A 53,642-nucleotide genomic window follows, 5' to 3' on the forward strand; every position below is an offset into this window, starting at 1 on the left:
TGCGAGCGGGCCGGTGTGGTCGTCCGGCCGTTCCCTGGCGAGGGAGTCCGGGTGACGGTCGGCGAGACCGAGGCGAACGACATCTTCCTGAAGACCGCGGAGATGTTCCGCAAGGAGTTCTGAGGCCTCTCGGAGCAGCTTCGGCGGCCATGTGCGGCACGTCACTCACCACGGGTGACGTGCCGTTTTGCTGTCCCGGCAGCCCTGAATCACGCACTCCGGGGTGGTCGGGGACTGTTTCTGCCCCCCTCGTCTCCCTGGTCGAACTGGCATGCGCCATAATTGCTTGTGAATGTGAACGCGTTCACAAGCGCGTCTCGTTTGTCCCTCTCGTGCGGGTCGGCGACCGGGACGGACCGCCGCAATGATCACGGCTCGTAAGGAGGAGATGTGGAGATCGCTCTGGCACCGGAGACTCTGGCGCGATGGCAGTTCGGCATCACCACCGTCTACCACTTCCTGTTCGTCCCTCTGACGATCTCCCTCGCCGCGCTCACCGCCGGTCTGCAGACCGCCTGGGTGCGCACGGAGAAGGAGAAGTACCTCAGGGCCACCAAGTTCTGGGGCAAGCTCTTCCTGATCAACATCGCCATGGGTGTCGTCACAGGCATCGTCCAGGAGTTCCAGTTCGGTATGAACTGGTCCGACTACTCGCGCTTCGTCGGCGATGTCTTCGGTGCCCCGCTCGCCTTCGAGGCGCTGATCGCCTTCTTCTTCGAGTCCACCTTCATCGGGCTGTGGATCTTCGGCTGGGACAAGCTGCCGAAGAGGATCCATCTGGCCTGCATCTGGATGGTCTCGATCGGCACGATACTGTCGGCGTACTTCATCCTCGCGGCCAATTCCTGGATGCAGCACCCCGTCGGCTACCGGATCAACGAGCAGAAGGGCCGTGCCGAACTCACCGACTTCTGGCTGGTCCTCACGCAGAACACCGCGCTGACCCAGGTCTTCCACACCCTCTCCGCGGCCTTCCTCACGGGTGGCGCCTTCATGGTCGGCATCGCCGCCTTCCATCTGACGCGCAAGAAGCACATCGAGGTGATGAAGACCTCGCTGCGGCTCGGCCTGGTCACCGTCGTCATCGGCGGTCTGCTCACCGCGGTCAGCGGGGACTTCCTCGGCAAGGTCATGTTCAAGCAGCAGCCGATGAAGATGGCCGCCGCCGAGGCCCTCTGGGACGGCGAGGCGCCCGCGCCCTTCTCGGTCTTCGCCTACGGCGATGTCGACGCCGGCCACAACAAGGTCGCCGTCGAGATCCCGGGCCTGCTGTCCTTCCTGGCCAACGACGACTTCAGCTCGTACGTCCCGGGCATCAACGACGTCAACAAGGCCGAGCAGGAGAAGTTCGGGCCCGGCGACTACCGGCCCAACATCCCGGTGGCCTACTGGGGCTTCCGCTGGATGATCGGCTTCGGCATGACCTCCTTCGCGATCGGGCTGGCCGGACTCTGGCTGACCCGCAAGAAGTTCATGCTGCCGCGGCATCTGCGGGTCGGTGACGACGAGGTGCCCCACCTCTCGCTGCTGCCCGGGAAGGCACTGGGCCCGACGCTCACCAAGTGGTACTGGCGCATCGCGATCCTCACCCTGGGCTTCCCGCTGATCGCCAGTTCCTGGGGCTGGATCTTCACCGAGATGGGCCGGCAGCCGTGGGTCGTGTACGGCATCTTCCAGACCCGGGACGCCGTCTCCCCCGGGGTCTCGCAGTGGGAGATCCTCACCTCGATGACCGTCTTCACCTCGCTCTACGCGATTCTCGCCGTCATCGAGGTCAAGCTCCTCGTGAAGTACGTCAAGGCCGGACCGCCCGAACTGACCGAGGCCGACCTCAACCCGCCCAAGAAGATCGGCGGCGACCCGCAGGACGCCGACAAGCCGATGGCCTTCTCCTACTAGGCCCAGGGAGCTGGAATCGCCATGGAACTTCACGACGTCTGGTTCGTCCTCATAGCCGTCCTGTGGATCGGCTACTTCTTCCTGGAGGGCTTCGACTTCGGGGTCGGTGTCCTCACCAAACTGCTCGCCCGTAACCGGGCCGAGAAGCGGGTCCTCATCAACACCATCGGGCCCGTCTGGGACGGCAACGAGGTGTGGCTGCTCTCGGCGGGCGGTGCGACCTTCGCCGCCTTCCCCGAGTGGTACGCCACCCTCTTCTCCGGCTTCTATCTGCCTCTGCTGCTCATCCTGGTGTGCCTGATCGTGCGGGGTGTCGCCTTCGAGTACCGCGTGAAGCGGCCCGAGGAGAACTGGCAGCGCAACTGGGAGACCGCGATCTTCTGGACCTCCCTCCTCCCGGCGTTCCTCTGGGGCGTGGCCTTCGCCAACATCGTGCGCGGGGTGAAGATCGACAAGCACTTCGAGTACGTCGGCAGCCTCGCCGACCTGCTCAACCCGTACGCGCTGCTCGGCGGCCTGGTCACCCTGTCGCTGTTCACCTTCCACGGCACGGTGTTCGTCGGTCTCAAGACGGTCGGGGACATCCGGGAACGGGCCCGGAAACTGGCGGTCCGTGTCGGCCTTTTGGCCGCGGTCGTCGCCCTCGCTTTCCTGAGCTGGACCCAGGCGGACAAGGGTGACGGCGGCTCCCTGGCCGCGTCGGTCGTGGCCGTGCTGGCCCTTGTCCTCGCCCTGGGGGCGGCCCGAAAGGGGCGTGAGGGCTGGGCGTTCGCGTTCTCCGGTGTCACCATCGTGGCCGCTGTCGCGACGCTGTTCCTGACGCTCTTCCCGAACGTCATGCCGTCGTCGCTCAACGCCGACTGGAACCTCACGGTCACCAACGCGTCATCGAGCCCGTACACGCTGAAGATCATGACGTGGTGTGCCGGGATCGCCACCCCGATGGTCCTGCTCTACCAGGGCTGGACGTACTGGGTGTTCCGCAAGCGGATCGGCACGCAGCACCTCGCCGAGGCCACGCACTGAGTCGTCTCTGTCTACGGCAGACGGGCTCGCGATGTTTCACGTGAAACATCGCGAACCCGACTCCCTGGACCGAAGGGCATGTTTCACGTGAAACCAATCGATCCCCGGCTCCTCCGGTACGCCGGTGCCACACGCCGTTTCCTGCTGGCGGTCGTCGGCCTCGGTGCTGTCGGCGCGGGGCTGGTCGTCGCGCAGGCCATGCTCATCGCCGAAGTGGTGGTCGGCGCCTTCCAGCACGGACTGTCGGTCTCCGAACTCCGTACGCCCCTTTTGCTGCTGGTGGCCGTCGCCGGTGGTCGTGCGGTGGTCTCCTGGCTCACCGAGCTGGCCGCGCACCGTACGAGTGCGGCGGTGAAGTCGGAGCTGCGCGGGCGGTTGCTGGAGCGGTCCGTCGCACTCGGCCCCGAATGGCTCGGCGGGCAGCGGACCGGGTCGCTGGTGGCCCTCGCGACCCGGGGAGTCGACGCGCTCGACGACTACTTCTCGCGCTATCTGCCTCAGTTGGGGCTCGCGGTCGTCGTGCCCGTGGCCGTGCTGGCCCGGATCGTCACCGAGGACTGGGTGTCGGCCGCGATCATCGTCGGTACCCTGCCGCTCATTCCGGCCTTCATGGTGCTGATCGGCTGGGCCACGCAGTCCCACATGGACCGTCAGTGGCGGTTGCTGTCCAGGCTGGCGGGCCACTTCCTCGATGTCGTCGCCGGGCTGCCGACGCTGAAGGTGTTCGGCCGGGCCAAGGCGCAGGCCGAGTCGATCCGGCGGATCACCGGTGAGTACCGGCAGGCGACGATGCGGACCCTGCGTATCGCCTTCATCTCGTCCTTCGCGCTGGAACTGCTGGCGACTCTGTCCGTGGCGCTCGTCGCGGTGACCATTGGTATGCGGCTCGTGCACGGCGAGATGGACCTGTACATCGGGCTGGTCATTCTCATCCTCGCTCCCGAGGCGTATCTCCCGCTGCGACAGGTGGGCGCCCAGTTCCACGCGGCGGCCGAGGGGCTGGCCGCGGCCGAGGAGATCTTCGCCGTGCTGGAGACCCCGGTCCCCGAGTCCGGGACCGGGGTGGCCCCGGAGGGCGGGGTGGTCCTCGACGGCGTGACGGTCCGGTATCCCGGGCGGTCGGTGGACGCGGTGGCGGACGTGTCCTTCGCTGTCGAGGCCGGCGAGACGGTCGCGCTCGTCGGACCGAGCGGCGCGGGCAAGTCGACGCTGCTGCACGTGCTGCTCGGGTTCGTGCGGCCGACAAACGGGCGGGTGTCGGTCGGGGGCGCCGACCTCGCCGGCCTCGATCTGGAGCAGTGGCGTGCGCGGGTGGCCTGGGTGCCGCAGCGGCCGCATCTGTTCGCCGGGTCGATCGCCGAGAACATACGGCTGGCCCGGCCCGACGCCGACGACACCGCCGTACGCGGGGCGCTGGCCGACGCCGGTGCGCTGGAGTTCGTGGACGCGCTGCCCGAGGGTGTCCACGCGAAGCTCGGTGAGGACGGGGCCGGGCTGTCCGCCGGGCAGCGGCAACGGCTGGCGCTGGCCCGGGCGTTCCTCGCGGACCGGCCTGTGCTGCTGCTCGACGAGCCGACGGCCGCGCTGGACGGGGGGACCGAGGCCGAGGTCGTGGCCGCCGTACGGCGCCTGGCCGTCGGACGGACGGTCCTGCTGGTCGTGCATCGGCCGGCGCTGCTGGCGGTGGCGGACCGGGTGGTGCGGTTGGAGGAGGCTGTTCCCCCTGCGCACCTCTCCGGTTCTGCGCAGGCCGACGGTTCCTCCGGCGGCGACGGGCTCCTTGTGGACGGTTCGCAGGGTGTACGGCTGCCCGTGCTCGACGAGGAAGAACTCGTACCCGGCGCTCCCGCAGGGCGACTCGGGGTGCTCGCCCGGGTGCGTGCCATGTCCGGGGCCCGGCGAGGGCGGCTCGGACTTGCGCTGCTGCTCGGGAGTCTCGCCCTCGGGAGTGCCGTCGGGCTCATGGCCACCTCGGGGTGGCTCATCTCACGGGCCTCGCAGCAGCCCCCTGTGCTGTATCTGATGGTCGCGGTGACGGCCACCCGGGCCTTCGGGATCGGGCGGGCCGTCTTCCGGTACGCCGAGAGGCTGGTGTCGCACGACGCCGTGCTGCGGATGCTCGCCGACACCCGGGTGGCTGTCTACCGGAGGCTGGAGCGGCTGGCGCCCGCGGGACTGCGCACGACCCGGCGAGGCGACCTGCTGTCGCGGCTCGTCGCCGATGTGGACGCACTCCAGGACTACTGGCTGCGCTGGCTGCTGCCCGCCGGGGCCGCCCTTGTCGTCTCCGCCGCCTCCGTCGGGTTCACGGCGTGGCTGCTGCCCGAGGCCGGAGCCGTCCTGGCCGCCGGGCTGCTCGCGGCCGGCGTTGGTGTCCCCCTCGTGACCAGTGCCGTGGCACGGCACGCGGAACGCCGGCTCGCCCCGGCCCGCGGGGCACTCGCCACGCAGGTCACCGACCTGCTGACCGGAACCGCCGAGTCGACGGTCGCGGGCGCCCTGAAGGCACGTACCGAGCAGGTGCGGCGGGCCGACTCCGCGCTCACCCGGATCGCCTCGCGCGGCGCCACGGCCACCGCGCTCGGCGACGGGCTCACCGCGCTGCTGTCCGGGCTGACCGTGGCGGGCGCCGCCCTCGTGGCTGCCCAGGGCGTCGCCGACGGGCGACTCGACGGAGTGGTGACGGCCGTGGTCGTCCTCACTCCCCTGGCCGCCTTCGAAGCCGTCCTCGGGCTGCCGCTCGCCGTGCGCTACCGGCAGCGGGTGCGCAGGAGCGCGGAGCGCGTGTACGAGGTCCTGGACGCTCCTGAGCCCGTACGCGAACCCGAAGTGCCGCTCCCCGCGCCGCTGTCGCCGTTTCCGGTCGTCGTCAGGGAGCTGTCCGCCCGCCACGCAGGACAGGGCCGGGACGCGCTTTCCGGCCTCGACCTCACCCTGCACGAAGGGCGCCGGATCGCCGTCGTCGGTCCCTCCGGGTCGGGCAAGACGACCCTCGCGCAGGTGCTCCTGCGGTTCCTTGACGCCGACGCCGGCAGCTACACGCTGGGCGGCGTGGACGCGTACGCGCTGGACGGCGACGACGTACGGCGGCTGGTCGGGCTGTGTGCCCAGGACGCGCACCTCTTCGACAGTTCGGTACGCGAGAACCTGCTGCTGGCGAAGAAGGACGCGAGCGAGGGCGACCTGCGCGGTGCCCTCGCGCGGGCGCGGCTGCTGGACTGGGCCGAGTCGCTGCCGGACGGACTCGACACACTGGTCGGCGAGCACGGGGCTCGCCTGTCCGGCGGGCAGCGGCAGCGGCTGGCGCTCGCGCGGGCGTTGCTCGCGGACTTCCCGGTGCTCGTGCTCGACGAACCCGCCGAACACCTCGACCTGCCGACCGCCGACGCCCTCACCGCGGATCTGATGGCCGCGACCGAGGGCCATACGATGCTGCTCATCACCCACCGGCTGGCCGGTCTCGACGCCGTGGACGAGGTGATCGTGCTGGACAGGGGGCGGGTCGTGCAGCGCGGGACGTACGCGGAGCTGGTCGCCGTCGAAGGGCCGCTGCGGAGGATGGCGGAGCGGGAGGCGGAGTCCGAGCGGTTGGCGTCGGTGGCGTCGGTGAGTTGATCTCCTGCCGTCAGGGGGTCCCGCCAACTCGACTTTCGGGGACAAAGAGTACTAACTAGGCTCGTGGGATGCCCGACCAACCGCCCCGTCCCGAGCCGTGCGTGCCGCAGCTGCTGGAAGCCATGCGGGCCGTCGGGAGCGGGCTCGGGCCGCATGCCACTCTGGAGCGGATCTGTGCGACGGCCACCGCCCTGGTGGACGCCCGACGCGTGGCCATCGGCGTCCTCGCCGAGGACGGCACCGGCTTCGCCGACTTCGTGCACCACGGCGTCGACGAGGAGACCGTGCGGTGGGTCGAGCCGATCCGGGTGCACGGCGAGGTCCTGGGAAACCTCTATCTGGGGGAAAGGCACGGCGGCGGTCCGTTCACCGAGCACGACCTGACCCTGATCCGCGTGCTGGCCACCGAGGCGGGCATCGCCATCGGCAACGCCCGCCTGTACGAGGCCGCCCGGCAGCGCGACCGCTGGATCGACGGGTCCGTGGCCGTGACCACCGCGCTCCTCTTGGGCGGCGACATCGGCGACTCCCTCCGGATCGTCGCCGAACAGGCCCGCCGGCTCGCCGGGGCCGCGGCCGGGATCGTGCTGCTGTCCGCCGACGAGGGCGGCCTGGAGATCGTCGCCGTGGACGCGGAACCACCCTTCGACGCGCTCGGCGCGATCGTCCCGCCGGACAGCGAGGTGGTCGCCGAACTCCTCGACGGCGAGCCGGTGTTCGTCGCGGACGCGGCCACCGACCCCCGGCTCGCACCGCACACCGGCCTCACGGGCGACTACGGGCCCACCATGCTGCTGCCCCTGCAGAGCGACGGCCGCGTGGTCGGGAGCCTCGTCATGCCCCGCGCACGGGGAGAGCGCGCGTTCACGGAGACGGAGCGCGCGCTCGCCGTCCAGTTCGCCGCGCAGGCCGCGCTCGCGCTGATGATGGCCGAGGCACAGCGCGACCGGGAACGGCTCGCCGTGTACGAGGACCGCGACCGGATCGCCCGTGACCTGCACGATCTAGTCATCCAACGGCTGTTCGCCACCGGGATGATGCTGGAAAGCGCCCAGCGCGGGTCCGTGGCCCCCGAGGTCCGGAGCGGGGTCGGCAGGGCCGTCGACGAACTCGACATCACCATCCAGGAGATCCGCACCGCGATCTTCGCGCTCCAGGACGACCCCGGCGAAGTCCCGTCCGAGCTGTCCGCGCGGGTGGAGCGGGAGATCCACATGGCCGCCGTGGCGCTCGGATTCGAGCCCTCGCTCCGGATGGTCGGCCCGGTCGACACCGCCGTCGGCGACCCGACCGGCAGGAATCTTGTCGCCGCCCTCCGCGAGGGGCTGTCCAACGCCTTCCGCCACGCCGGCGCGTCCCGGATCGATGTCGTCGTCGACGCGAACGCGACCCTGCCCGACGGCCGGCCGGGGGTACGGCTGACCGTGGCCGACGACGGTGTGGGCATCCCCGAGGGCGGTCGGCGCAGCGGCCTCAGAAACCTGAAGCGCCGCGCCGAGTCGCTGGGCGGCGACAGCGGGCACGGACCCGGCAGCGGGCCCGACGGCGGCGGTACGACGGTGGTGTGGCAGGCGCCGTACTGAGCCTGCCGCACATCCGGTTGCTGCGCCGTTCGTGGCAACGGGTCCCCCAGGCGTACGACTTGAACAGGCACCGGTTCCGGTTTGCGGTACACGATCGCTGACATGGGCTCACATCGCCGTCATCCGCTGTTCGTTCCGGCGCTGCTGTGCGCGCTCGCGATGCTGGTCGCCCGGCCCACGGCGGCCCTGGGCGAGGACGCGGACCCCGGACCGGACGCCGGAACGGACTCGGGCCTCAGCGCCGAGGTCACCAGGCTGTACGCCGATGCCGCCGTGGTGACGCAGCAGTACGAGGCCGTGCGGCGCGAGTCCGAGGTGGAGGGCGCCAGGGCCCGGCGGTACGAGGAGCTCCTCGCCCGCGAACGGCGTGACATCGCCGTCCTGCACGAGGATCTGGGCCGCATCGCCCGCGGCCAGTACCGCAGCGGCGGCGGACTGCCGCTGACCGCGCAGATGCTGCTCGCGGACAATCCCGAGGAGCTGATGCGCGGTCAGCGTGCTGTCTGGCAGGCGGACCTGGCCGTCAACAACGCGATCGACAAGAGCCGGCGCGCGGAGGCCCGGCTCGCCGCCGACGAGGCGAAGGCGGCGGCGCAGCGGCAGAAGCTGGAGCGGCGCAAGAGGGAGATCGCCGAGCTGAAGCGGACGATCGAGGCGAAGCTCGAAGAGGCCCGCTGGACGCTCCAGGGCCGGGCCGACGCCTCGGTCGCGGCGGGCTCCTGCCGGGGAGCCGTCCGGCTCGACCAGCCGGACCCGGGGACCCTGCCGGAGTACGTCACTCCCGTGGAGACATACGAACTGTCCGCGAGTTTCGGCAGCGGCGGCGACCGGTGGGCGAACGGGCACACCGGGCAGGACTTCGCGGTGCCGATCGGCACCCCCGTGCGGGCGGTCGGTGCCGGCACCGTGGTGTCGGTGTCGTGCGGGGGCGCCTTCGGCATCGAGATCGTGATCGAGCACCCCGGGGGCTACTACACGCAGTACGCGCACCTCGCCGCCGTCACCGTCGACCAGGGGCAGCGGGTGACCCCGGGCCAGTGGATCGGGCAGACCGGCACGACCGGCAACTCGACGGGCCCGCATCTGCACTTCGAGGTACGCGTCACACCGGAACTCGGGTCGGGAGTGGACCCGGCCGCATGGCTGACGGCGCGGGGGGTGCAGTTGTAGGGCCCGGCCAGGAGTTGCCCCCGTACGGCGGCATCCTCAGAGGCGTTCCGCGAGCAGTCGCTCGATCACCACGGCCACGCCGTCCTCGTTGTTGGGCGCCGTCCGGCCCGAGGCCGCCGCGAGGACGGCGGGATGCGCGTTGCCCATGGCGTAGGACCGGCCCGCCCAGGTCAGCATCTCGATGTCGTTCGGCATGTCCCCGAAGGCGACGACCTCCTCGGCCGAGATGCCCCGCTCGGCACAGGACAGGGCCAGCGTGCTCGCCTTGGAGACACCGGGGCCGCTGATCTCCAGCAGGGCGCTGGGGCTGGAGCGGGTGACGGTGGCGCGGTCGCCGATCGCGATCCGGGCGGTGGTGAGGAACGCGTCGGGGTCGATCGTGCGGTGGTAGGCGAGGATCTTGAGCACGGGCTCACCGTCGCTCGGACCGCCCGGAGCCAGCAGCTTCTCGGCGGGCGCCAGATTGTCCGGCACCTCCATGTGTAGCTTCGGATACTCCGGCTCCTGGTGGAAGCCGTACGTCTGCTCCACGGCGTACACGGTCCCCGGCGCGGCGTCGCGCAGCAGCCGTACGGCGTCCAGCGCGTTCTCCCTGGCCAGCTCCCGCACCTTCACGAAGCGGTGGGCACCCGCGCCGCCGTGCAGGTCCACCACGGCGGCGCCGTTGCCGCAGATCGCCAGACCGTGACCGTGGACGTGCTCGCTCACGACGTCCATCCAGCGGGCCGGGCGGCCCGTGACGAAGAAGACCTCGACGCCCGCGGCCTCGGCGGCGGCCAGCGCGGCGACCGTGCGCGGGGACACCGACTTGTCGTCGCGCAGCAGTGTGCCGTCGAGGTCGGTGGCGATCAGCCGGACGGGAAGGGCGGCGGCGGGGGTCTCGGGCTCTCGGGTCGCTGAGGTCACCCGGCCATTCTCCCGTATGCGCGTGCACGGCCGTGCGGGAGCCCGCACAGGTGAGTGGCCGCCCTGGCCGGTCCGGGGTCAGCGCAGCTGCGCCGGCGCCTCGGTGGCGATGCGCTCGAAGACCCGCTCGTCGGCCGCGAAGTCGGAGTCGGGGATGGGCCAGTGGATCACGATCTCGGTGAACCCCAGCTCCTGATGCCGGCCCGCGAAGTCGACGAACGCGTCCACGGACTCCAGCGGGCGTCCCCGGTCCGGGGTGAACCCGGTGAGTAGGATCCGGTCGAGCTCCCGGACGTCCCGGCCGATCGCCGCGCAGGCGTCGGCCAGCTTCTCGGCCTGTCCGCGCAGGGCCTGGACCGACTGCTCGGGCGTACCGTTCTTGAACAGCCGCGGGTCGCCGGTGGTCACCCACGCCTGCCCGTGCCGGGCGGCGAGCTTCAGCCCGCGCGGACCGGTGGCGGCCACCGCGAAGGGCAGCCGGGGGCGCTGTACGCAGCCTGGGATGTTGCGCACCTCGTGCGCCGAGTAGAAGTCGCCCTGGTAGGAGACGCCGTCCTTGCCGTCCTCGGTCAGCAGCCTGTCGAGGAGTGTGACGAACTCTCCGAACCGGTCGGCGCGCTCTCGGGGTGTCCACGGTTCCTGGCCCAGCGCGGTGGCGTCGAAGCCGTTGCCGCCCGCGCCGACGCCCAGGGTGATCCGCCCGTTCGACACGTCGTCGAGGGTGATGAGTTCCTTGGCCAGCGTCACCGGGTGCCGGAAGTTGGGCGAGGTCACCAGGGTGCCCAGACGCAGTCGGTCGGTGACAGCGGCGGCGGCCGTGAGGGTGGGGACGGCACCGAACCACGGGCCGTCCCGGAAGGTGCGCCAGGACAGATGGTCGTAGGTGAACGCAGTGTGGAACCCGAGCTCTTCCGCGCGCTGCCAGCTCGAACGGCCGCCCTCGTGCCAGCGGCGGTACGGCAGGATCACGGTGCTCAGGTGCAGACTCATGCTTCAGAGCCTAGGGGCGGTCCATGTTTCACGTGAAACATGGAGCCCGGCGTCGTCAGTGCGGCCCGGGGAACCGCAGATAGCGCGACGGCACGCTCTCCGTGAGCCACACGCCGTTCTCGCTGACGTGGAAGAGGTGGCCGTCGCGGTGCATCGCGGCCGCGTCCACCGGGAGCACGACCGGCCTGCCCCGACGGGCGCCGACCCGGGTCGCGGTCTCGCGGTCGGGCGAGAGGTGCACGGCATGCCGGTTCATGGGCCGCAGCCCCTCGGCCCGGATCGCGTCCAGGAAGCGGTCCACCGTCCCGTGGTAGAGGTACGGCGGCGGGGTCGCCGGAGGCAGCCCGAGGTCGACGTCGACGCTGTGGCCCTGGCTGGCGCGGATCCGGTTGCTGTCGATCGCGAAGCGCTTCTTGTCGTTGGAGGCGACCACGTGGTCCAGTTCCTCCCGGGTGAAGCGGAAGTTGTGCGCCGCGGCGGCCGCGATCAGTGTGTCGATCTCGACCCAGCCGGCCTCGTCGAGCGTGAGCCCGATCCGTTCCGGCTGGTGCCGCAGATGTTTCGACAGGTACTTCGACACCTTCACGGTGCGTCTTTCGTCCATCGTGCAAGGGTGAGCGGCGAGACGGCGATCACGCACCTGAATTTTGTCCGGCAGGTTTGATCCACAGCCAAGTCGAGTTATCCACAGGGGAATTGAGGAAACTGTGGACAACCGGCCGACACTTCGCACCCTTTGGTCAACTTGAGTATGTTCGACCCTTCTTGGCGCTACCGGTTCACAGAGGCGGGTCCAGGCGCGCGATGGCCCTCAACGTCCCCGGCATGAAACGGGACATGAGACGCCCACCTCTTGCCTCCGGCGTCACCGGCGTGAACGCCTCGTTGCGTACCACCGCGCGCAGGATGGCCGAAGCGACCTTCTCCGGAGGGTAGTTGCGCAGCCCGTACAGCCGCGCCGTCCGCTTCTGCCGACGGGACTGCTCCTCCGCGTCGACTCCCGCGAAACGCGCGGTCGTTGTGATGTTCGTGTTGATGAACCCCGGGCAGATCGCCGAGACACCGATGCCCTGGTCCGCGAGCTCGGCACGCAGGCACTCGCTGAGCATCAGCACAGCGGCCTTCGAAGTGCTGTAAGCGGGCAGCGCCTTGGACGGCAGATAGGCGGCGGCCGACGCGATGTTCACGATGTGCCCGCCCTGCCCGCGCTCGGCCATCTGCTTCCCGAAGAGCCGGCAACCGTGGATCACACCCCACAAGTTGACGTCCAGGACCTTCTTCCAGTCCTCGGCAGTGGTGTCGAAGAAGGACCCGGAGAGCCCGATCCCCGCGTTGTTCACCAGCACGTCCACGACGCCGTACTCGGTGACGACCTTCTCGGCGAGCTTCTCCATCGCCTGTTCGTCCGAGACGTCGACCTGCTCCGCCCACACCTCCGGGGCGCCGAGCAGACGGGCCAACTCGGCCGTGCGGGTGGCGCTTTCGGCATCCCGGTCGACGGCCACCACGCGGGCGCCCGCCTCGGCGAACGCGAAGGCCGTGGCCCGACCGATGCCGCTGCCCGCCCCCGTGACCAGGACGAGCCGGCCGCCGAAACGCTCCGCGTATCTGCCCGTTGGTGTCGCCGGGAGCCGTCCGGCCTCGTTGGCGGTCACGAACTCCCCGATCCAGGCGGCCACCTGGTCGGGCCGCGTGCGCGGCAGCCAGTGTTTGGCGTCGAGCGTGCGGCGCACCAACCGGGGGGCCCACCGCTCCAGTCCGTCGTACAGCCGCTCGGAGAGAAACGCGTCCCCCAGGGGCGTGATGAGCTGCACGGGCGCGTGCGCGTACGCGTCCGCGCGCGGTCTGCGCAGCCGGGACCGGACGTTGTCCCGGTACAGCCAGGCGCCGTTGGCCGCGTCCGAGGGCAGAGAAGCGGTCGGGTATCCGTCGCCGGAGACCTCTTCGTGGCGGGCCAGCATCTTCGGCCAGCGTCTGCCGAGCGGGCCGCGCCAGGCGAGTTCGGGCAGCACGGGTGTGTGCAGCGCGTACACGTACCAGGACCTGCGTCCCTGGCCCAGGAGTTGGGCGACCGCACGTGGGGTGGGCCGTTTCAGGTGTCCCTTCGTCCAGTGGCCGATGTGGTCGAGGGACGGCCCGGACATCGAGGTGAAGGACGCGATCCGGCCCTTGGCGCGTTCGACGGTGACGAACTCCCAGGCCTGCACCGATCCCCAGTCGTGCCCCACCAGGTGCACCGGCCGGTCCGGGCTGACCGCGTCGGCGACGGCCAGGAAGTCGTCGGTCAGCTTCTCCAGGGTGAAGCCGCCGCGCAGTGGACGCGGCGCGGTCGAACGGCCGTGGCCCCGCACGTCGTACAGCACGACGTGGAAGCGGTCGGCGAGGCGCGCGGCGACCTCCGACCACACCTCCATGCTGTCCGGATAGCCGTGCACGAGGATCACCGTGGGGTCCGCCGGGTCCCCCAACTCGGCGACGCACAGCTCGATTCCGCCCGTCCGTACCCGGCGCTCACGCGCACCGTCGACCGTCACTTCGCCTCCGTCCAGCGCCGCACGTGCGGCAATTCGTCGTCCAGCCAGAACGCGCTCTCCAGCGGGTCCGCGGAGTCCGTGACGACCAGGATCTCCTCGAACTTCGCCCCCGTGCCCCGGAATCCGAGATGCGGTTCGACCGCCCACAGGCCCGGCTGTGGCGGGTGGTCGGAGAAGCGGTACGGCGACCACAGTGGCGACCAGCCCTCGCGGTGCCCGCGCAGCGCGTCGCCCGCCAGACCCTTCAGGGACTGCGTACCGAACCCGAACAGCCGGGGTGACCAGGCCCGTTCACGCACCCGGTCGACCTTGTGCGCGATCACCCCGAAGGGATACGCGCGATGCCGGTTGGCATAGCCCTGGCGGACCATGAGACGGTCCACGTCCTCGTAGATCTCGCGCAGCGGTCGCCGCTCGCGCACCTCGCGCAGGATCAGCTCGCGATGCGCCTCGAGGTCGGCCATCAGCCGCTCCTGCACCGGGTTGGCGCCCAGCGAGCCGGAGTAGCCGATGTCCGCCGCGAAACCCCGGTGGATCGGGGCCAGGTCCAGGATGAACGGCATCCCGGGCTCCAGCCGGCGGCTGGTCGGGAAGAACTGGAACGGGAGGCGGAAGTTCACGAACGCCGTACGGTCGCCGAACCAGGCGAAGGGCAGATGGAACCAGTCGAGCACACCCCGCTCGCGCAGCCACTCCCGCTGCATCCGGGCCGCCTCGCGCTCGGTGATCCCCGGCTCGAGCCGCGCCGCCACGGCCTCCGCACACTCGTACGCCAGCCGTTGCACCCACCGGAACCCGGCCAGTTCCCCGGCCGGCCCGCCGGTGAGTCCGTCTGTCTCCGCCGTCGCCATTGCCGCCGTCCACCGTCCCCATCGACCGCGCTACGTGTCCGTAATTTGACCTCGCGAATCTGGCACTTGTTAGAGCGTGCGTCAACAGTCGAACGCCTGTCTGTGGATAACCCTCGCCGGTTGTTCGACCTGAGGGGGACCCCTACGGGCCCGTACGACTGGAGGTGGATACGGAGACAGCTCTCCGGGTTGACGACCGGTGTGGTGTGCGCCACTACCGTCGAGGATGTGACTGTGATCGCGACCGAAAGCCTGAGCAAGCGGTTCCCCCGGGTGACCGCGCTCGACCGGCTCTCCATGGACATCGGACCCGGTGTGACCGGACTCGTCGGCGCCAACGGCGCCGGCAAATCCACCCTGATCAAGATCCTGCTGGGTCTGTCTCCCGCCACGGAGGGCCGCGCCAGCGTGCTCGGCCTCGACGTCGCCACCGAGGGCGGTGCCATCCGTGAGCGCGTCGGCTACATGCCCGAGCACGACTGCCTGCCTCCCGACGTCTCGGCCACCGAGTTCGTCGTGCACATGGCGCGCATGTCCGGGCTCCCGCCGGCCGCCGCCCGCGAGCGCACCGCGGACACCCTGCGCCATGTCGGCCTGTACGAGGAGCGCTACCGCCCCATCGGCGGCTACTCGACCGGCATGAAGCAGCGCGTCAAGCTCGCCCAGGCCCTGGTCCACGACCCGCAGCTGGTGTTCCTCGACGAGCCGACCAACGGCCTGGACCCGGTCGGCCGCGACGAGATGCTCGGGCTGATCCGCCGTATCCACACCGACTTCGGTATCTCGGTGCTGGTCACCTCGCACCTCCTCGGCGAGCTGGAGCGCACCTGCGACCACGTCGTGGTCGTCGACGGGGGCAAGCTGCTGCGGTCCAGCTCCACCACGGACTTCACGCAGTCCACGGCCATTCTCGCCATCGAGGTGACCGACACCGACGAGCACCCGGACGGCACCGCCGCGGTGCGCGACGCGCTCCACGCGCGCGGGGTGGCCACCCACGACGGCAGTGGCCTGCCCGGCGCCGGGCACATCCTCCTGCTCACCGCGCAGGGCGAGGACACCTACGACCTCGTCCGGGACACGGTCGCCGACCTGGGCCTCGGGCTGGTGCGCATGGAACAGCGCAGGCACCACATCTCCGAGGTCTTCACCGACAGCGACGAACAGCAGAGCGCCACACCACAGAGCACCGCACAGCACAGCGCGGGAAAGGAGGCGGTCGGCCATGGCGGTTGAGCAGACCCCGGCACAGGCGGGCGCCCAGTCCCGCATCCACAACATCGGCTACCGCTCGTACGACGGTCCGCGTCTGGGCCGCGCGTACGCCCGCCGTTCGCTCTACTCGCAGTCCCTGCGCGGCGCCTACGGCCTCGGCCGCTCGGTGAAGTCCAAGGTGCTGCCGATGGTGCTCTTCGCGGTGATGTGCGTCCCGGCGGCCATCATGGTGGCCGTCACGGTCGCCACCAAGGCCACCAAGCTGCCGGTCGAGTACACGAACTACGCGGTCGTCATGCAGGCGGTCATCGGCCTGTACGTCGCCTCGCAGGCCCCCCAGGCAGTCTCCCGCGACCTGCGCTTCAAGACCGTACCGCTGTACTTCTCGCGGCCGATCGAGACGGCGGACTACGTACGGGCGAAGTTCGCGGCGCTGGCCTCGGCCCTGTTCCTCATCACCGCGGTGCCGCTGGTCGTGCTCTACGCGGGCGCCCTGCTGGCCAAACTCGACTTCGCCGACCAGACGGCGGGATTCCTTCAGGGGCTCGTCTCCGTGGCACTGCTCTCCCTGCTGTTCGCCGGTATCGGCCTCGTCATCTCGGCGGTCACCCCGCGCCGCGGCTTCGGCATCGCGGCCGTCATCGCCGTACTGACCATCTCCTACGGGGCGGTGTCCACGCTCCAGGCCATCGCCGACGCGCAGGGCAGCACCAGTGCCGTCCCCTGGATCGGCCTGTTCTCGCCCATCACGCTCATCGACGGGGTGCAGACGGCCTTCCTGGGCGCGACGTCCGCCTACCCCGGCGGGACGGGCCCCGGCACCGGAGAAGGTGTCGTCTTCCTCCTCGCCGTCCTGGGGCTCATCGCCGGCAGCTACGGCCTTCTGCTGCGCCGCTACCGAAAGGTCGGACTGTGACCACGCTCAACATCGACCATGTCTCGCGCTGGTTCGGCAACGTGGTGGCGGTCAACGACATCACGATGACGATCGGCCCCGGCGTCACCGGCCTCCTCGGCCCAAATGGCGCCGGAAAATCAACCCTCATCAACATGATGGGCGGCTTCCTGGCCCCCTCCACCGGCACCGTCACCCTCGACGGACAGCCCGTGTGGCGCAACGAGCAGATCTACAAGCACATCGGCATCGTCCCCGAACGCGAGGCGATGTACGACTTCCTGACCGGCCGTGAGTTCGTCGTCGCCAACGCCGAGCTCCACGGACTCGGCGCCAAGGCGGCCGGGCGGGCGCTCGCCACGGTCGAGATGGAGTACGCGCAGGACCGCAAGATCTCGACGTACTCCAAGGGCATGCGCCAGCGCGTGAAGATGGCGAGCGCCCTTGTGCACGACCCTTCGCTCCTGCTGCTCGACGAGCCCTTCAACGGCATGGACCCGCGTCAGCGCATGCAACTCATGGACCTGCTGCGCCGGATGGGCGCCGAGGGCCGCACAGTCCTGTTCTCCTCGCACATCCTCGAAGAGGTCGAACAACTGGCCGCCCATATCGAGGTCGTCGTCGCCGGACGGCACGCGGCCAGCGGCGACTTCCGCCGCATCCGCCGCCTGATGACCGATCGACCGCACCGCTACCTCGTACGCTCCAGCGACGACCGAGCCCTCGCCGCCGCGCTGATCGCGGACCCGTCGACCTCCGGCATCGAGGTGGACCTCGCGGAGGGCGCGCTGCGCATCCAGGCCGTCGACTTCGGCCGCTTCACCGCGCTGCTGCCCCGCGTTGCCAAGGATCACGGCATCCGGCTGCTCACGGTCTCGCCGTCCGACGAGTCCCTCGAATCCGTGTTCTCGTATCTCGTCGCCGCGTAGGAGGCCGAAAATGTACGACCCCACAGTCGCCCGGCTCACCTACCGGGCCCTGCTCGGCCGCCGCCGGGCCCTCATCCTCGGCGCGCTGCCCCTGCTGCTCATCGTGATCGCCGTCGCCGTACGGGCCCTCGTCGGCGCCGACGACCAGACGGCGGCGGACGTACTGGGCGGACTCGCGCTCGCCACAATGGTGCCGATCATCGGCGTCATCGCGGGCACCGGCGCGATCGGGCCGGAGATCGACGACGGTTCCGTGGTGTACCTGCTCTCCAAGCCGCTCAAGCGTCCCAAGATCATCTACACCAAGCTGATCGTCGCGATCGGCGTCACCATGGCGTTCTCGGCGGTGCCGACGTTCATCGCCGGTCTCATCCTCAACGGCAACGGCCAGCAGGTCGCCGTTGCCTACACGGTCGCCGCGCTGGTCGCCTCCATCGCCTACGCCGCGCTCTTCCTGCTGCTCGGCACGGTGTCACGGCACGCGGTGGTCTTCGGGCTCGTCTACGCCCTGGTCTGGGAGGCCCTGTTCGGCTCCCTGGTGCCCGGGGCGCGCACGCTGAGCGTCCAGCAGTGGGCGCTGGCCATCGGTCACAAGGTCACGGGCGGCGATCTGGTCACCTCGGACGTCGGCCTGCCCACGGCGACGGTCCTGCTGATCGGGGTCACGGCCCTCGCCACCTGGTACGCCGGCCAGAAGCTGCGCACGCTGACCCCGACCGGTGAGGAGTAGGCCGGGCCTGGGCCCGGCACGCTCTCTTGACGGGGACTTCACGCAGGTCCGGGCACACTGGACAAACGGGGACGCGGGGCGAGGAGGAACGGGGATGGCAGGGGACAGGGACACCTGGGACGAGTTGGTCCTGGATGAGGACTTCATACGTTCCGCCGAAACCGCCGAACCGTCCGCCCGCGCCCGGATGCTCGCGGCGCGGTGGCGCGAGGAGGCGCCGGAGCCGCAGCCCTGGCGGTCCGACAAGCCCCCGGCAGGCTGGTTCTTCAGCAAGGTGCGTCGCCGCAGGTGGCGCCGGAAGTAAGGGCCTTGACCCACCCTGGGGCTCGGTCACCAGTTTTATTCGGTGGCATCCGACTCGCCCTACGGGCACAGTAGTTGTGTCCAGTACGCCGGATCTGTCCGGGGTTCTGGGGTCGGGTTCTGGGAGCGGAGCCGCGCGACGCCGATGCACGGCGGTCGGTGCGGCTTCCTTCAGGGCAGCCCGCGGCGGGCTCCGGAGCGTCACTGCCTCCGGCGGGCCCGCTCAGCAGGGGGAGCTGCCCGGGGCGGCCACTTCGAGCGCGCGATCCACTTCGCGCGGGCCGCCCTCCCAGGCCCCCCACCCACCGGCTCACACCATCGACCTCCGCCGACTCACGGCCGACTTCCGGCCATCACTCACGACCGACCTCGGGCTCACGGTCGCAGCCACCGGTTCAGGCCTCCAGCTCACCGGTCCCGCCGCCGATGCGGGCCCCGACCCATGGCCACGGCCTCCGGCCCTGTCCGCCGGCCCTCGAGCAACGGCCCTCGACTAACGGCCGCGGCCTCCGGCGCCCGGCCTCCGTCCCCGGGGCTCAGCCGCCGGTCCCCGGCCGCTCGGCCCGGCGCCCGGCGCCCGGTTCTCGGCCTCCGGTCCCGGGCCCCTGGCGCTCGGCCGCCGGCCCCCGGGCGCTCAGCCTTCGGCCTCCAGTCCCCGGTCCCTGGCGCTCAGCCGCCGGTCCCCGGCGCTCGCCCGGCCCTCGGCGCTCGGCCCTCGACGCCCGGTGCTCGGCCTCCGGTCCCGGCCCCCTGCGCTCTGCCGCCGGCCCCCTGCGCTCAGCTGCCGGTCCCCGGTCCCCGGCCCCCGGGCGCTCAGCCTTCGGCCTCCAGTCCCCGGTCCCTGGCGCTCAGCCGCCGGTCCCCGGCGCTCGCACGGCCCTCGGCGCTCGGCCCCCGACCAAGGGCCTCCGGCGCCCGGCGCCCGGCGCTCGGCCGCCGGTCCTCGGCGCCGGCCCCCGGCCCGGCCCTCGGCCCTCGACCAACGGCCTCCGGCGCCCGGTGCTCGGCCTCCGGTCCAGGGCCCTCGGCGCTCAGCCTCCGGCCCCCGGTCTCTGCCTGCCACCCGCCGCGACTCCCGCCTCCGCTACCCGGCGGCCGCCGCGATCCCGCGGCCCCGTCCCGGTCCCACGGCCCCCGGTCGTGGCGGGCAGCGGACTACGTCAGGAATCGCTCCAGCACCACCGCGATGCCGTCCTCGTCGTTCGATGACGTCACCTCGTCCGCCATCGCGCGCAGTTCGGTGTGGGCGTTGGCCATTGCCACGCCGTATGCCGCCCAGGTGAACATCGGGATGTCGTTGGGCATGTCGCCGAAGGCGATCGTGTCCGCCGGCTTCAGGCCCAGTCGGCGGGCCGCCAGGGACAGGCCCCTCGCCTTGGACAGGCCCAGGGGGAGGAGTTCCACTATCCCCTCGCCGGCCATGGTGACCGTGACGAAACCACCCGCCGTCCGGGCGGCGACCTCGGTGAGCTCGTCGCTGGACAGAGTCGGATGCTGGATGTAGATCTTGCCCAGCGGCTCGGTCCAGAGGTCCGAGGGATCCGTCAGCGGTACGAAGGGCAGCGCGCCCACGCCCGCGTAGCCCGGCCCGACCAGCACCTCGCCGTCGAGGCCCGCCCGGCTCGCCGCCAGGAACAGTGGCCCGACCTCCGCCTCGATCTTCGCCAGCGCGAGCGAGGCCAGCTGCCGGTCCAGGGTGATCGACGTCAGCAGCCGATGCGCCCCGGCGTCGTACACCTGTGCGCCCTGGCCGCAGACCGCGAGGCCCTCGTAGCCCAGTTCGTCGAGGATGTGCCGGGTCCAGCGCACCCCTCGGCCGGTGACGACGATGTGCGCGGCGCCCGCCGCGGTGGCCGCGGCGAGAGCCTCACGGGTGCGCGCCGAGACCGAGTCGTCGGAGCGCAGAAGCGTTCCGTCGAGGTCGGTCGCGACGAGCCGGTAGGGGAACGGCTCAGCGTCACCGGTCACTTGGCGACCGGCTCCAGCAGCTCACGGCCGCCCAGGTACGGGCGCAGCACCTCGGGCACGCGCACCGAGCCGTCGGCCAGCTGGTGGTTCTCCAGGATCGCCACGATCGTGCGAGGTACGGCGCACAGCGTGCCGTTGAGCGTCGCCAGCGGCTGGACCCTGTTCTTGCCGTCGCTGGTGTCGCGCATCCGCACGGACAGGCGCCGGGCCTGGAAACCGTCGCAGTTGGAGGCCGAGGTCAGCTCGCGGTACTTGCCCTGGGTCGGGATCCACGCCTCGCAGTCGAACTTGCGCGAGGCGGAGGCGCCCAGGTCGCCCGAGGCCACGTCGATGACCTGGAAGGGCAGCTCCAGGCCGGTCAGCCACTGCTTCTCCCATTCCAGGAGACGCTGGTGCTCGTTCTCCGCGTCCGCCGGGTCGACGTACGAGAACATCTCGACCTTGTCGAACTGGTGCACGCGGAAGATGCCTCGCGTGTCCTTGCCGTACGTACCGGCCTCGCGGCGGAAGCACGGCGAGAAGCCGGCGTAGCGCAGCGGCAGCTTGTCGGCGTCGAGGATCTCGTCCATGTGGTACGCCGCGAGGGGAACCTCGGAGGTTCCGACCAGGTAGTAGTCGTCCTTCTCCAGGTGGTACACGTTCTCCGCGGCCTGGCCGAGGAAGCCGGTGCCCTCCATCGCGCGCGGGCGGACCAGCGCCGGGGTCAGCATCGGCGTGAAGCCGGCCTCCGTGGCCTGCGCGATCGCCGCGTTGACGAGGGCGAGTTCGAGGAGCGCGCCGACGCCGGTGAGGTAGTAGAAGCGCGAGCCGGACACCTTGGCCCCCCGCTCGACGTCGATGGCGCCCAGCGCCTCGCCCAGCTCCAGGTGGTCCTTGGGCTCGAAGCCCTCGGCGCCGAAGTCGCGGATCGTGCCGTGCGTCTCCAGGACGACGAAGTCCTCCTCGCCGCCGACCGGGACGTCCGGGTGGACCAGGTTGCCCAGCTGGAGGAGGAGCTTCTTGGCCTCCTCGTCGGCCTCGTGCTGCTCGGCGTCGGCCGCCTTGACGTCGGCGGCGAGCTGGCCCGTCTTCTTGAGCAGCTCGGCCTTCTCCTCGGCGGAGGCCTTGGAGATGAGTTTGCCGATGCTCTTTTGCTCGGAGCGCAGCTCGTCGAAGCGGACGCCGGACGCCCTGCGCCGCTCGTCGGCGGACAGGAGAGCGTCGACGAGCGCGACGTCCTCTCCACGGGCACGCTGCGAAGCGCGCACACGGTCGGGGTCCTCACGGAGCAGGCGAAGGTCAATCACCCTCCAAGGCTACCGGTGCGGGGTCGGCACTCACGACTCGGTATTTCCCCGCACACCCCGTGTTGCTATTTGCCCGAAATGTCGATCTATTCGGGGGCGTCAAGGGGTGGGCCGGGATTCCGTGGAGAGGGGAGGGCGGTGGCGCTCGGTTGACCCGAATCCCTTGCGGCGGAGGGGGCTTGAGGGCGGGGCCGTCCTCGGTAATCCACACCCGCGTTGAGTTATCCACAGGCTGTGCGAAAGATCTGTGGATTACGGGAGTGATCGTTTCGAAAGTTGCCCTCGAGATGACCAATTCCCGAAGCAAACCACCCTCGCGCCCACTTTCGGGTGGTAATGCGTAACCCCGGGGGGTTACGCCAGGGAAACGGGTGGACGAAGGGTGGGATGCCGGGCTGTGGACGGGGTGGCGGCCTATAGGGCGACTTGTCGACAGAGCAGCATTCTGTTGTCGACTTGTCCCCAGGTCGAGAAGCAAGCCTGTGGATAACTTCTGTGGATAACTTCTGTGGATAACGGAAATCGGCTGGTAGGACTGGCTCGGGCGGCCGAAGACCGGCTAGAAGCGGCCGTCCTGGCAGCGCGCCACCCAGTCGGCGGCCGTCACGAACTCCTCGTCCGACGTCCCCGGCAGTGGAGCGCGGACATCCTCCAGGCCGATGTCCGCACGCGGGTACGAACCCAGGTACCGCACCTTGAGACAGATCCGCTTGAGCCCCATCATCGCCTCGGCGACCTTCCGGTCCGAGATGTGACCCTCGGCGTCAATGGCGAAGCAGTAGTTGCCGATGCCCTGCCCGGTCGGCCGGGACTGGAGCAGCATCAGGTTGACCCCCCGGACGGCGAACTCGCCCAGCAGATCACGCAGTCCACCGGGGTGGTCGTCGCGCTGCCAGATGACGACGGACGTCTTGTCCGCGCCGGTCGGCGCAGCGGGCCGGGCCGGCCTGCCGACCAGGACGAACCGGGTCTGCGCGTTCTCGGCGTCGTGGATGCCGGTCTCCAGGGCTTCCAACCCGTACCGGGCGGCGGCGAACTCACCCGCGAAGGCGGCGTCGTAGCGGCCCTCCTGCACCAGCCGGGCTCCGTCCGCGTTCGAGGCCGACGACTCCCACGTCACGTCCGGGAGGTTGATCTTCATCCAGTTGCGGATCTGCGACTGCGCGGCGGGATGGGCGGTGACGGTCTTGATCTCCGACAACTTGGTGCCCGGTCTGACCAGCAGCGCGAAGGTGATCGACAGCAGTACCTCGCGGTAGATCATCAGCGGGGAGCCCGCCACCAGCTCGTCGAGCGTGGTGGTGATACCGCCCTCGACGGAGTTCTCGATCGGCACGAACGCGGCCTCGACCTCACCGCTGCGTACCGCGTCGAGCGTGGCCGGCACCGACACCATCGGGATCAGCTCTCGGGTGGCCGTCTCCGGAAGCGTGCGCAGGGCAACCTCGGTGAAGGTGCCTTCGGGACCGAGATACGCGTAGCTGGCTGGCATGCCCTCACCCTAATGGCCCTTACCGAACCCGGCGCACGCGTCCAAGATCCACCGACCGGCCGGGCGACCGGGCTCCGGGCCGCTTCCCGGCGTGCGACCGGAGTCCGTGCGGCTGCCCCGGCAGGTGACAGGCCCGTGCCTGCTGCCCGGAGGTGCCGGGGCCCAGCCGGCCACCCTGGTGTCGCCACCTCCTGCAGGCGATGCCTCGGTGGGTGACCGGGGTCCGGGTCTGCTGCCTGGAGGCGACGGGGCCCAGCCGGCCACCCTGGTGTCGCCCCCTCCAGGAGCCGCTGCCCTGCGGGCGACCGGGCCCGGGCCGCTGCCATGGCGGGCGATCGGGGTCCGCGCGGCTGCTCCGGCGGGTGACCGGGGTCCGGGCCTGCTGCCTGGAGGTAACGGGGCCCAGCCGGCCACCCCGGTGTCACCCTCTCCAGCAGCCGCTGCCCCGGCGGGTGAGCGGGGTCCGAGTCTGCTGCCCGGAGGTGCCGGAAGAGGCCCAGCCCGCACCTCGGCATCACCCCTCCAGCAGCCGCTGCGGCGGCTGACCGGGGCCCGGGCCCGCTGCCCCCGAGGTGCGGGGAGGGGGTCCAGCCCCGCCCCCCGCACCTCACCCCTCCAGCAGTCGCTGCCCCACGTACTCCCCCTCGGCCGCCCCGCCCGGCACCGCGAACAGGCCGCTGGACTCGTGTCTGATGAACGTCGACAGCGCGTCGCCCCGGTCGAGCTTGCGCTGCACGGGGACGAAGCCGCGCAGCGGATCGGCCTGCCAGCAGACGAAGAGGAGCCCCGCGTCGGGCGTCCCGTCCGCGCCGATCCCGTCGTGGAAGGAGAAGGGGCGCCGAAGGATGGCCGCGCCCCCGTTCTCGTCGGGGCGGGTGATCCGGGCGTGGGCGTTGATGGGGACCACCAGATCGCCGTTGGCGTCGACCTTCTCCAGGTCCATCGGGGTCGTCTCGGTGCCCCCGCTGAGCGGCGCCCCGTTCGCCTTCCGCCGCCCGATGACGTCCTCCTGCTGCTTGACCGACAGGTTCTCCCAGTTGTCGAGGAGCATGCGGATCCGGCGTACGACGGCGTAAGAGCCGTTGGCCATCCAGGACGGTTCGCCCGACGCGGGCACGAAGATGCGCTTGTCGAAGTCGTGCTCGGACGGCTTCGGGTTGCGGGTGCCGTCGATCTGGCCCATCAGGTTCCGGGCGGTCATCGGTTGCGCGGTGGCGCCCGGCGACCGGTTGAAGCCGTTCATCTGCCAGCGGACGCGGGCCGCGCTGCCCGCGTCCTTCTGGATCGCGCGCAGGGCGTGGAAGGCCACCAGGGCGTCGTTCGCGCCGATCTGGACCCACAGATCGCCGTTGCTGCGGGTCTTGTCGAGGTGGTCGGAGGAGAAGTCGGGGAGCGGGTCGAGCGCCACCGGGCGCTGCTTCTCCAGCCCGGTGCGGGCGAAGAAGCCGTATCCGAAGCCGAAGGTGACCGTCAGGGACGACGGGCCCGCGTCCCGGGCGACATCCGTGTCGTCGTGCGCGGCGGCCTCGCCGGACATGAGCCGCCGGGCGGTGTCGGACCAGCGGCGCAGCAGCGCGGCGGCCTCCTTGCGGCCGGCGCCCGCCGCCAGGTCGAAGGCGACGAGGTGGCCGCAGGCCTGGACGGCATCGGTGATGCCGGCCTGATGTTTCACGTGAAACTTCGCCATGTCCGCGCCCACCGAAGTGAGCGCCGGGGACTGGCCGGGGGAGCCGGAGGAGTCGGCGTCTGCGGAGCCGACGGCATAGCCGGTGGCCCCGCCCGCCGCACCGAGCACGAGCCCGGTGGCACCGGCGGAACCGAGCAGCCGCCGCCGCGAGATGCCCTGCTCGCCGTGCCCTGCGCCGTCTCCTTCGGCGTTCCCGTCGGCGCTCTCCACGAGGCTTCCCGCAGCGCTCACGCCGTCGCCTTCCGTACTGCCTTTCCTGCTGTTTTCCCTTGTGGTCTGGTTGGAGGACTGGTCAGCCATGGTGCGGTTCAGCCGATCTGCGCGTTCTTGTCGACGGTCACTTGGTCGATGTCGGAGGTCCGCACGGTCACGGCGATCTTCCAGTCGCCGGCCATGGGGATCTGGACCTCGTTCGCCGTCCAGTGGCCCGTGGCGATGCGGTCCGGGTTCACGGGCAGTGGCCCGATGTTCTTGGCGGTGAGGGTGAAGGCGACCTTGACCTCGGGGACGTCGAACGCCCTGCCGTTGGGCCGCTCCACGTACACATGCATGACGTTGCCGCCTACACGCGCGGGGTTGATGTCGAGCCGTACGAGGCCCTTGCCGTCCTGGCCGCCGGTGTCGAAGGGCATGTCCAGGGTCAGCGCGCCCGTCCCGTCCGTGTCCGAGGAGGAAGAGGACGACGACGAGGAGGATGCCGAGGTGGCGGCCTTGGCCTCCTGTTCCGTCCGGCCCGGTTCGGTGGACGTCAGTACGGTCGTCACGGCGAGCAGGACGACGGCGACGCCCGTCTCGGCGAGCACCGAGCGGCGCAGCCCCGAACGCAGCGGGTCGGCGTTGCGCAGCCGCTTGAGTCGCGCGGTGTCGACGGCCGCCTGCTGCCGGGCGAGCTGGGCGGCGCGCTTGGCGTCCGAGCCGCCGGTCGCCCCCGCGGCGACCGTCTCCTTCTCGGGGTCGGCCGTCTCGACCTCCGCGGGCTGTGCCGCCTCGGTCGCGGCGGTCTCCGGCAGCTGCGAGGTCCAGCGGCGGGAGATGTAGGCGATGCCGACGAGGACGACGACCAGACCGATCTTGATGAGCAGCAGCTGTCCGTACCAGGTGTCGGTGAACGCCGACCAGGAGCCGAGCTGGCGCCACGACTGGTAGATGCCGGTCGCGACCAGCGCCAGCACGCTGCCGAAGGCGACGCGCGAGAAGCGTCGTACGGCCGAACCCTCGATCGGGGTGTCCGCCGGTGCCCGGAACAGCGCGACCAGGAGTGCGGCGAGGCCGCCGAGCCAGAGGGCGACGGCCACCAGGTGCAGTACGTCGACAGGCATCGCGATGTTGGGCTGGAGGCCGGTCGAGGCGTGTTCGGCCAGTGCCCAGGTGGCGGCGAGGCCGATCGCCACGACACCGCCGCCGATGCCGAGCCCGAAGGTGAGATCCCGGCGCGCGGAACTCTCGTCCGGCTCCTCCCCGTCCTCGCTCTCGTCCGTCCCGGGCCGGGCGTACGCGCCGAAGAGGACCGCGATGAACAGCGCGCCGGCCGCGAGGAGCAGCAGCCGGGAGACAAGGGCGGCGCCCGTCTTGGTCTGGAGGACGTCCCCGAGGAGCCCCAGGTCGAAGATGTCGCCGACCTTGCCGGACCCGGTGTATGAGCCGCGCATCAGCAGCAGCGCGAGCGTGGCCGCGGTCATCGCGAGCCACCCGGAGACGACGAGCCGCTGCACTGCCCGTACGCCGGAGCCGCGCGGCCAGCAGGCGAGGACGAAGGCGGCGCCGCCGACCATGACGATGAAGCCGGCGTACGAGACGTACCGGCCGAAGCCGTACAGGGCGCCGACGACTCCGCCGCCCGCCGTCTGGTCGGAGACCGAGACGGAGGTGACGGAGGGGGCGCCGACGGAGAAGGTGAAGGCGCCGGCGACGGGATGGCTGTCCGCCGAGACGACCTGGTAGGCGACGGTGTACGTGCCGTCGGGCAGTCCGGCGTGGAGCGGGACGCCGTACGTCGTGCCGCCCAGCTCGGTCGCCTTGCCGGTGTCGACGCGCTTGCCCTTGGGGTCGAGCACGCGGAACGCTCCGTCGGAGAACGCGACCTTCTCGGAGAAGGTCAGCGTCACCTGGGTCGGGGCCTTGTCGACCACCACACCCTGCTGCGGGGCGCTGCCGGTGAGCGCGGCGTGTGCGGAGACCGGCGCGGCGCCGGCCAGCCCGGCGAGCAGCGCGGCGGCGACCGCGAGGAACAGCAGCACCAGGGGCCGTACGCGGGGTGCGATGGTCTGTGTCACGGTGATCCCTCCCTCGGTCTCAGTGTCCGGTCTTCGGGTTGTACGTCGCCGACTTCACCGGCATCTCGATGGTGATCGGCGAGGTTTTGGCAAAGTGCAGCTGCACGGAGACCTTCTCGCCCTCGCGCGGCTTGCGCTTGAGCTGCTCGAACATCAGATGGTCTCCGCCGCTCTCCAGGACGAGTTCGCCGTGGGCCGGGATGTCGAGGCGCTGGGCCTCCTCCATGGTCTGCCCGACGGTCTTGTGCATGGTGACGTCGCCCGCGACCTCGCTGGTGACGCGGGTGAGCACGTCACCGGCGGCGCCCTTGTTGGTGATGACGAGGAATCCGGCCGCCATGGAGTCGGAGACCGGCTGGGGCATGTAGGCGGCGCCGACGGCCAGGCCGGCCGTGTCCGAGGAGCCTCCGGAGTCCGAACTCCCGCATCCGGCGAGGGCGAGCGCCCCGGCGAGCGCGGCGGCCGTAGCGACGGAGAGACGCCTCACGGACCTCACGGATCTCACGGACCTCGCTGACTTCGCAGGCCTCACGGGTTCTGCCCCTTGATGATCTTGGGGAGGCCCTTGGTGTAGTCGTCGACGGTGGCGTCCTCGCCGTACAGGACGTAGCCGCCGTCGGTCTTCGGGGAGAAGGCGATGACCTGGGTGCCGTGCATCGAGATCGTCTTGCCGTTCTTGTCCTTCGACGTGGGCTCGATGGAGATGCCGAGGGTGCGGGCGCCGGCCTGGATGGTGGCGAAGTCGCCGGTCAGGCCGATCACCTGGGGGTCGATCCCCTTGAGCCACTTGCCGAGCGCGGCCGGGGTGTCCCGCTTCGGGTCGGTGGTGACGAACACGATGCGGAGCTTGTCCTGCTCGGCAGGGGGAAGCTGCTTCTTGGCGACGGCGATGTTGCTCATCGTCAGGGGGCAGACGTCGGGGCAGTTGGTGTAGCCGAAGTAGATGAGTGTGGGCCGGCCCTTGGTCTCCGCGCGGAGGTCGTACGGCTTGCCGTGGGTGTCGGTGAGCACCAGGTCGGGCTTCTCGAACGGCTGGTCGAGGATCGTGGCCGCCTTGTCCGAGCCGGCCTCGACGGACACATCGGCGACGGACTTGGAGTCGTCGTCGCCGCTGCCGCAGGCGGAGAGGGACAGGGTGGCCGCGACGAGCAGGGCGGACGCGGCGAACAGCTTCTTGCGCATAAGGAGGTTTCCCGGAGGTGTGGTTCGTGGGAGGTCCGGCGAACACCCGAGGGGGTGTACGGGACAACCGGGGGCGTGCGGGACAACCGCACGCCCCCGGCGCGCACCGGAGGTGAGCGGGGGTCAGACGGTGGTGCGGCGGCGGCCGGCCAGCACGCCGAACGCGACGCCCGCGACACCGACGACAATGCCGACGACGCCCAGCACGCGCGCGGTGGTGTCGCTGCTGTCGGCGGGCTCGGCGGCGGTGGTCGTGGTCTTCGCGGCGGCCTGCTCGGCGGGCTCCGCGGAGGCCGCGGCGGACTCCTCAGCGGTCGAGGAGGCGCCGTGGTGGCCGCCGGTGGCGGCGGACAGCGCGAGCACCGGAGCGGGGTTGTCGGGCTCCTCGGCGCCGTCCTTCTCGACCTCGATCCAGCGGACGACCTCCTTGTTGGAGTACGTCTGCAGCGCCTTGAAGACTAGTTCGTCGGTGTCCTCGGGCAGCTGGCCCATGGAGAGCGGGAACTTCTGGAAGTAGCCGGGCTCGACGCCCTTGCCGGTGGCGGTCCAGGTGACCTTGGAGACGGCCTCGGAGATCTTCTCGCCGTGCAGCTCGAGGGGCTTGGCCAGCTTGGACTTGGTGACCTTGACGGTCCAGCCGTCGATCGGCTGCGGCATCACCGAGGCGAGCGGGTGGTCGGTCGGGAAGCTGACCTCGAGCTTGGTGGTCGAGGCGTTGTCGCGCTCGTTCGGCACCTTGAAGTTGACGGTCGCGTAGCCGCCCTTGGCGGCGGTGCCCTCGGCCGACACGGTGACGTGTGCGAAGGCGGGGCCGGACAGGGCGAGGACGGTGGCACCGGCGACGGCGGCGGTGGCGGCGATACGGGAAACCTTCATGTCGGAAGGCGCTCCACTTCGGGTGAGGTCCGACGGGCCGAAGAGTCCGACGTTTCGGACTGTGCGGCGGGTCGGAGAGTGCGACTGGTCGGAAAGGAAGAGGGACGCGGGTGCGAAACGGTGCACACGCGCGCGCGTGCCGCACGACAGCGGCCTCTCTCCGACCCTCGGACCCCGGGATGTGAAACCCCTGTGAGCCGACGGCGAGCGGTCGCGTCGTGTCAGGCGGCGAGTACGAGCGGGGCGGTCGGCGGCCCGCGCCGGATCACCGTGTGCTGGAGCTGGGTGTCGGACGGCCCGAGGGGAACGAGGGTCCACGCGCGCGGGGCGGGCGGTGCCGTGCCGGGCGTACCCGGAAGGCCCGTACGGAGTGCGCGCGCCAGCGCGAGCGCCCCGCGCAGGGACCGTACGAGCGCCCCCTCGGCCACGCCGTGCGCGGACAGCCGCATCAGGCGCAACAGGGCGAGGTCTCCCCGGCGCAGCAGCCAGCCGGTGGCGACGGCCGCGAGGACGTGACCGAGCAGCATGGGCAGCGTCGGCAGCAGGGTGGTGAACGATTCGGGGGAGGCGAGGGCGTCGGCCGGGTGGTTCATGGACGCCATGTCCATGCCCGCGCCGGTCCCCGAACCGGCCGTCCCGGTACCGCCCGCACCGATCCGCGCGTCGGCGAGGATCCGCTGGGCCTGGGCCGGGCTGATCGTCGCGAGCGGCACCCCGCACAGCAGGCGGGCGGCCCGGGCGACCAAGGCGGTGTCCGTAGTGGCGGCCGTGACGGCCCCCGTGGACGCCATGGCGTGCTGCCCGAGTCCGAACAGGATGTGCAGGACTGTCTGGCCGACGGCCAGCAGAGCGACGATGCCCGGCAGCGAGCGGGTCCGCCCGGCGAGCGGTGCCGCGCACACGAGGACCCCGAGGAAACCGGCACCCAGGGTCCACAGCGGAACGGAGGCGCAGGAGGCGAACGTGTGACCTGCTCCGGCCAGCACGACACAGACCGCGGCGAACACCGCGGCCCTCAGCATCCGGATGGCGCTTCCGGAGGGCGCTGTGCGCCTGCGGCGGGCAGTCATGGCGGGCTCATCATCGCACTGGCCCCACGGCACCCATACGGCAGGTCCACAAGGTGACGTGCGGCCGGGTACCGCCATATAAGAAGGGGTAAAAAGATGTAAAACCGGAAGGTCACTTCTGCCAGTTGATGCACTACATACACCGATTGGGGCTCTCGGCGCATCCCCCTTATGGGCGGCATCACGTCAACTACGTGCTTACACACCGCCACTCGCGGCAATACGTACAGGTATGTCGAGCCGCGGCCTGGAGGCTGGAGCATGAGCATCTGGTGGTCACTCCATCTTCGGCGAGAGGCTGCGAGCGTTCCGCTCGCCAGACGCCTGTTGCTGGGCACCATGGAGACGGCGGGCGTCGACCCCGACATCTCCTACGACCTCTCCGTCGCGCTCAGCGAGGCCTGTGCGAACGCCGTCGAACACGGCGGGGACACCGGACACGGCGACTCCCGCGGGGCCTATCGCGTCACCGCGTACCTCGACGGGGAGAAGTGCCGCATCGAGGTCGCCGACTCGGGTCCCGGCTTTCCCGCCGCCGGAACGGCCGGCTCCCCGGCGGCGGAGGCTCCGCGCCGCCCGGTGCCGGTGGCCGCGGTCCCCTACGACGCCGAGAGCGGCCGGGGTCTGTCGCTGATCGAGGAACTCGCCGATCACGTCACCATCGGCAACAAGCCGGGCCGGGGCGGTGCGGTGGTCAGTTTCGACAAGATGCTCAAGTGGCAGAAGGACGCTCCGCTGATGGCGGTGTGACGCGGGCAGGTACTTGTCGCGTTCGGCCGGATCCGGTTCACCGCGCCGACGGTTTTCGGTCATTCCCGGCCGGTAGTCATACGTTGCTCGCGACCGCGAACCCTCTGGGTGTTCGCAATCGTGAGCGGGCGGCGCATTCGATTCCGTTTCGAATCGGTCGGGCGGGCGGCGACCGTGATCACCAATAGCGTCCCCGCCGACCGCGAGTTCCGCTTGTCTCCGACTCTTGCCCGGCCCTCCCGATCATGCCGAGCGCGCGCTCTCCGGACGGACCCTTTGACAGGTTGCCCGGTTCTGTTCCGTGAGGAATCAAGTACCTGTCGGGCTGTGTGGTGCCTGTGTGATGGTTGGGGCCGCCGGTCGGGCCGCGGTACAGGCGCCGTTTCGCGTCCCAACTCCGGCTGTTAGCAAGTCAGTTGACGGCAATGACCGGCCGTCGGACGCAAGGGGGAAAAAATGAACCGAATGAAGGTCGTCGCTGTGGCACTCCTCGCCACCAGCATCGCGCTTCCGACCACGACCGCTGTGGCCCGGAGTGTCACCGGCGGCGGCGTGACCGCCACCGCCCCGTACAACGGCGACGCCGGGAAGATCTCCGTCTACGACGGCAGCAACGACGGTGACCCGGGCAAGGCGGAGTACTACCGCCACGACAGTGCGGGCACCAAGCGCACCCTCTGGAACCACAGCGGTCCCCGGACGACCGCTGTCTCGGGCGACGGCTCGTCCATCATCAAGTTCAAGGCCTGCGACGAGAACGGTTCCGGCAGCTCGGACGACTGCTCCGGCTGGGTCGCTCCGTAACGGCTGATTCGGGTTCCGCCCGCCGGGCCGGCCGTTCCTCGGCCGGCCCGGCGGGTCGCGTTCTGTCGTATCGAGCATCGAGGCATCGAAGTGCCGGGCCGACCGACCATCGGCACGGGGGAACGAAGGTGTAAGGGCATGAACGAGCGAACCACGATGGCAGCCGGAGCCCCGACCAGCACCGGCGACACCGCGAGAACCGGCGCCGGACTCCAGGTGGAGGGTCTGCGCCACCGGCTCGGGGACCGCGTCCTGCTGGCCGGGGTCGATCTGGAGGTCGGCCCCGGCCGCTCGGCCGCGATCACCGGACCGAGCGGCTCCGGCAAGTCGACCCTGCTGACCTGCGTACTGGGCCTGATCGCACCGGACGAGGGCACGGTGACCGTCAACGGCCGGAAGCTGACCGGGCTGTCGGGGCGGGAGTTGGCGCGGCTGCGTCGGCAACATCTGGGCGTCGTCTTCCAGTTCGGCGAACTGCTGCCCGAACTCACCCCGGTGGAGAACGTGGCACTGCCCGTCCTCCTGGACGGCGGCGACCACCGGGCCGCGTACCGGCGCGCCGCCGAACTCCTGGCCGAACTGGGAGTGCCGCACGACGGTACGCCGACCGGCATGCTCTCCGGCGGCGAACGTCAACGCGCCGCTGTCGCCAGGGCCCTGATCACCGACCCGGACGTCCTGCTCGCCGACGAACCGACCGGCGCCCTCGACCCGCAGGCCCGGGAGACCGTGGCCGACCTGCTGTTCGAGGTCTCCCGCGACCGGGGCTGCGCCCTGCTCGTCGTCACCCACGACCTTTCGGTGGCCGCCCGCGCCGACCGCACCCTGCGCCTGGAGTCCGGCCGACTGCGGGAAACCGGGGTGGGCGCGTGAGTACGGACGCGCAGAACTCCGTACCCGGCACCGAAATCCCTGAGCGGGAGCAAACCTCGTCGCAGTCGCATATTCATGCGCAACCCATCTCCACGACTCCCACAACCCCCACAACCCCCACGAGCCCCACACCCCTCACGCCCCCTACGACTCACACGAGCCCCGCGAGCCCTGTGACCCCCGCGACGCCCGTGACTCCAGTGACTCCCGTGACGACTCCGGGCCGGACCGGCGGGCGGCTCTCCCTCCAACTCGTCCGGATGGGGTTCGCGGCCGGCCGCGGCACCCCCGGTGACCGGCTGCGCTTCTGGTCGCTGTGCGCCGCCGCCCTGGCCGTCGCCGTCGTCGCGCTGGCGGTCGTCGCCGCCGTCGCCACCCACGACGGCCGCGAGGCGCGGAACACCGCGCGCGGCCCACTGCTCTCCGACCGGCAGCACGCCGTGGCGCTGTGGCGCGAGGCGTTCGACGTCGTCGGCGAGGTCCAGCACAGCGTGATCTACGTCGAGCGGCTCAAGGCCGACGCCCCGCCCCCGCCGGGCCTGTCCCGCTGGCCGGCCCCCGGCGAGGCGATGCTCTCTGCGGAGCTGCTCCGCGACGGCCAGGACGAGGGGATCAAAACCCGGTACGGCCGCTTCGCGGGCACGATCGGCAGGTCCGGCCTCGTCTCTCCCTCAGAGCGGCTGGCCTACGTCGGGGTGACGCAGGGCCAGCCCGGTGAGGGAAGCGACTCCTGGTGGCCCGTCAGCGGGTTCGGGCAGAGCTACCCGATGGGCGAGACCCTCAACGGCCGCACTCTCGCCGATGTACTGCGCCCCCTGGGCGCGCTGACCGGCGTACCGGCGCTGGCGCTGCTCGTCGTCGCCGCGCGGGTCGGCTCACGTACCCGGGACCGGCGCGCCGGGCTGCTCCAGGCGCTCGGCGGGACCTGGCGGCACCGCGCGCTCGTCGACATCGGCGAGGCGGTGCTGCCGCTGGCGGCCGGCACGGCGCTGGCAGTGCTGGTGCTGCTGCCGGCACTCGTCACCGACGTACGACTGCCCCCGACCGGCTACCTCCTCGACAGCGGCGACCTGCGCACGGCCTGGCCCGGTTTCGCGCTCGCGCTGCTGCTGTCCTTCGTCGGCTGTCTGCTCGCCGTGATCCTGCTGCACCGGGTGGGCCGGGACGGAACCGCCACCCGGCCCCGTTCGTTCTCGTCACGGGTGCCGCGCTGGCGGCTCGTCGGATGCGGGGTGGGCGTCGCCGCCATCGCGCTCAGTCAGTACGCGGGCGAGCCCGCCGATGTCACCGTCTTCACGGTCGGCACGGTCCTGATGTGGGTGATGCTGCCCTCCGTGGCCGCCGTGGCGAGCCGTGCCATGGGCGAGAAGTTCGCCGTACGAGGGTTTCACGCGGGCCGCGCCGGACAGCTGATCGGCGGACGCTGGACGGCCGCGCACCCCGGTGTCGTGGTCCGGATCTCGGCGGCCATGATCATCGGTCTGGGGCTGGTCTGCCAGCTCGAGGCGGGCAACAGTCGACTCGGTGACCAGGCCGCAGCGGCGCAGGTCTCCCAGGCGCGTGTCGGCGCCGGCGTGCTCAGTGTCCAGAGCCGGTATCTCACGCCCCCGGCGATCGATGGCCTCGCCCGCGCGCTCCCGGCGGACTCGCACCTCGTCTCCCTCCAGACCGACCAGCGGACCGAGTCGGTGCTCATCCAGGGCTCCTGCGCCACCCTGCGCACACTCGCCCTCCCCTGCCCAGCCGCACCGGAGGCGGTACGCGCCGTCGATCCGCGGGTCGCGGAGATCGCCAACTGGTTCGGCCGCAACCCGCACGCCCAGGTCGCCGATCCGGCGAAGCTCGGCCCGGACGCCTTCCAGGGGACGCTTCTCGTCGTCACCGAGCACCCGAAGCCCGGGCTCCAGGCGGCGGTGGAGCAGGCGGCGTACGCGCTCGTGCCCGGCATCACCGTGGAGACCCTGGGCGAGAACTGGACCGTCGGCGCCGCCGACAAGGCCCGGCTGGGCAACTGGGTCCTGCTGTTCGGCTCGACGGGCCTCGCCCTCCTGCTGCTGACGGGCAGTCTCGGCGCGGCGGCGGAGTTCGTCCGGGTGCGGTCGGCGCTGGCGCCGCTGGCAGTCCTGACCGGCAGCAACCGGATCCACCGGTCGGTCGCCTTCTGGCATCTGACGGTCCCGCTGCTGATCGCCACCGTCGTCGCGGCGGTCGTCACCGCCTGGCAGTCGCTGTTCTTCACCGCAACGGAGGAGGGCGGAACCGTCTCCTGGGTTGTGTTCTGGTCCGCGGTGGCCGTCTGCGCGCTGCTGTCCGTGCTGATCGGCGTCCTGGGCGGCAGAACGGCAAGCCGAGCCGCCGCCCGCTGGCGCCCCACAGCCGACTGACTCCTCCCGCACCCGTGTTCGCGAGGCCTACTGGTCGCGGCGGCCCCGCACGACCTTCACCACGCCCAGCCGCGCGCCCCCGCACCGTCCGCCTGCGACGTCGACCTCCGCACACGCGCGCGTGGACCCCGCCCGGCAACACCGCCCGCGCGGACGCCCGGATGCCCTGCCGGTCAGCCGACCGGCACGGGTTGCCCGGCAGCGGCGTCACCGGGCTCTTCGGGCGGCTGGTCCCTCGCGTGTGAGCGGCGGCGTCAGTCATTCAGGGGCGCCTGCTGCCCGGATGCCCGAATGCCCGGAGGCCCTGCTGGTCAGCTGACCGGCACGGGCTGGCTGGCAGCCGCGTCCACTGGGCTGGGGGCGAGCTCTTCGTGCGGCGGGTCCATCGAGTATACGGCGGCGCTGGCCGTTCGCGGCGCCCTTCCCGGACGCCCGTTATGCCCTGCCGGTCAGGACCGACAGAGGATGCCTGGCAGCGGCGTCCACCGGGTCGGCGGGGGTTCTTCGTGGGCCGGTCTCATCGCGTATGAGTACAGTGCCGACCGTTCGGGGGGCGCCCGATTCCTGGCCGCCCGGATGCCCTGCCGGTCAGCTCGCTGACACGGGCCGCCTGGCAGCCGCGCGCAGCGGGCCGGGGCCGGCTCTTCGTGCGGCCGGTCCCATCACCTATGAGCGGCAGTGCCGACCGTTTCCGGCCTTCCGGCCTTCCGGCCTTCCGGCCTTCCGGCCTTCCGGCCTTCCGGCCTTCCGGCCTTCCGGCCTTCCGGCCTTCCGGCCTTCCGGCCTTCCGGCCTCCCTGCCGGTCAGCCCACCGCCACGGGCTGCCTGGACGCCGCCTCCACCGGGCCGGCGGCAGCCCTCCGTGCCGCCGGGCCCATCGCGTACGACGCGATCAGTGTGGCCCCGCCCAGCAGCAGCCAGCCCGGCGTCCCCCAGCCCACCAGCAGCGTGGTGAGGACCAGGGGGCCGGCGGTACGGGCCACGGTCACGCCGGTTCCGAAGAAGCCCTGGTACTCACCGACCCGGTCGGCCGGGGCCAGTTCGAAGGACAGCTGCCAGGATCCCGCCGACTGCCCCATCTCGGCGACGACCTGCAGCACCGCTCCGGCCACCAGGACACCGACGGCGCCCCAGGGGCTCAGCCCCGCCGACAGGGCGAACACCGCGCACGCCGCGAGCATGACCCACCCGGAGCGCCGTACCGCGCGCGTGGCCGACGCGATGCCGCTCACCCCGCGCGCCATCCGCACCTGGAACACCATCACCGCCCCGGTGTTGAGCACGAACAGTGCGGACACGACCCACGCCGGAGCGTCCGTCCGCTCGGTGATCCACAGCGGGATGCCGAGGCTCAGCAACGGCATGCGCAGCAGCAGCACGGTGTTCAGCAGCGTCACGACGACGTACGGCCGGTCGCGCAGCACGCTGAGCCCGTGCGACTTCGCCGAGGCGACGGGCGCCACCGACGGCAGCCGCAGCAGCAGCCCCGCGCACACCAGGAAACTCACCGCGTCCAGCGCGAACACCCCGAGATACGCCGCCCGTGTCCCGGCGTTCAGCGCGAGCCCGCCGAGCCCGGCACCCACCGCGAGACCGGCGTTCAGCGTCGACTGGAGGTGGGCGAGCAGCCGCGTCCGGTCCCCGGCGGACACCAGCCCCGCGAGCAGCGCCTGCCGGGCCGCCGCGAGCCCCGACTGCGCGGACGCGTAGGCACAGGCCGCGATCACGAACGGCACGAACCCCCGCACGACGAGGAAGGACGCCACCGCGGTCCCCGTGGCGAGCGCCAGCAGTACGGCGGTCCCGCGCGCCCCGCGCCGGTCGGCGAGCCGCCCCAGCGGCACCCCGACCAACGAGCCGATCGCCCACGCGAGCGTCAGGCCGAGCCCCACGCGCGCGGGGGCGAGCCCGACGACATGGGTGAAGTAGAGGGCGGAGGTGACGTAGTACGCCCCGTCGCCGACCGAGTTGGTCAGCTGGGCCAGGGCGAGCACGCGCTGCGGGCCTGCGGGCGGGACGAGGTTGTTGGTCATACGGACGACGTTAGGACCCGGGTGGACCGATGGGCAGGCCCAATAGTCGTGCCTTTAAGTGGCCCAATTCCGCCGAGTGGGCCCGCATGGGTCCACCTCTCAGCGACCCTCCAGAACCCGCCCGAGCACCGCCAACGCCTCCTCGAAAACCGGCTCCCGAGGCGTCCCGTACCCCACGACCAGCCCCTGCGTCATCCGCCCGGCCGGCGCCCCCGCGCCCGGCTCGTGCCAGTGCTCCCCGAGATGCCCGACCGCGAGCCCGGCCTCCCCGGCCCGTGTCAGGATCTCCGCCTCGTCGGCCACCTCCACCAGGGCGTGCAGCCCCGCCGCGATCCCGCGTACGGTGCGACGCGCGCCGAGCAGCTCGACGAGCCGGTCCCGGCGGCGCCGGTAACGCAGGCGGCACGCGCGCACGTGACGGTCGTACGCATGGCTCGTGATCAGTTCGGCGAGGGCCAGCTGGCCGATGGTCTCGGTGTGGAAGTCGCTGTGCAGCTTGGCGTCGGCGACCGCGTCGACGAGGTGGGGCGGCAGCACCATCCAGCCGAGGCGCAGGGCGGGCCCGAGCGTCTTGGAGGCGGTGCCGACATAGACGACCTGTCCCGGCGCCATGCCCTGAAGAGCGCCGACGGGCTGCCGGTCGTACCGGAACTCCCCGTCGTAGTCGTCCTCGACGATCAGCCCGTCACGCGCGCGTGCCCAGTCGGTGAGCGCCCTACGCCTCTCCGGGTGCAGTGTCACCCCGATCGGGTACTGATGGGCGGGCGTGACGACGACCGCCGACACCTCGTGCCGGTCCGTCAACTCCTCGACGCGGGCGCCCCGTTCGTCGACCCCCACCGGCACCACCCGTCCGCCGGCCCGTCGGACGACTTCACGGTGGAAGGGCAGCCCCGGGTCCTCCATGGCGATCGAGGCGCCGTCCAGCACGCGCGTGACGAGCGAAAGCGCTTGCACATACCCGGAGGTGATCACGATCCGCTCGGGCGGCGCGAGCACCCCGCGGGCCCGCCCCAGATAGTCCGACAGCGCCGTCCGCAGCTCGATCCGGCCGCGCGGATCGCCGTAGTCGTACGCCGGTGAGGGCGCCGTGGCGACGGCCCGGCGCAGCGCCCGCAACCAGGCGTCCGCCGGGAACGTCCCCACGTCCGGACTCCCGGGCCGCAGATCGAACCGGGGCACACGCGCGCGTGCGTGTGCCTCCGGCGGATCCGCGTCCACCGAGGGCAGCGCGGCGACCTGCGTACCGGCCCCTTGCCGAGCCGTGAGATACCCCTCGGCAACCAGCTGGTCATAGGCCGCCTTCACGGTCCCCCGCGACACCCCCAACTCCTCGGCGAGCCGCCGGGTGGCAGGCAACGAAACCCCGGGCGCCAGCCGCCCGTCCCGCACGGCATCCCGAAGAGCACGCTCGAGCCCGTCACGGCGCCCTTCACCGACGGCGAACTCAAGATGCAGGTCCACACCAACCCCCCGAGGGGCGCGGGGAACTGCGCGACCAGCCACGAACCACCCGCAGCCGAAAGATCAGCTCTTCAGGGAAGCCATCCATGCCTCAACTTCATCAGATCGTCGAGGCAATCCGGCCGAGAGATTCCGATTCCCCTCCTCGGTCACGAGAATGTCGTCCTCGATCCGCACTCCGATACCCCGATACTCCACAGGCACAGTCAGATCATCGGCCTGGAAGTACAGCCCGGGCTCGACCGTCAGCACCATCCCTGGCTCCAACGTCCCGTCCACATAGGACTCCACCCGCGCCGCCGCACAGTCGTGAACGTCCATACCGAGCATGTGCCCGGTGCCATGCAGCGTCCACCTCCGCTGCAACCCCAGCTCCAGCACCCGCTCCACGGGCCCCTCGACAAGCCCCCACTCCACGATCCGCTCGGCCAGCACCCGCTGCGCCGCATCGTGGAAGTCCCGGTACTTGCCCCCGGGCACGACGGCCGCGATGCCTGCCTCCTGGGCGTCGTACACCGCGTCGTAGATCTTCTTCTGGATCGTGGTGTACGTGCCGTTGATCGGCAGCGTGCGCGTGACGTCGGCCGTGTAGTACGTGTGCGTCTCGACGCCCGCGTCCAGCAGCAGCAGCTCACCGGGGCGCACGGCCCCGTCGTTGCGCACCCAGTGCAGCGTGCAGGCGTGCGGGCCGGCGGCGCAGATGGAGCCGTAGCCGACGTCGTTGCCCTCCACGCGCGCGCGGAGGAAGAACGTCCCCTCGATGTACCGCTCGCTGGTCGCCTCGGCCTTGTCGAGGACCTTCACCACGTCCTCGAAGCCGCGCACCGTCGAGTCGACGGCCTTCTGCAGCTCACCGATCTCGAACTCGTCCTTGACCAGCCGCGCCTCGGAGAGGAACACGCGCAGTTCCTCGTCGCGCTCGGCGGTGACCTTGTCGGTCAGTGCTGCCTCGATACCGGCGTCGAACCCACGTACGACCCGGACCGGCCCGGTGGCCTCCGTCAGTGCGGCGGCCAGCTCGCGCACGTCCGAGGCGGGAATGCCGTACACCTGTTCGGCTTCGGCGAGTGAATGGCGGCGGCCGACCCACAGCTCGCCCTGCCCCGAGAGCCAGAACTCGCCGTTCTCGCGGTCGGAGCGAGGAAGGAGATAGATCGTCTCCTTGTGGCCCTCGGGCGTCGGCTCCAGGACGAGGACGCCGTCCTCCGTCTGGTTGCCGGTCAGATACGCGTACTCGACCGAGGCCCGGAACGGGTACTCCGTGTCGTTCGAACGCGTCTTCAGATTGCCCGCGGGGATCACCAGGCGCTCGCCCGGGAAGCGCGCGGAGAGCGCGGCGCGGCGGGCGGCGGTCTGCCCGGCCTGCGCGATGGGCTCGAGGCCCGTCAGCTCGGTGTCGGCCCAGCCGGACTTCATGCTCTCGGCAAGCTCGTCGGAAACGCCCGGGTACAGGCCGTTCTTCCGCTGCTTGATGGGCTCTTCGGGCTCGGACCCAGTCTCCGGGGTCACCGGATTGAGCTCGTCCGCCACGGTCATCCTCCTAGATACGGCACTGGACCCCGTCCATCGTACGGTCGTACGGAACGGGGCCCAGAGGAGTGAGAGACGACCGGCCGTTCACTCGAACCGCGCCGACAGCAGTACGACGTCCTCCTGACCGTCCGACGCGTCCAGCTCGTCCGGCAGCATGCTCCGCAGGACGTGGTCCGCGATCGCGCCCGGATCGTCGCGCAGCTGCCTGGGGACGCTCGCCGCCGCCGCGTGCAGCCGGGAGAAGGCCCGGTCCACGGGGTCGCCGGTACGGTGCAGCAGCCCGTCGGTGTAGAGCAGAACCGTCTCTCCGGGCTCGGTCCGGAACTCCACGCTGGGCGCCTCCCAGCAGGCGAGCATCCCTAGGGGTGCCGACACGGTGGTCTCCACGAACTCCGTGCGCCGCTCGCCGATCACCAGGGGCGGGCAGTGCCCGGCGCCGGCCAGCGTGACCTTGCGCAGCGCGGGCTCGCAGTACGCGAACAGGGCGGTGGCGCAACGGGCGGGCTCGGTGAGCCGCAGAAGCAGCTCCAGGTCGGACAGGACCGCCACCGGGTCTTCGCCCTCCATCACGGCGTACGCGCGCAGGGAGGCCCGCAGCCGGCCCATCGCGGCGATCGCGCTGGGCCCGGAGCCGGTCACCGCGCCCACGGCCAGGCCGAGGGCGGCGTCCGGGAGCGGCAGCGCGTCGTACCAGTCGCCGCCGCCGCGCGGGCCGGTGCGGTGCCGGGCGGCGAGCTGGACACCGGCCGTCCGGGGCAGCCGGGTGGGCAGCAGCTCCGCGGAGATCGTCTCCACGCACGCGTGCGTGCGTTCCACCTCGACCAGCCGGGCCAGGTGCTCGGTCGCGTACCGCGCGTACAGGCCGACGAGGTGGCGCTGCCGCTCGACCGGCTCCGCGGGCTCGTCGTACAGCCAGACGGCCGCGCCGAGGCGGCCGGCGGACTCGGTGGACAGGGGGAGCGCGTAGCTCGCCGCGTAGCCGAGGCGGGCGGCCACCTCGCGGTGGCGGGGGTTCAGACCATCCTCGGCGAGGAGGTCCGGGTGTGTGATTTCGCTCTCGCCGCCGGGCAGCCCGGCGGCCGTGTCGAGGAGCTGTCCGTACGGCATCGCGCCGCGCGGGATCGTTTCGATGTGACCGAGGTCGGCGCGGGCAAGTCCCAGGCCAATGGTGGTGTCGGGGCCGAGGCCGTCGTCCGGTTCCAGGACGAGGAGACCGCGCCTGGCGCCCACGAGAGCGGCTCCGGCGCGCAGCAGTTCCTGGAGGGCGTCGGCGAGTGTCGCCGTGCGCGCGAGCCGCTCGGTGAGTTCATGCAGCGTTGTGAGGTCGGACACCCAGCCGGCGAGGCGGTCCTGGAGGAGGGCGCCGGGGCCGTTCGGGCAGGTCAGCGCGGTTGTGTCCGCAGGGGCACCCGGGGATACGGGCGCAGGCGCGACAGTGTGGGCGGGTGAGGGAACCGTTGAATCGATTCCAGCCACTTTCGGGAGGTGAGGGGCGTTCATGGCGCCCGGCCTTCCGACCGGCGCTTATTGCTCAATAGCATCGCAAACCCCCATGTGATTCTGCGTCGCTAGCAGTGTCTCCACATGTACACGCACTCGTGAGGGGATGTCCAGCATTGTCCTGCCGGGATTCCTGGTGTCCGTGGGTTTCCCGGGGTCCCCTTGCGAAAAGCCGAAGTTGGCCTAAAACTGACTCGGGTAGCGGGTTATTGAGGTCGACTGGCCTGGTTCGACAGAGCGTCACAGCGGTCTTGATGGGTACGTACTCGGTGAAGGCCAGGGGTGGTTGTGCGACCGCCCGGAACCTGGCGACGGACCCGGGCGTCTTAACCACCGACGACCGTGCCCCATCCTCCCTTGGTGGAGGCGGAGAGAAACAGCGGGACGGCAAAACGCCAGACTCCGCCACCCCGCGCCATGCCCATGCTTTTGATGAACGCAGTATGGACGCGGACACAGCCAATGCTCGGCGCTCGGCGCACAGGGGAGTTGCCCCTTGCCTCCCACGGGGTGGGAGCGCCAGAAGGTACGCACAGTGAAGTGATCTACACATGATGTGATGTGGCCCACGGTGTTGCCAGGCGTGCAACGGAAAGGAACGAGCGCTCATGCGCGAGATCCTCGGAAGGCTCGGAAGGCGACGCAGGCTCCTGTCCCGGCGTGACGGCGGGAGGCCTGAGGTGCTCGGCGCGGCTCTGACGTTCGCGACCGGATGGCAGTGGCCCGTACTCCCGGGCGTGGCACCGGATCCACAGGGGCGCGCCCGCTGCGGCTGCCCCGATCCGGAGTGCACGGTTCCCGGCGCTCACCCGTTCGACCCCGGTCTGCTCGCGGCCACCACCGACGAGCGCATGGTGCGCTGGTGGTGGACCAACCGGCCGACGGCCCCCATCATCCTCGCCACCGGCGGCACGGCCCCGTGCGCGGTCAGCCTGCCGGCCCCGGCCGCGGCCCGCGCGCTCGACGCCCTGGACCGCAAGGGCATGCGCCTGGGTCCCGTCGTCGCGGCACCCACCCGCTGGTCGCTGCTCGTGAAGCCGTACACCATGGAACAGCTCGGCGAACTGCTGTACGCGAAGGACTTCGTGCCCGGTTCCCTCCGCTTCCACAGCGAGGGCGGTTACATCGCTCTGCCCCCGTCCGAGACCGGCCAGGGCCAGATCCGCTGGGAGCGCGCACCGCTGCCCGGCTCGGCCTCGCCCTGGGTGCCCGATGTCGAGGCCGTGGTGGACGCCGTGGTCGAGGCTCTCACTCGTACGGGTGTGAGCGCACCCGAGTTGTAGGGGTGTCGGGCGCGCGGGCAACCGGGCGCCCGTCCCCTGTCGTTATCTTCACCTCCATGAACCTCCGTCTGCTCGCGCTCTCGGGCGTCGTGGCGCTCACGGTCGCGCTGCCGCTGGCCGTGGCGTCCGCGGGGCCCGTGGGCGACGCGGACCGCGACGCCCTCCTCTCCCTGACGCCGGACGAAGTCCCCCAGGAGGGCCCTGGGGACGGCAAGGCGCGAGAAGCCGCCGATCCCCCCGCAGACCCCTCCGCCGATGCCGTTGAGCCCAACGACTCCCCGCCGCTGCTGGGCCTGGGACTCGCCACGGCCGCCCGCTGCGGTCCCGAAGTCACCTCCCCCGACGGCATCGAGGCGCAGACCTGTGTTCTGTCGCAGGGCGAGGAGACCTGGGCGCGCACCTACTACCGCAATGTGACCGGCCACGGACTCACGGCCATGCTGAGCCTCATGGGGCCCGAGGCCCGTACCGTGCAGCTGCGGTGCGCGGTGGGCGCCGAGGACGAGCCGGGGATGTGCGAGACGCCCAGGGAACACACGACGGGCGAGCCGGAGGCGTACACGGCGGTCGCGGAGTTCGCCGGAGCGGCCGGACAGGGACCGCTTCTACTGCGGTCGGGGAGCAACTCCGGGGCGCCGGACTGGAGTTGAGCGCGGCTCACGTTCGTACGGAAAGTCCGGGCACAGAAAGACCCGGTTGCTGGCGACGGGGGATGCACCAGCAACCGGGCTACTGCAACGCTAACAAGAGATCGGCGGTTCGCAAATTCGATCTCGGCTATTCGGACACCAATTCCACTGTTCCCAAGGGGAGTTGTGACCGGAGTCACGGGTCTTGGAGTCCATGGACGAACCTGTGCGTCAGCTGAGCGTGACCTGCCGGTTGGTCAGGCCGCCGCGGGCGCGGCGCTCCTCCGGAGTGAGCGGGGCGTCCGAGGCCAGGGCGGTGGCAAGACGCTCGGCGAACTCGGCGGCCGGCTTCTCCACGTCGTCCGCGGTGACGCCGGTCGGCAGGTCCCAGACCGGGACGGTGAGGCCGTGCGCGCGGAAGGAACCCACCAGACGGGTGCCCTCGCCCAGGCTGGACCGGCCGGCCGCGTGGAGACGCGCGAGGGCGTCGAGCAGCTGTTCCTCACCGTGCGGCATCACCCAGCGCAGGTGGTTCTTGTCAGGCGTCTCGCACCAGTACGCGGCGTCGACGCCCGTCAGCTTCACGGTCGGGATGGCCGCGTCGTTCGCCCGCTCCAAGGAGGCGGTGACGTCCGCGGTGGCGTTCTCCGCATCCGGGACCCAGAACTCGAAGCCCGTGTGCACAACTGGCTCGAACGCGCCCTCGGGGTCGAGGAGGTCCTGCAGTCGCGGGCCCTCGGCCGGGGCGCGGCGGCCCTGGACGGGTGTCCCGGGCTCCGCGGTGAGCGCGCGCTGCAGGGTGTCGGCGAGGTCGCGGCTGATGTCTCCGGACGCGGTGTCGTTCTGCAGCCCGAGCAGGACCGAGCCGTCGTCGCGACGCAGGGCGGGCCACGCCATCGGCAGAACCGTCGCGAGTGTGACGGAGGGAACGCCCTCGGGGAGGCCGTCCTTCAGGGTCAGCTCCACCGTGGCGGCGGGGACCAGCTCGCGCAGGGCCACCCAGTCGCCCTCGCCGGACAGGCCCTCGAAGGGCCGGTGCACCAGTTCGGTCACCGCGTGCGCGGCGGCCCGGCCGTGACAGGCCTTGTAGCGCCGCCCGCTGTTGCAGGGGCAGGGCTCACGGGCGCCCACAACCGGGATCTCTCCCGTGGCGAGCTGCGGCCGCGAGGCCTTCGTCTGGGGTCGCTTCTTGGCCATCGTGGGTGTCTCCCGGTTACGGCTCGTCTCGTACCCGCGCGAGCCTAGCCGCTCGTACGACGGCCGACGGGACCCTGTGGACAACGTCCGTCACCGGAGTTGCCGGGTTCGGTCGACTTCCCTCTGTGGATCTGCCGGTTCTGTCAGTCCATGTCGTCGAACGCGTCGGCGAAGTCCAGCTCGGGTATCGCGGACATCGAGCGGGCCGTGATGCGGGTGGCGAAGTCCGTACGCCGATGGCTCGCGCCAGGGTCGTGGCCGTTGTCGTTGACCACGGCCCACACGGTGACCTCCCCGCGCGTGTCGTCCCTAACGCCCCAGTCGTTGGCCAGCGCCGTGATGATGTTCAGCCCGCGACCGCCGTGCGCCGTGACCGAGGGGGTCGACGGAGCCGGGCGGGTCGGGCCGCCGCCGTCCGTCACCTCCACGACGAGTCTGCCGCCGGAGTCGAGGCGCCACGCGGCCCGGACGTCGCCGTCACCGGCCAGGGCCTCACCCAGGGGCCGACCGTGTTTGCACGCATTGCTCAAGAGTTCGGACAGGATCAACACAGCGTCGTCGATGACCGATTCCGCGACACCGCCCGTGCGCAGCTGATCGCGCATCCGGTGCCTTGCCTCACCCACGCCCGCAGGGCCATGGGGAACGGCCATGCTCGACGACGTGGGCACCTCCTGTGCCACCACCAACGCCACCCCCGAGACCTCCTTTGCCCCACGCCACGGTGTGAATGCCCCATTGGCCTGTACCGGAAACCGTCCCTTCCGCCTTCGGTGACGCACTCGCAATGATCGAATACGGACCGAACGCGCCGGTGCACTCCCTGTAATCAAGTGGCCGGATTTCGACGGTATGGCCGAGAGTGGAGGTTTCCTCACCCGGACCGCCAGGTCAAGAGGCCGGGAGGGAACCGCGGTCGGAGTCGGGTAAGAGGGGGGGCTCGCGGGCAAGGCGTGCCGGGGCTCCGAGAGCGCGGCTGGTCAGCGACCCAGTTGCCGCAGAACCGCGCCCGGCCGGTTGGTGATGATGGCGTCGATGCCGAGGTCGACACAGAGGCTGACGTCCTCGGGTTCGTTCACGGTCCAGACGTGCACCTGGTGACCGGCGTGTTTCAGCCGCTCGATGTACGCCGGGTGACTGCGCACGATCCGGATCGAGGGGCCGGCGATCCCGACGCCCCTGGGCAGCCGCCCGTCGCGCAGCCGGGGTGAGAGGAACTGGTTGAGATAGACCGTCGGCAGGGTCGGCGAGGCCGCCCGCACGCGGTGCAGTGAACGCGCCGAGAAGCTCATGACCCGTACCCGGGAATCGTCCGGCGACTCGGGGCTGTCCAGGCCGAACCGCTTGAGCAGGAACAGCAGCCGCTCCTCGACCTGGCCCGCCCAGCGCGTGGGGTGCTTGGTCTCGATGGCCAGCTCCACCGGCCGCCCGGCGTCGGCCACGAGTTCGAGCAGCCGCTCCAGGGTGAGTACGGACGTGTCCTCGCGGTCCTCCGGGCGGTGCTCCCAGTCGGGCGCCTCGTCGCCGGTCTTCCAGGAACCGAAGTCCAGGGCGGCGAGGTCGGCGAGCTCCAGGGCCGAGACGGCGCCGCGCCCGTTCGACGTACGGTTGACGCGACGGTCGTGGACACAGACGAGATGGCCGTCGGCGGTCAGCCGTACATCGCACTCCAGAGCGTCGGCGCCGGCCTCGATCGCCTTCTTGTAGGCGGCCAGCGTGTGCTCGGGTGCCTCTTCGGAGGCTCCGCGGTGGGCGACGACCTGGATCGGGTGCTGTCGTGCGTGGGTCACCGCGTCATGGTGTCACCGTCGGAGGGCGGCTGTGACGTCGTGGGCATCCCGCGCGCGTAACCGATACTCATGGTTGTGTGATTTGTCAGATATAAAGGATGGTCCCGGACCCACAGGCACCGCTTATGGTGCCCTGACGGCCTGTGGGAAAAGCTGACGGCATACAACAAGGGCACGCACAAGCTGAAACGTACCGACCGTGTACCCGTGTAAACGGGTACACGCATGTGATCGGACGCGACCGAGTGCGACCGAGAAGGACAGCCGTGGATCGAGGAGAAAGAGCTGTGAGCACCGAGAACGAGGGCACTGCCGTACCCCCGGCCCCGTCCGCACCTCCCGTGCCGGTGGAAACTCCTGCTGCCTCCCCGCAGGCCACCGCGCACGAGGCCCCGACGACTCCGCTCCCGCCGGTGCCGCCGAGCACCCCGGGCGCACCGGAGCCGCAGCTGGCGCACGCGGGCCAGGTACCGGCGTACGTGTCGGCAGGAGCGCCCGGTTCGGCCCATGACGCCGTTCCCGGCTCAGGGGCGGCCGCCTGGCCGCCGCCCCAGCCGCCGGCCACGCCGTCGTACATGGACGGCGGAGGCGGCGGGGACGCGAACACCCCCTGGGGTGCCTCCTACGACCAGCAGCCCAAGCCGAAGTCCGGGCGCGGCGGGCTGTTCGCCGCGGTGCTCGTGGCCGCGCTGGTCGCGGGCGGCCTGGGCGGCGGCCTCGGCTACACACTGGCCAAGGACAACGACGACTCCACGTCGACGACGGTCTCCGCCGCGCAGCAGACCGGCGGCGACCTCAAGCGCGACGCGGGCACGGTCGCGGGCGTGGCCGCCTCGGCGCTGCCGAGCACGGTCACCATCGAGGCCGAGAGCTCCAGCGGCGAGGGTGGCACCGGAACGGGGTTCGTCTTCGACACCCAGGGCCACATCGTCACCAACAACCACGTCGTCGCGGACGCGGTCGACGGCGGCAAGCTGACGGCGACCTTCCCCGACGGCAGGAAGTACGACGCGGAGGTCGTCGGCCACGCGCAGGGTTACGACGTGGCGGTCATCAAGCTCAAGAACGCCCCGTCGGACCTCAAGCCGCTCACTCTCGGCGACTCCGACAAGGTGGCCGTGGGCGATTCGACGATCGCGATCGGCGCCCCCTTCGGCCTCTCCAACACGGTGACCACGGGCATCATCAGCGCCAAGAACCGTCCGGTAGCCTCCAGCGACGGCAGCACCAACACCAAGGCGTCGTACATGAGCGCCCTGCAGACCGACGCGTCGATCAACCCGGGCAACTCCGGCGGTCCGCTGCTCGACGCGGCGGGCAACGTCATCGGCATCAACTCGGCGATCCAGTCCTCCAGCAGCGGCGGCCTGGGCACCGGCCAGTCAGGCTCGATCGGCCTGGGCTTCGCCATCCCGATCAACCAGGCGAAGTACGTCGCCCAGCAGCTGATCAAGACCGGCAAGCCGGTCTACGCGAAGATCGGCGCCTCGGTCACCCTGACCGAGGGCACGGGCGGCGCGCAGATCAGCCAGAAGTCCGCGGACGCCTCCGACCCCGTCGAGGCGGGCGGCCCGGCGGCCGCGGCCGGTCTGAAGCCCGGCGACGTCATCACCAAGCTCGACGACCACGTGATCGACAGCGGCCCGACCCTGATCGGCGAGATCTGGACGCACAAGCCCGGCGACAAGGTCCAGATCACCTACGAACGCGACGGCAAGGCAAAGACGGTCGAACTGACCCTGGGCTCCCGCGTCGGCGACAACTGACGCACACACGCGCGCGGGGACCCGTTACTCTGGTCCCCGCGCCGAACTGATCGCCGGCGCGCCCGAGGTGGGTTGCCCGAGCGGCCTAAGGGAACGGTCTTGAAAACCGTCGTGGCAGCGATGTCACCGTGGGTTCAAATCCCACACCCACCGCGCAGGTCAGAGGTTTCGCAGGTCAGATGGGGTGTCTCTCGCTGAGAGACACCCCATCTACGTTCAGACTGTCTCACCCTGACTCGCCTGTATCCCACCTTTGACCAGTACGTATGGGCCATCTGTGGGCCAGGAATCGGGCCTACTCGTCATCGGCCAGACCTCGGGCGATCAGTTGGTTGGACCGCCCCTGATCCCCCTTCAAGATCTTGGCGTAGAACCGGTAGAGCACCGCGATGCTGTGCCCTGCCCGCGCTGCGACCTCCGCCGGGTCCACCCCCGATTTGATCCACAGGGAGACGCCGGCGTGCCGCAGCGAGTACGGCACATCGGCGAGCCGCGACGCCACCTCGTGCTCCGACAGAGCCTTGACCCTGGCAGCGCTCCACAGATCGCAGTACTCGGTGGAACGAACGCGACTGCCTCTCGCCGCACGGAAGAGCCGACCATCCGGCGCGGTGCCGTACGCGGCGATGTGGTCCCGGAGCATCTTGACCAGTGCCGGCGGAATCGGCACGGACCGAGTCGCCCCGCGCGCCCGACGCTTGAGCCCTCGTGACTCGTACGACGTTCCGTCATCCGTCCAGCCGCCGGCGACCTCGGGGCGACTCTCCCCGAGCAGCAGCTCCCCCCACTGATCCGCAGCTTCCTCGGTGTCCGGGGGGAGCGTGCAGTCTGACCGCTTCAACGACGCGATCTCCCCGGGGCGCATCGCGGCGTAGTACAGGCAACCGAAGAACGCTGCCAGGTGCTCGCCGCGAGGTCCGGCATTGCGTACGGCGTCGATGAGCGCGCGAGCCTGCGCGGGTCCGGGGACATACCGGAAGTCGATTTCGTCGTCCCTCTCCGGGCCGTCCAGTCGACGCGGTGAAGGGGGTTGGTGGACAGAAGCCCCTTCTCCTCCACGGTGTACTTGAGGAAGTTGCTCAGGACCATGAGCTTTCGCCGCAAGGTGTTCTCAGCCGCCTTGCGACCGTCCAACCGTCGGGAGAGCGCGTCCAGAGCGGGCCGGAGCAACTCCGGGTTCTCCGGCACTCACCTGCACGGAGTGCTCGGAGAGCCACGACAGGGCCGCGCGGATGTCCTCCGGGGGTTCGTCGGCAACGTGGCGAGCGACCAGCTCACCATCAAGGCCCGGTACCGCGCGGAACGCCCACTGATAGAGCGCCGCCCGCAGCGTCTCCGCCTTCGGGGCACCCCGGTTCGTCGTGACGAGAGCGGGGATCACGACGGCGAGCGATTCGGCGATGCTGGCCCGGTGCTTAGCGGCGGCGCGCGGCCACTTCATCAGCACGTACGTGGTGGCGTGCTCGTACCAGGTGGGCGAGTTGAGCGCCGCCAACTCGCGCGCGGGCAGGCCGGTCTCCTCGTCGAACTGCTCGCGTTCCCGCAGCGCGGTCATGAGTTCGGAACGGCGTCCATCGGCCTGCGTCTTGAGCTTGAAACTCCGGGAGTGAGGACGGCGACCGACGCGCCACCGCAGCTCAAAGGGCTTCGGGCGTCCGGATCGCTTGCGGATTGACCAGATGTCTACGTCGTACGTGAGCATGGGGCTCCCATGGAGAAGGGCCCGCCGTTCGGCGGGCCCTTGGTTGATGTGCGGGGTTGGGTCAGGCGGCCATTTCGTGCTTGGCCCACCACGCGTCCAAGTCACCACGGCGGCAACGGATTTGACCGTTGGGGAGCTTGATGAGCTTCGGTGCCTTGCCGCGAGCGCGCATCCGGTAGAAGGCGGCGCGGCTCATCTCGATCTCTTCCAGAACTTCGGGGAGCTTGAGCATCTTGGGGCGGGCCATGGCGAAACTCCTTGGAGAAGTGCCGTGTTGGGGTGTGGGTCCCTTTCGGGCCTCGTGTGTGTCCGAGGTGGGGATTTCTGCGTCACCCGCGTCATCTGCGTCACGCGCGCCCCTGACCTGCGGTTTCGGGGTGACGCAGAGGGTCGGGCGTGCGTCATCGGTGACGCAGGCGTCCGTCACCGATGACGCAGGTGACGCAGGATGACGCAGAGACATGCCGTCTGCGTCACCCCTGTCTGCGCAGGTCACCCACTGTTTTGTGGGGTCGGGTGACGCAGGTGACGCAGCGTTCCCCTACTTAGGAAAAAAAGAGGGGCTGTCTGTGGTGATGTGGTGCATCTCAGGGAGCGAAAGAAGGGGCCGCTTCGCGGCACGTCCTTGGGGCGCCGCGCGGCGGCGAACAGCAAGAGGAGCACGCCCCGCGCCGGGGGTGCTCCTCTTGCTTGTGTGCGGTGGGGTGGCGCCGGTCAGAACGCCCGTTCCTGCTCGTGCGAGGGCGGGGCGAGCCGGGTGATCTCGATGTAGCGGCCCTCTTTGGTGCGGCCGGAGTCGATGATCACGCCCCGGGCGGCGAGGGTGGGCTGGAGCCGCTTGAGACGGTCGGAGAGGACTTTGCCCGTGGTCGGCCACCCCTTGGGCAGGGCGCGCAGTTCCTCGCCCGCGTAGAGGCGGCTGAGGCAGTGCAGCCACTGTGTGGACGTCATCCGCTCCTCCGCGCCCGCCTCCATGACCGCCGCGTGCTCGATGACGGTCTGCGCCAACAGGTCGCCCTCAATGACGTCGTCGTTGAGGTCGTCCAGGCTGGCCCGGTACGCGGCGAGAGCCCCCAGCCCGGTGGCCGCGTCGAACTGCGCGCACAGGTGGGCGAAGTCCGCCATCCGCAGGTCGGTCGGGGTCTCCGCATCCACCGCGCGGACCTTGACCGTGAGGTCCAGGAGCGAGCCGAGCACGACGGGCAGCACCTCCCCGTACTCCGCCCACAGTTCCGCCTCGGTGCGCCGCACACGGGGCCGCTCCAACCGCAGGGGCAGGAGCCGTTCGGCGAGGTCGGGCCGGATGACTCCCACATCGATGCCGGTCAGGAGCAGGGGGCGGCGGTAGCCGACGCGGAACACGTCCCCGTCGGTGAACAGGGCCCGCTTGACGCTCTCGGCACCGGTGACGATGCAGCACATGGCATCGGACAGGTCCGGGGTCATGTGGGAGAGGTTGTCGAGGGCGGTGACCCAACCAGCGGCGACGGCCGCGATCAGGTTCTCCTCGTCCTTGGGGGCGCGGCGCAGGTCGCCGCTCATGCCCTCGATGATCCGTACGAGCATGCGTCCGCCGGTGGACTTGCCGGCGCCCTGGGGGCCGGTGAGGAACGGCGCGGGGACGGGCACGGACGGTCCGAGGCAGCCGATCAACCACGCGATGGCCAGGCACTCGGTCTCGGCATTGGCGAAGTTGCACAGCCGCATCAGGAGGTCGATGCCTTTGCCGTTGGTGTCCTTGGTGGGCAGGGGGAGTTCGCCGGTGAGCTGGGTGCGCCGCCAGCAGACCTCTTGCGGGTCGGGGGTGAGGATGTCCCAGCCGGTGGGGTGGATACGGACGGACTGTCCGTCATCGCGGCCCAGGTCCAGCCATGTGGCGCCGTCGTATCCGGGGGCGACGCGGATGTGGACGGGTTGCACGTTCTCGGTGAGCGCGAGTGCTTCGATCAAGTCCAACGCCTCCTTGAGCGCGGTCCCGTTGAACACCCCGATCCCGTCCCTGAACAGGCCGACCATGAGTTCCTGGCGGTGGCTGCCGGTGGTGCCCTGGGAGCGGATGGGGCGGGCGACGGGGTGGCCGTTCTTCTGCGCGTATACGGTTCCGTCGCCGGTGCGGAAGTAGCGGAAGTGCGCTTGCGCGTAGTCGGTGATGATCGCGCGGGCGGGGTTCTTCTCGTCCTCGGCCATGGCTACAGTCCCAACGTGGTGCGGGCGTTGGCCCACGCGTCGGTGCAGTGCCGGGGGCTTTCGCCCTTGGTCTGCGCTGCAGTGAACAGCCGCGTGATGTGGGTGTCGGTGAGGCACCCGCACCGACCGTGCGTCGACAACACCGCGAGGAACGTCCGGTACACGGTGGCGTGCACCTGGTCGCGGGCGCCAGTGATGCGCTGCTCGGCCATGGCGATGCCCCGGTCCAGATAGGCGGGCGCGCGGTGCCTGCACTCCTCCTGTCCACCCCTGTAGGGCGCTGAGAGGGTCTCTGGCGCCCTACAGGCGGGAGGGGGGTCCGTTAGTGCCAGAGCACTAACAGCGCCCGGGAGGGCGGCCATGGCGCCGCTGCCCCATCCGAGCCAACGGGCGTACGCCATAAGGGACTTGATGTCCACACCGGGCCTGACCGCATTCACGGAGCGCATGACGCCCTGGTAGATCCAGTGCTCGCCCCGCGTCGTGCGTACGGTACGGGTGGCGGGCAGGCTCGTGCGGGCCCACGCGATGGCCGCCTCGTTGTCGAGGTCGACAACGGTGAGGCCGGCGCCGCCGGGGTGGTAGGCCACCGCTGCCGCATCGCGCCATGCCCGCACCCACGCGGGCGAGTTGAGGACGTGCGGGTTGGTGGTGGCGGCGGCCCATGCGTGGCAGATGCCGGGGCAGTGGCAGTGGCCGGGGGTCTTCATGTTGGGCCGTCCGCCGCACGCGTTCTTCGCGCAGGTGCGGCAGTTCCCGAACGGGACCTTCCCCGCCCGCAGCGGCAGCGGGGGCACACCGGCCGCTGCACACCGCGCCCTCTCACGTCGCTGAGCTTCTCGGCATCGCGACCGCTGATCAGACCGTGATCCGTGCCCGGCATATGTACGACGGTGAGCGCCTCGTCCAGCTCGCTGACTCGTACGTCCCCGTGGACGTCGCAGATGCCGCAGGCATCGAAAACCCGGACCCAGGACTCGGCGGCATCATCAGCCGGATGCGTGACGCGGGATTCGAGCAGACCGAAGCTATCGAGGAGATCACGCTGTACGCGGCGACCTCGGTTGAATCGGACGCGTTCGGTGTCGAGATCGGCAGCAACCTGCTTCAGATCACGCACACCGGTTACACGAAGACCGGTCGGGCCGTTGAGGTCACCGTGCACCGGCCTAGAAGACTCATGAAGATCTTGGGGTTCTGGTCCTGCCGCGTCAGCGGCAGGGCCAGACTCGTCATGTGGCGATGGGTGAGTGGGTCGGCGAGATGG

At 70.7% G+C, this 53,642-nt stretch carries 43 protein-coding genes, 1 tRNA gene and 1 pseudogene (1 of these 45 only partly in view); 20 read left to right on the forward strand and 25 right to left on the reverse strand.

The window, feature by feature from the left end; all coding sequences use genetic code 11:
* From hisC to PV396_RS19840, 6 genes are all read left to right on the forward strand, one after another.
* On the forward strand, window positions 1–123 hold the end of the coding sequence (gene hisC, locus PV396_RS19815) for a histidinol-phosphate transaminase (protein ID WP_319206249.1). Its footprint begins 957 nt before the window's first position; 123 of the gene's 1,080 nt are visible here — the last part of the coding sequence; its start codon lies off the left edge, out of view; it ends in the stop codon at window positions 121–123.
* 267 nt (window positions 124–390) lie between these two features.
* Window positions 391–1,899: a cytochrome ubiquinol oxidase subunit I gene (locus PV396_RS19820; protein WP_319206251.1), complete on the forward strand. Its 1,509-nt coding sequence runs from the start codon at window positions 391–393 to the stop codon at window positions 1,897–1,899.
* 21 nt (window positions 1,900–1,920) lie between these two features.
* Window positions 1,921–2,925, forward strand: coding sequence for a cytochrome d ubiquinol oxidase subunit II (gene cydB, locus PV396_RS19825; RefSeq protein ID WP_319206253.1), 1,005 nt, complete (start codon window positions 1,921–1,923; stop codon window positions 2,923–2,925).
* Between the two features lie 87 nt (window positions 2,926–3,012).
* Entirely contained in the window at window positions 3,013–6,540 is a 3,528-nt protein-coding gene (cydD, locus tag PV396_RS19830) for a thiol reductant ABC exporter subunit CydD (protein ID WP_416071436.1), read from the forward strand.
* A gap of 68 nt (window positions 6,541–6,608) precedes the next feature.
* Complete coding sequence (locus tag PV396_RS19835) at window positions 6,609–8,123, forward strand: GAF domain-containing protein (protein ID WP_319206257.1); 1,515 nt, start codon at window positions 6,609–6,611, stop codon at window positions 8,121–8,123.
* A 102-nt stretch (window positions 8,124–8,225) separates the two neighbouring features.
* Entirely contained in the window at window positions 8,226–9,293 is a 1,068-nt protein-coding gene (locus PV396_RS19840; protein ID WP_319206259.1) for a M23 family metallopeptidase, read from the forward strand.
* Window positions 9,294–9,329: 36 nt separating this feature from the next.
* On the opposite strand, the gene PV396_RS19845 is transcribed toward PV396_RS19840, so the two are convergent.
* The 5 genes from PV396_RS19845 to PV396_RS19865 all read right to left on the reverse strand — a co-directional run bounded on the left by PV396_RS19845 (window position 9,330) and on the right by PV396_RS19865 (window position 14,574).
* A complete protein-coding gene (locus PV396_RS19845) occupies window positions 9,330–10,199 on the reverse strand; it encodes a Cof-type HAD-IIB family hydrolase (RefSeq protein WP_319206261.1) in 870 nt (289 codons plus the stop codon).
* Between the two features lie 78 nt (window positions 10,200–10,277).
* On the reverse strand, window positions 10,278–11,189 hold the full coding sequence (locus PV396_RS19850; protein WP_319206263.1) for an LLM class flavin-dependent oxidoreductase: 912 nt from the start codon (window positions 11,187–11,189) through the stop codon (window positions 10,278–10,280).
* Window positions 11,190–11,244: 55 nt separating this feature from the next.
* Window positions 11,245–11,793, reverse strand: a complete 549-nt coding sequence (locus PV396_RS19855; protein ID WP_319206265.1) for an RNA 2'-phosphotransferase — start codon at window positions 11,791–11,793, stop codon at window positions 11,245–11,247.
* A gap of 175 nt (window positions 11,794–11,968) precedes the next feature.
* Entirely contained in the window at window positions 11,969–13,723 is a 1,755-nt protein-coding gene (locus PV396_RS19860; RefSeq protein WP_319206267.1) for an SDR family oxidoreductase, read from the reverse strand.
* Entirely contained in the window at window positions 13,720–14,574 is an 855-nt protein-coding gene (locus tag PV396_RS19865; RefSeq protein WP_319206269.1) for a M24 family metallopeptidase, read from the reverse strand. Before PV396_RS19865 ends, PV396_RS19860 begins: the two co-directional genes overlap by 4 nt.
* A gap of 234 nt (window positions 14,575–14,808) precedes the next feature.
* Here PV396_RS19865 and PV396_RS19870 point away from each other — a divergent pair, with 234 nt between their 5' ends.
* The 5 genes from PV396_RS19870 (at window position 14,809) to PV396_RS19890 (ending at window position 18,647) form a co-directional block, all read left to right on the forward strand.
* Complete coding sequence (locus tag PV396_RS19870) at window positions 14,809–15,810, forward strand: ABC transporter ATP-binding protein (protein WP_319206271.1); 1,002 nt, start codon at window positions 14,809–14,811, stop codon at window positions 15,808–15,810.
* Entirely contained in the window at window positions 15,800–16,705 is a 906-nt protein-coding gene (locus tag PV396_RS19875; RefSeq protein ID WP_319206272.1) for an ABC transporter permease, read from the forward strand. The genes PV396_RS19870 and PV396_RS19875 overlap by 11 nt, the downstream gene beginning before the upstream one ends.
* Window positions 16,702–17,613, forward strand: a complete 912-nt coding sequence (locus PV396_RS19880; protein ID WP_319206274.1) for an ABC transporter ATP-binding protein — start codon at window positions 16,702–16,704, stop codon at window positions 17,611–17,613. Before PV396_RS19875 ends, PV396_RS19880 begins: the two co-directional genes overlap by 4 nt.
* 10 nt (window positions 17,614–17,623) lie before the next feature.
* Complete coding sequence (locus tag PV396_RS19885; RefSeq protein ID WP_319206276.1) at window positions 17,624–18,343, forward strand: ABC transporter permease subunit; 720 nt, start codon at window positions 17,624–17,626, stop codon at window positions 18,341–18,343.
* A gap of 94 nt (window positions 18,344–18,437) precedes the next feature.
* Complete coding sequence (locus PV396_RS19890) at window positions 18,438–18,647, forward strand: hypothetical protein (RefSeq protein WP_319206278.1); 210 nt, start codon at window positions 18,438–18,440, stop codon at window positions 18,645–18,647.
* A 1,154-nt stretch (window positions 18,648–19,801) separates the two neighbouring features.
* Here the strand turns inward: PV396_RS19890 and PV396_RS19895 are convergent.
* From PV396_RS19895 to PV396_RS19935, 9 genes are all read right to left on the reverse strand, one after another.
* On the reverse strand, window positions 19,802–20,614 hold the full coding sequence (locus PV396_RS19895) for an HAD family hydrolase (protein WP_319206280.1): 813 nt from the start codon (window positions 20,612–20,614) through the stop codon (window positions 19,802–19,804).
* Window positions 20,611–21,900: a serine--tRNA ligase gene (serS, locus tag PV396_RS19900; protein WP_319206282.1), complete on the reverse strand. Its 1,290-nt coding sequence runs from the start codon at window positions 21,898–21,900 to the stop codon at window positions 20,611–20,613. The genes PV396_RS19895 and serS overlap by 4 nt, the downstream gene beginning before the upstream one ends.
* Before the next feature lie 559 nt (window positions 21,901–22,459).
* Window positions 22,460–23,392, reverse strand: coding sequence for a prephenate dehydratase (gene pheA / locus PV396_RS19905; RefSeq protein WP_319206284.1), 933 nt, complete (start codon window positions 23,390–23,392; stop codon window positions 22,460–22,462).
* 607 nt (window positions 23,393–23,999) lie between these two features.
* Window positions 24,000–25,379 (reverse strand): iron uptake transporter deferrochelatase/peroxidase subunit, encoded by a 1,380-nt coding sequence (gene efeB / locus PV396_RS19910; protein WP_319206286.1) that lies wholly within the window; start codon window positions 25,377–25,379, stop codon window positions 24,000–24,002.
* An 8-nt stretch (window positions 25,380–25,387) separates the two neighbouring features.
* The gene (locus tag PV396_RS19915; protein ID WP_319206288.1) at window positions 25,388–27,352 is read right to left on the reverse strand and encodes a copper resistance CopC/CopD family protein; all 1,965 of its coding nucleotides are present in this window, start codon (window positions 27,350–27,352) and stop codon (window positions 25,388–25,390) included.
* Window positions 27,353–27,371: 19 nt separating this feature from the next.
* Entirely contained in the window at window positions 27,372–27,839 is a 468-nt protein-coding gene (locus PV396_RS19920) for a copper chaperone PCu(A)C (RefSeq protein ID WP_319206290.1), read from the reverse strand.
* 41 nt (window positions 27,840–27,880) lie between these two features.
* The gene (locus tag PV396_RS19925; RefSeq protein WP_319206292.1) at window positions 27,881–28,534 is read right to left on the reverse strand and encodes an SCO family protein; all 654 of its coding nucleotides are present in this window, start codon (window positions 28,532–28,534) and stop codon (window positions 27,881–27,883) included.
* Window positions 28,535–28,657: 123 nt separating this feature from the next.
* On the reverse strand, window positions 28,658–29,410 hold the full coding sequence (locus PV396_RS19930; protein ID WP_319206294.1) for a YcnI family protein: 753 nt from the start codon (window positions 29,408–29,410) through the stop codon (window positions 28,658–28,660).
* Window positions 29,411–29,631: 221 nt separating this feature from the next.
* On the reverse strand, window positions 29,632–30,480 hold the full coding sequence (locus PV396_RS19935; protein ID WP_319206296.1) for a hypothetical protein: 849 nt from the start codon (window positions 30,478–30,480) through the stop codon (window positions 29,632–29,634).
* Window positions 30,481–30,741: 261 nt separating this feature from the next.
* On the opposite strand from PV396_RS19935, the gene PV396_RS19940 reads away from it, so the two are divergent.
* The 4 genes from PV396_RS19940 to PV396_RS19955 all read left to right on the forward strand — a co-directional run bounded on the left by PV396_RS19940 (window position 30,742) and on the right by PV396_RS19955 (window position 35,291).
* Window positions 30,742–31,230: an ATP-binding protein gene (locus PV396_RS19940; protein ID WP_319206297.1), complete on the forward strand. Its 489-nt coding sequence runs from the start codon at window positions 30,742–30,744 to the stop codon at window positions 31,228–31,230.
* Window positions 31,231–31,686: 456 nt separating this feature from the next.
* Entirely contained in the window at window positions 31,687–32,034 is a 348-nt protein-coding gene (locus PV396_RS19945) for a hypothetical protein (protein ID WP_319206298.1), read from the forward strand.
* 156 nt (window positions 32,035–32,190) lie between these two features.
* Window positions 32,191–32,907 (forward strand): ABC transporter ATP-binding protein, encoded by a 717-nt coding sequence (locus PV396_RS19950; protein ID WP_319206387.1) that lies wholly within the window; start codon window positions 32,191–32,193, stop codon window positions 32,905–32,907.
* Between the two features lie 209 nt (window positions 32,908–33,116).
* Window positions 33,117–35,291, forward strand: coding sequence for a permease (locus tag PV396_RS19955; RefSeq protein WP_319206300.1), 2,175 nt, complete (start codon window positions 33,117–33,119; stop codon window positions 35,289–35,291).
* Window positions 35,292–36,094: 803 nt separating this feature from the next.
* On the opposite strand, the gene PV396_RS19960 is transcribed toward PV396_RS19955, so the two are convergent.
* From PV396_RS19960 to PV396_RS19975, 4 genes are all read right to left on the reverse strand, one after another.
* A complete protein-coding gene (locus PV396_RS19960; RefSeq protein ID WP_319206302.1) occupies window positions 36,095–37,324 on the reverse strand; it encodes an MFS transporter in 1,230 nt (409 codons plus the stop codon).
* A gap of 99 nt (window positions 37,325–37,423) precedes the next feature.
* Window positions 37,424–38,788, reverse strand: a complete 1,365-nt coding sequence (locus tag PV396_RS19965; RefSeq protein ID WP_319206304.1) for a PLP-dependent aminotransferase family protein — start codon at window positions 38,786–38,788, stop codon at window positions 37,424–37,426.
* Between the two features lie 63 nt (window positions 38,789–38,851).
* On the reverse strand, window positions 38,852–40,318 hold the full coding sequence (locus tag PV396_RS19970) for an aminopeptidase P family protein (protein WP_319206306.1): 1,467 nt from the start codon (window positions 40,316–40,318) through the stop codon (window positions 38,852–38,854).
* 87 nt (window positions 40,319–40,405) lie between these two features.
* Complete coding sequence (locus PV396_RS19975; RefSeq protein WP_319206308.1) at window positions 40,406–41,821, reverse strand: PP2C family protein-serine/threonine phosphatase; 1,416 nt, start codon at window positions 41,819–41,821, stop codon at window positions 40,406–40,408.
* A 608-nt stretch (window positions 41,822–42,429) separates the two neighbouring features.
* On the opposite strand from PV396_RS19975, the gene PV396_RS19980 reads away from it, so the two are divergent.
* Both PV396_RS19980 and PV396_RS19985 read left to right on the forward strand, forming a co-directional pair.
* Entirely contained in the window at window positions 42,430–43,104 is a 675-nt protein-coding gene (locus tag PV396_RS19980) for a bifunctional DNA primase/polymerase (RefSeq protein ID WP_319206310.1), read from the forward strand.
* A 56-nt stretch (window positions 43,105–43,160) separates the two neighbouring features.
* Complete coding sequence (locus PV396_RS19985) at window positions 43,161–43,754, forward strand: hypothetical protein (RefSeq protein ID WP_319206312.1); 594 nt, start codon at window positions 43,161–43,163, stop codon at window positions 43,752–43,754.
* A gap of 210 nt (window positions 43,755–43,964) precedes the next feature.
* On the opposite strand, the gene PV396_RS19990 is transcribed toward PV396_RS19985, so the two are convergent.
* The 3 genes from PV396_RS19990 to PV396_RS20000 all read right to left on the reverse strand — a co-directional run bounded on the left by PV396_RS19990 (window position 43,965) and on the right by PV396_RS20000 (window position 46,720).
* Window positions 43,965–44,930 (reverse strand): DUF5926 family protein, encoded by a 966-nt coding sequence (locus PV396_RS19990; RefSeq protein ID WP_319206314.1) that lies wholly within the window; start codon window positions 44,928–44,930, stop codon window positions 43,965–43,967.
* A gap of 143 nt (window positions 44,931–45,073) precedes the next feature.
* Window positions 45,074–45,625 carry an ATP-binding protein gene (locus PV396_RS19995; protein ID WP_319206316.1) on the reverse strand — a complete coding sequence of 184 codons (552 nt, stop codon included), beginning with the start codon at window positions 45,623–45,625 and terminating at the stop codon, window positions 45,074–45,076.
* A gap of 285 nt (window positions 45,626–45,910) precedes the next feature.
* The gene (locus PV396_RS20000) at window positions 45,911–46,720 is read right to left on the reverse strand and encodes a glycerophosphodiester phosphodiesterase (RefSeq protein ID WP_319206318.1); all 810 of its coding nucleotides are present in this window, start codon (window positions 46,718–46,720) and stop codon (window positions 45,911–45,913) included.
* Between the two features lie 287 nt (window positions 46,721–47,007).
* Between PV396_RS20000 and PV396_RS20005 the strand changes: the two genes are divergently transcribed.
* Both PV396_RS20005 and PV396_RS20010 read left to right on the forward strand, forming a co-directional pair.
* Window positions 47,008–48,486 carry a S1C family serine protease gene (locus PV396_RS20005; RefSeq protein WP_319206320.1) on the forward strand — a complete coding sequence of 493 codons (1,479 nt, stop codon included), beginning with the start codon at window positions 47,008–47,010 and terminating at the stop codon, window positions 48,484–48,486.
* A gap of 66 nt (window positions 48,487–48,552) precedes the next feature.
* Window positions 48,553–48,639, forward strand: a tRNA-Ser gene (locus tag PV396_RS20010).
* A gap of 142 nt (window positions 48,640–48,781) precedes the next feature.
* Here the strand turns inward: PV396_RS20010 and PV396_RS20015 are convergent.
* The 4 genes and pseudogenes from PV396_RS20015 to PV396_RS20030 form a co-directional block, all read right to left on the reverse strand.
* Window positions 48,782–50,188: pseudogene (locus tag PV396_RS20015) on the reverse strand (tyrosine-type recombinase/integrase).
* A gap of 61 nt (window positions 50,189–50,249) precedes the next feature.
* On the reverse strand, window positions 50,250–50,435 hold the full coding sequence (locus PV396_RS20020) for a helix-turn-helix transcriptional regulator (RefSeq protein WP_319206322.1): 186 nt from the start codon (window positions 50,433–50,435) through the stop codon (window positions 50,250–50,252).
* Between the two features lie 467 nt (window positions 50,436–50,902).
* Window positions 50,903–52,375 (reverse strand): ATP-binding protein, encoded by a 1,473-nt coding sequence (locus tag PV396_RS20025; RefSeq protein WP_319206324.1) that lies wholly within the window; start codon window positions 52,373–52,375, stop codon window positions 50,903–50,905.
* A gap of 2 nt (window positions 52,376–52,377) precedes the next feature.
* Entirely contained in the window at window positions 52,378–53,157 is a 780-nt protein-coding gene (locus tag PV396_RS20030; protein WP_319206389.1) for a bifunctional DNA primase/polymerase, read from the reverse strand.
* On the opposite strand from PV396_RS20030, the gene PV396_RS20035 reads away from it, so the two are divergent.
* On the forward strand, window positions 53,040–53,642 hold a 603-nt coding region (locus tag PV396_RS20035; protein WP_319206326.1), incomplete at its 3' end, for a UTRA domain-containing protein. The two genes, PV396_RS20030 and PV396_RS20035, sit on opposite strands and share 118 nt — an antisense overlap.

Origin of the sequence: Streptomyces sp. ME02-8801-2C (assembly GCF_033793965.1) — a bacterium.
GTDB lineage: Bacteria > Actinomycetota > Actinomycetes > Streptomycetales > Streptomycetaceae > Streptomyces.

Coding starts and splice junctions, on each gene's coding strand:
- PV396_RS19945 (WP_319206298.1), top strand. CDS start 31,687: ATGAACCGAATGAAGGTCGTCGCTGTGGCACTCCTCGCCACCAGCATC.
- PV396_RS19930 (WP_319206294.1), bottom strand. CDS start 29,410: ATGAAGGTTTCCCGTATCGCCGCCACCGCCGCCGTCGCCGGTGCCACC.
- PV396_RS19890 (WP_319206278.1), top strand. CDS start 18,438: ATGGCAGGGGACAGGGACACCTGGGACGAGTTGGTCCTGGATGAGGAC.
- PV396_RS19835 (WP_319206257.1), top strand. CDS start 6,609: ATGCCCGACCAACCGCCCCGTCCCGAGCCGTGCGTGCCGCAGCTGCTG.
- PV396_RS19980 (WP_319206310.1), top strand. CDS start 42,430: ATGCGCGAGATCCTCGGAAGGCTCGGAAGGCGACGCAGGCTCCTGTCC.
- PV396_RS19990 (WP_319206314.1), bottom strand. CDS start 44,930: ATGGCCAAGAAGCGACCCCAGACGAAGGCCTCGCGGCCGCAGCTCGCC.
- PV396_RS19935 (WP_319206296.1), bottom strand. CDS start 30,480: ATGACTGCCCGCCGCAGGCGCACAGCGCCCTCCGGAAGCGCCATCCGG.
- efeB (WP_319206286.1), bottom strand. CDS start 25,379: ATGGCTGACCAGTCCTCCAACCAGACCACAAGGGAAAACAGCAGGAAA.
- cydB (WP_319206253.1), top strand. CDS start 1,921: ATGGAACTTCACGACGTCTGGTTCGTCCTCATAGCCGTCCTGTGGATC.
- PV396_RS19925 (WP_319206292.1), bottom strand. CDS start 28,534: ATGCGCAAGAAGCTGTTCGCCGCGTCCGCCCTGCTCGTCGCGGCCACC.
- PV396_RS19985 (WP_319206312.1), top strand. CDS start 43,161: ATGAACCTCCGTCTGCTCGCGCTCTCGGGCGTCGTGGCGCTCACGGTC.
- PV396_RS19885 (WP_319206276.1), top strand. CDS start 17,624: ATGTACGACCCCACAGTCGCCCGGCTCACCTACCGGGCCCTGCTCGGC.
- pheA (WP_319206284.1), bottom strand. CDS start 23,392: ATGCCAGCCAGCTACGCGTATCTCGGTCCCGAAGGCACCTTCACCGAG.
- PV396_RS19850 (WP_319206263.1), bottom strand. CDS start 11,189: ATGAGTCTGCACCTGAGCACCGTGATCCTGCCGTACCGCCGCTGGCAC.
- PV396_RS20020 (WP_319206322.1), bottom strand. CDS start 50,435: ATGGCCCGCCCCAAGATGCTCAAGCTCCCCGAAGTTCTGGAAGAGATC.
- PV396_RS20025 (WP_319206324.1), bottom strand. CDS start 52,375: ATGGCCGAGGACGAGAAGAACCCCGCCCGCGCGATCATCACCGACTAC.
- PV396_RS19960 (WP_319206302.1), bottom strand. CDS start 37,324: ATGACCAACAACCTCGTCCCGCCCGCAGGCCCGCAGCGCGTGCTCGCC.
- PV396_RS19865 (WP_319206269.1), bottom strand. CDS start 14,574: ATGGCGACGGCGGAGACAGACGGACTCACCGGCGGGCCGGCCGGGGAA.
- PV396_RS19975 (WP_319206308.1), bottom strand. CDS start 41,821: ATGAACGCCCCTCACCTCCCGAAAGTGGCTGGAATCGATTCAACGGTT.
- PV396_RS19875 (WP_319206272.1), top strand. CDS start 15,800: ATGGCGGTTGAGCAGACCCCGGCACAGGCGGGCGCCCAGTCCCGCATC.
- PV396_RS19840 (WP_319206259.1), top strand. CDS start 8,226: ATGGGCTCACATCGCCGTCATCCGCTGTTCGTTCCGGCGCTGCTGTGC.
- PV396_RS19940 (WP_319206297.1), top strand. CDS start 30,742: ATGAGCATCTGGTGGTCACTCCATCTTCGGCGAGAGGCTGCGAGCGTT.
- PV396_RS19950 (WP_319206387.1), top strand. CDS start 32,191: ATGGCAGCCGGAGCCCCGACCAGCACCGGCGACACCGCGAGAACCGGC.
- PV396_RS19855 (WP_319206265.1), bottom strand. CDS start 11,793: ATGGACGAAAGACGCACCGTGAAGGTGTCGAAGTACCTGTCGAAACAT.